At 49.9% G+C, this 56,909-nt stretch carries 57 protein-coding genes and 1 pseudogene (1 of these 58 running past the window's edge); 27 read left to right on the forward strand and 31 right to left on the reverse strand.

Annotated elements, in window-relative coordinates:
* From ACN4EK_RS08940 to ACN4EK_RS08950, 3 genes are all read left to right on the forward strand, one after another.
* On the forward strand, positions 1-1,022 hold a 1,022-nt coding region (locus ACN4EK_RS08940), incomplete at its 5' end, for a WD40 repeat domain-containing protein (protein ID WP_431657486.1).
* Positions 1,023-1,104: 82 nt separating this feature from the next.
* Entirely contained in the window at positions 1,105-1,386 is a 282-nt protein-coding gene (locus ACN4EK_RS08945) for a hypothetical protein (protein WP_431657488.1), read from the forward strand.
* A gap of 410 nt (positions 1,387-1,796) precedes the next feature.
* Positions 1,797-2,609: a carbon-nitrogen hydrolase family protein gene (locus ACN4EK_RS08950; RefSeq protein WP_431657489.1), complete on the forward strand. Its 813-nt coding sequence runs from the start codon at positions 1,797-1,799 to the stop codon at positions 2,607-2,609.
* Between the two features lie 86 nt (positions 2,610-2,695).
* Here ACN4EK_RS08950 and rffA read toward each other — a convergent pair whose 3' ends face one another.
* Complete coding sequence (rffA, locus tag ACN4EK_RS08955; protein ID WP_431657490.1) at positions 2,696-3,871, reverse strand: dTDP-4-amino-4,6-dideoxygalactose transaminase; 1,176 nt, start codon at positions 3,869-3,871, stop codon at positions 2,696-2,698.
* A 1,175-nt stretch (positions 3,872-5,046) separates the two neighbouring features.
* On the opposite strand from rffA, the gene ACN4EK_RS08960 reads away from it, so the two are divergent.
* The 6 genes from ACN4EK_RS08960 (at position 5,047) to ACN4EK_RS08985 (ending at position 9,563) form a co-directional block, all read left to right on the forward strand.
* The gene (locus ACN4EK_RS08960; protein WP_431657491.1) at positions 5,047-5,187 is read left to right on the forward strand and encodes a hypothetical protein; all 141 of its coding nucleotides are present in this window, start codon (positions 5,047-5,049) and stop codon (positions 5,185-5,187) included.
* Between the two features lie 24 nt (positions 5,188-5,211).
* Positions 5,212-5,355 carry a hypothetical protein gene (locus tag ACN4EK_RS08965; protein ID WP_431657492.1) on the forward strand — a complete coding sequence of 48 codons (144 nt, stop codon included), beginning with the start codon at positions 5,212-5,214 and terminating at the stop codon, positions 5,353-5,355.
* 26 nt (positions 5,356-5,381) lie between these two features.
* Positions 5,382-7,046 carry a dynamin family protein gene (locus ACN4EK_RS08970; RefSeq protein WP_431657493.1) on the forward strand — a complete coding sequence of 555 codons (1,665 nt, stop codon included), beginning with the start codon at positions 5,382-5,384 and terminating at the stop codon, positions 7,044-7,046.
* A 22-nt stretch (positions 7,047-7,068) separates the two neighbouring features.
* Positions 7,069-7,395: a hypothetical protein gene (locus tag ACN4EK_RS08975; protein WP_431657494.1), complete on the forward strand. Its 327-nt coding sequence runs from the start codon at positions 7,069-7,071 to the stop codon at positions 7,393-7,395.
* Positions 7,396-7,537: 142 nt separating this feature from the next.
* Positions 7,538-8,902 carry an FAD-binding oxidoreductase gene (locus tag ACN4EK_RS08980; protein ID WP_431657495.1) on the forward strand — a complete coding sequence of 455 codons (1,365 nt, stop codon included), beginning with the start codon at positions 7,538-7,540 and terminating at the stop codon, positions 8,900-8,902.
* The gene (locus ACN4EK_RS08985) at positions 8,895-9,563 is read left to right on the forward strand and encodes a GNAT family N-acetyltransferase (protein ID WP_431657496.1); all 669 of its coding nucleotides are present in this window, start codon (positions 8,895-8,897) and stop codon (positions 9,561-9,563) included. The genes ACN4EK_RS08980 and ACN4EK_RS08985 overlap by 8 nt, the downstream gene beginning before the upstream one ends.
* Here ACN4EK_RS08985 and ACN4EK_RS08990 read toward each other — a convergent pair.
* From ACN4EK_RS08990 to ACN4EK_RS09005, 4 genes are all read right to left on the reverse strand, one after another.
* Positions 9,555-10,433: a hypothetical protein gene (locus ACN4EK_RS08990; protein ID WP_431657497.1), complete on the reverse strand. Its 879-nt coding sequence runs from the start codon at positions 10,431-10,433 to the stop codon at positions 9,555-9,557. The two genes, ACN4EK_RS08985 and ACN4EK_RS08990, sit on opposite strands and share 9 nt — an antisense overlap.
* 10 nt (positions 10,434-10,443) lie before the next feature.
* Positions 10,444-10,677, reverse strand: coding sequence for a preprotein translocase subunit SecG (secG, locus tag ACN4EK_RS08995; RefSeq protein ID WP_431657499.1), 234 nt, complete (start codon positions 10,675-10,677; stop codon positions 10,444-10,446).
* A 110-nt stretch (positions 10,678-10,787) separates the two neighbouring features.
* A complete protein-coding gene (gpmI, locus tag ACN4EK_RS09000) occupies positions 10,788-12,386 on the reverse strand; it encodes a 2,3-bisphosphoglycerate-independent phosphoglycerate mutase (RefSeq protein WP_431657500.1) in 1,599 nt (532 codons plus the stop codon).
* Positions 12,387-12,756: 370 nt separating this feature from the next.
* The gene (locus tag ACN4EK_RS09005) at positions 12,757-14,469 is read right to left on the reverse strand and encodes an ABC-F family ATP-binding cassette domain-containing protein (RefSeq protein WP_431657501.1); all 1,713 of its coding nucleotides are present in this window, start codon (positions 14,467-14,469) and stop codon (positions 12,757-12,759) included.
* Between the two features lie 36 nt (positions 14,470-14,505).
* Between ACN4EK_RS09005 and ACN4EK_RS09010 the strand changes: the two genes are divergently transcribed.
* Positions 14,506-14,667 (forward strand): hypothetical protein, encoded by a 162-nt coding sequence (locus tag ACN4EK_RS09010; RefSeq protein ID WP_431657502.1) that lies wholly within the window; start codon positions 14,506-14,508, stop codon positions 14,665-14,667.
* On the opposite strand, the gene ACN4EK_RS09015 is transcribed toward ACN4EK_RS09010, so the two are convergent.
* Complete coding sequence (locus ACN4EK_RS09015) at positions 14,668-14,874, reverse strand: hypothetical protein (protein ID WP_431657503.1); 207 nt, start codon at positions 14,872-14,874, stop codon at positions 14,668-14,670.
* Between ACN4EK_RS09015 and ACN4EK_RS09020 the strand changes: the two genes are divergently transcribed.
* Positions 14,873-16,528 carry a pre-peptidase C-terminal domain-containing protein gene (locus tag ACN4EK_RS09020; RefSeq protein WP_431657504.1) on the forward strand — a complete coding sequence of 552 codons (1,656 nt, stop codon included), beginning with the start codon at positions 14,873-14,875 and terminating at the stop codon, positions 16,526-16,528. The genes ACN4EK_RS09015 and ACN4EK_RS09020 overlap by 2 nt on opposite strands.
* 80 nt (positions 16,529-16,608) lie before the next feature.
* Here the strand turns inward: ACN4EK_RS09020 and ACN4EK_RS09025 are convergent, their stop codons facing one another.
* From ACN4EK_RS09025 to ACN4EK_RS09065, 9 genes are all read right to left on the reverse strand, one after another.
* Positions 16,609-16,884: a MoaD/ThiS family protein gene (locus ACN4EK_RS09025; protein ID WP_431657505.1), complete on the reverse strand. Its 276-nt coding sequence runs from the start codon at positions 16,882-16,884 to the stop codon at positions 16,609-16,611.
* A 121-nt stretch (positions 16,885-17,005) separates the two neighbouring features.
* The gene (gene thrC, locus ACN4EK_RS09030; protein WP_431657506.1) at positions 17,006-18,313 is read right to left on the reverse strand and encodes a threonine synthase; all 1,308 of its coding nucleotides are present in this window, start codon (positions 18,311-18,313) and stop codon (positions 17,006-17,008) included.
* 131 nt (positions 18,314-18,444) lie between these two features.
* Entirely contained in the window at positions 18,445-18,855 is a 411-nt protein-coding gene (locus tag ACN4EK_RS09035; RefSeq protein WP_431657507.1) for a hypothetical protein, read from the reverse strand.
* A gap of 5 nt (positions 18,856-18,860) precedes the next feature.
* Complete coding sequence (locus tag ACN4EK_RS09040; protein WP_431657508.1) at positions 18,861-19,997, reverse strand: 5-(carboxyamino)imidazole ribonucleotide synthase; 1,137 nt, start codon at positions 19,995-19,997, stop codon at positions 18,861-18,863.
* A gap of 12 nt (positions 19,998-20,009) precedes the next feature.
* Positions 20,010-20,582: a pentapeptide repeat-containing protein gene (locus ACN4EK_RS09045; RefSeq protein ID WP_431657509.1), complete on the reverse strand. Its 573-nt coding sequence runs from the start codon at positions 20,580-20,582 to the stop codon at positions 20,010-20,012.
* A 50-nt stretch (positions 20,583-20,632) separates the two neighbouring features.
* Entirely contained in the window at positions 20,633-22,615 is a 1,983-nt protein-coding gene (cobJ, locus tag ACN4EK_RS09050) for a precorrin-3B C(17)-methyltransferase (protein WP_431657510.1), read from the reverse strand.
* A 205-nt stretch (positions 22,616-22,820) separates the two neighbouring features.
* Complete coding sequence (locus ACN4EK_RS09055; RefSeq protein ID WP_431657511.1) at positions 22,821-22,976, reverse strand: hypothetical protein; 156 nt, start codon at positions 22,974-22,976, stop codon at positions 22,821-22,823.
* 304 nt (positions 22,977-23,280) lie between these two features.
* Complete coding sequence (locus ACN4EK_RS09060) at positions 23,281-23,958, reverse strand: nuclease-related domain-containing protein (protein ID WP_431657512.1); 678 nt, start codon at positions 23,956-23,958, stop codon at positions 23,281-23,283.
* Between the two features lie 17 nt (positions 23,959-23,975).
* Positions 23,976-24,383 carry a universal stress protein gene (locus tag ACN4EK_RS09065; protein ID WP_431657513.1) on the reverse strand — a complete coding sequence of 136 codons (408 nt, stop codon included), beginning with the start codon at positions 24,381-24,383 and terminating at the stop codon, positions 23,976-23,978.
* Positions 24,384-24,631: 248 nt separating this feature from the next.
* Here ACN4EK_RS09065 and ACN4EK_RS09070 point away from each other — a divergent pair, with 248 nt between their 5' ends.
* Together ACN4EK_RS09070 and ACN4EK_RS09075 are read left to right on the forward strand one after the other, a co-directional pair.
* Positions 24,632-25,852 (forward strand): phosphoglycerate kinase, encoded by a 1,221-nt coding sequence (locus ACN4EK_RS09070; RefSeq protein WP_431657515.1) that lies wholly within the window; start codon positions 24,632-24,634, stop codon positions 25,850-25,852.
* A gap of 194 nt (positions 25,853-26,046) precedes the next feature.
* On the forward strand, positions 26,047-26,838 hold the full coding sequence (locus ACN4EK_RS09075; RefSeq protein ID WP_431657516.1) for a DUF4058 family protein: 792 nt from the start codon (positions 26,047-26,049) through the stop codon (positions 26,836-26,838).
* Between the two features lie 6 nt (positions 26,839-26,844).
* Here ACN4EK_RS09075 and ACN4EK_RS09080 read toward each other — a convergent pair whose 3' ends face one another.
* Genes ACN4EK_RS09080 through sufR form a run of 3 tightly spaced genes read right to left on the reverse strand, consistent with a single transcriptional unit; the run spans position 26,845 to position 28,442 of the window.
* Entirely contained in the window at positions 26,845-27,222 is a 378-nt protein-coding gene (locus ACN4EK_RS09080) for a hypothetical protein (protein WP_431657517.1), read from the reverse strand.
* A gap of 3 nt (positions 27,223-27,225) precedes the next feature.
* Complete coding sequence (locus tag ACN4EK_RS09085; RefSeq protein WP_431657518.1) at positions 27,226-27,759, reverse strand: hypothetical protein; 534 nt, start codon at positions 27,757-27,759, stop codon at positions 27,226-27,228.
* A 17-nt stretch (positions 27,760-27,776) separates the two neighbouring features.
* A complete protein-coding gene (gene sufR / locus ACN4EK_RS09090; RefSeq protein WP_431657519.1) occupies positions 27,777-28,442 on the reverse strand; it encodes an iron-sulfur cluster biosynthesis transcriptional regulator SufR in 666 nt (221 codons plus the stop codon).
* Between the two features lie 155 nt (positions 28,443-28,597).
* Between sufR and ACN4EK_RS09095 the strand changes: the two genes are divergently transcribed.
* The 8 genes from ACN4EK_RS09095 to ACN4EK_RS09130 all read left to right on the forward strand — a co-directional run bounded on the left by ACN4EK_RS09095 (position 28,598) and on the right by ACN4EK_RS09130 (position 35,549).
* Positions 28,598-28,960 carry a ferredoxin thioredoxin reductase catalytic beta subunit gene (locus ACN4EK_RS09095; protein ID WP_431657520.1) on the forward strand — a complete coding sequence of 121 codons (363 nt, stop codon included), beginning with the start codon at positions 28,598-28,600 and terminating at the stop codon, positions 28,958-28,960.
* A gap of 82 nt (positions 28,961-29,042) precedes the next feature.
* Complete coding sequence (sufB, locus tag ACN4EK_RS09100) at positions 29,043-30,479, forward strand: Fe-S cluster assembly protein SufB (protein ID WP_431657521.1); 1,437 nt, start codon at positions 29,043-29,045, stop codon at positions 30,477-30,479.
* Positions 30,479-30,913, forward strand: coding sequence for a clan AA aspartic protease (locus tag ACN4EK_RS09105; RefSeq protein WP_431657522.1), 435 nt, complete (start codon positions 30,479-30,481; stop codon positions 30,911-30,913). Before sufB ends, ACN4EK_RS09105 begins: the two co-directional genes overlap by 1 nt.
* A 28-nt stretch (positions 30,914-30,941) precedes the next feature.
* Complete coding sequence (gene sufC, locus ACN4EK_RS09110; protein ID WP_431657523.1) at positions 30,942-31,733, forward strand: Fe-S cluster assembly ATPase SufC; 792 nt, start codon at positions 30,942-30,944, stop codon at positions 31,731-31,733.
* Complete coding sequence (sufD, locus tag ACN4EK_RS09115; RefSeq protein ID WP_431657524.1) at positions 31,730-33,064, forward strand: Fe-S cluster assembly protein SufD; 1,335 nt, start codon at positions 31,730-31,732, stop codon at positions 33,062-33,064. The genes sufC and sufD overlap by 4 nt, the downstream gene beginning before the upstream one ends.
* Before the next feature lie 32 nt (positions 33,065-33,096).
* Positions 33,097-34,356, forward strand: coding sequence for a SufS family cysteine desulfurase (locus ACN4EK_RS09120; RefSeq protein ID WP_431657525.1), 1,260 nt, complete (start codon positions 33,097-33,099; stop codon positions 34,354-34,356).
* 135 nt (positions 34,357-34,491) lie between these two features.
* A complete protein-coding gene (locus ACN4EK_RS09125) occupies positions 34,492-35,010 on the forward strand; it encodes a TspO/MBR family protein (RefSeq protein ID WP_431657526.1) in 519 nt (172 codons plus the stop codon).
* A 98-nt stretch (positions 35,011-35,108) separates the two neighbouring features.
* Positions 35,109-35,549, forward strand: a complete 441-nt coding sequence (locus ACN4EK_RS09130) for a peptidylprolyl isomerase (protein ID WP_431657527.1) — start codon at positions 35,109-35,111, stop codon at positions 35,547-35,549.
* 12 nt (positions 35,550-35,561) lie between these two features.
* Here ACN4EK_RS09130 and ACN4EK_RS09135 read toward each other — a convergent pair whose 3' ends face one another.
* The gene (locus tag ACN4EK_RS09135) at positions 35,562-36,848 is read right to left on the reverse strand and encodes a hypothetical protein (RefSeq protein WP_431657528.1); all 1,287 of its coding nucleotides are present in this window, start codon (positions 36,846-36,848) and stop codon (positions 35,562-35,564) included.
* A 111-nt stretch (positions 36,849-36,959) separates the two neighbouring features.
* Here ACN4EK_RS09135 and ACN4EK_RS09140 point away from each other — a divergent pair, with 111 nt between their 5' ends.
* Positions 36,960-37,784, forward strand: a complete 825-nt coding sequence (locus ACN4EK_RS09140) for a sulfurtransferase (protein WP_431657529.1) — start codon at positions 36,960-36,962, stop codon at positions 37,782-37,784.
* Positions 37,785-37,821: 37 nt separating this feature from the next.
* On the opposite strand, the gene ACN4EK_RS09145 is transcribed toward ACN4EK_RS09140, so the two are convergent.
* Complete coding sequence (locus tag ACN4EK_RS09145; RefSeq protein WP_431657530.1) at positions 37,822-39,399, reverse strand: hypothetical protein; 1,578 nt, start codon at positions 39,397-39,399, stop codon at positions 37,822-37,824.
* A gap of 358 nt (positions 39,400-39,757) precedes the next feature.
* On the opposite strand from ACN4EK_RS09145, the gene ACN4EK_RS09150 reads away from it, so the two are divergent.
* A complete protein-coding gene (locus ACN4EK_RS09150) occupies positions 39,758-41,323 on the forward strand; it encodes a FecR domain-containing protein (protein ID WP_431657531.1) in 1,566 nt (521 codons plus the stop codon).
* A 121-nt stretch (positions 41,324-41,444) separates the two neighbouring features.
* Here ACN4EK_RS09150 and ACN4EK_RS09155 read toward each other — a convergent pair whose 3' ends face one another.
* The 3 genes from ACN4EK_RS09155 to ACN4EK_RS09165 form a co-directional block, all read right to left on the reverse strand.
* Positions 41,445-41,951 carry a DUF1643 domain-containing protein gene (locus ACN4EK_RS09155; RefSeq protein WP_431657532.1) on the reverse strand — a complete coding sequence of 169 codons (507 nt, stop codon included), beginning with the start codon at positions 41,949-41,951 and terminating at the stop codon, positions 41,445-41,447.
* Positions 41,941-43,221 carry a bifunctional folylpolyglutamate synthase/dihydrofolate synthase gene (locus tag ACN4EK_RS09160; RefSeq protein ID WP_431657533.1) on the reverse strand — a complete coding sequence of 427 codons (1,281 nt, stop codon included), beginning with the start codon at positions 43,219-43,221 and terminating at the stop codon, positions 41,941-41,943. The genes ACN4EK_RS09155 and ACN4EK_RS09160 overlap by 11 nt, the downstream gene beginning before the upstream one ends.
* 217 nt (positions 43,222-43,438) lie before the next feature.
* A complete protein-coding gene (locus tag ACN4EK_RS09165; protein WP_431657534.1) occupies positions 43,439-44,731 on the reverse strand; it encodes a serpin family protein in 1,293 nt (430 codons plus the stop codon).
* 24 nt (positions 44,732-44,755) lie between these two features.
* On the opposite strand from ACN4EK_RS09165, the gene ACN4EK_RS09170 reads away from it, so the two are divergent.
* Positions 44,756-46,360, forward strand: coding sequence for an ArnT family glycosyltransferase (locus ACN4EK_RS09170; RefSeq protein WP_431657535.1), 1,605 nt, complete (start codon positions 44,756-44,758; stop codon positions 46,358-46,360).
* 1 nt (position 46,361) lies between these two features.
* On the opposite strand, the gene ACN4EK_RS09175 is transcribed toward ACN4EK_RS09170, so the two are convergent.
* Both ACN4EK_RS09175 and uvrB read right to left on the reverse strand, forming a co-directional pair.
* Positions 46,362-47,453 (reverse strand): WG repeat-containing protein, encoded by a 1,092-nt coding sequence (locus tag ACN4EK_RS09175; protein ID WP_431657536.1) that lies wholly within the window; start codon positions 47,451-47,453, stop codon positions 46,362-46,364.
* A gap of 200 nt (positions 47,454-47,653) precedes the next feature.
* Positions 47,654-49,657, reverse strand: coding sequence for an excinuclease ABC subunit UvrB (uvrB, locus tag ACN4EK_RS09180; RefSeq protein ID WP_431657537.1), 2,004 nt, complete (start codon positions 49,655-49,657; stop codon positions 47,654-47,656).
* Between the two features lie 187 nt (positions 49,658-49,844).
* Between uvrB and ACN4EK_RS09185 the strand changes: the two genes are divergently transcribed.
* Together ACN4EK_RS09185 and ACN4EK_RS09190 are read left to right on the forward strand one after the other, a co-directional pair.
* On the forward strand, positions 49,845-50,246 hold the full coding sequence (locus tag ACN4EK_RS09185) for a hypothetical protein (RefSeq protein WP_431657538.1): 402 nt from the start codon (positions 49,845-49,847) through the stop codon (positions 50,244-50,246).
* Entirely contained in the window at positions 50,243-50,677 is a 435-nt protein-coding gene (locus ACN4EK_RS09190; protein WP_431657539.1) for an HNH endonuclease, read from the forward strand. Before ACN4EK_RS09185 ends, ACN4EK_RS09190 begins: the two co-directional genes overlap by 4 nt.
* A gap of 22 nt (positions 50,678-50,699) precedes the next feature.
* On the opposite strand, the pseudogene ACN4EK_RS09195 reads toward ACN4EK_RS09190, so the two are convergent.
* Positions 50,700-51,533, reverse strand: a pseudogene (locus ACN4EK_RS09195) (SDR family NAD(P)-dependent oxidoreductase).
* 125 nt (positions 51,534-51,658) lie between these two features.
* On the reverse strand, positions 51,659-52,573 hold the full coding sequence (locus tag ACN4EK_RS09200; RefSeq protein WP_431657540.1) for a restriction endonuclease: 915 nt from the start codon (positions 52,571-52,573) through the stop codon (positions 51,659-51,661).
* A 181-nt stretch (positions 52,574-52,754) separates the two neighbouring features.
* Between ACN4EK_RS09200 and ACN4EK_RS09205 the strand changes: the two genes are divergently transcribed.
* On the forward strand, positions 52,755-52,973 hold the full coding sequence (locus ACN4EK_RS09205; RefSeq protein WP_431657541.1) for a hypothetical protein: 219 nt from the start codon (positions 52,755-52,757) through the stop codon (positions 52,971-52,973).
* Positions 52,974-52,979: 6 nt separating this feature from the next.
* On the opposite strand, the gene ACN4EK_RS09210 is transcribed toward ACN4EK_RS09205, so the two are convergent.
* The 4 genes from ACN4EK_RS09210 to proC form a co-directional block, all read right to left on the reverse strand.
* Positions 52,980-55,577, reverse strand: a complete 2,598-nt coding sequence (locus tag ACN4EK_RS09210) for a GH116 family glycosyl hydrolase (protein ID WP_431657542.1) — start codon at positions 55,575-55,577, stop codon at positions 52,980-52,982.
* Between the two features lie 135 nt (positions 55,578-55,712).
* Positions 55,713-56,009, reverse strand: coding sequence for a hypothetical protein (locus tag ACN4EK_RS09215; RefSeq protein ID WP_431657543.1), 297 nt, complete (start codon positions 56,007-56,009; stop codon positions 55,713-55,715).
* 219 nt (positions 56,010-56,228) lie between these two features.
* A complete protein-coding gene (locus tag ACN4EK_RS09220) occupies positions 56,229-56,678 on the reverse strand; it encodes a protein tyrosine phosphatase family protein (protein WP_431657544.1) in 450 nt (149 codons plus the stop codon).
* A protein-coding gene (gene proC, locus ACN4EK_RS09225) for a pyrroline-5-carboxylate reductase (RefSeq protein ID WP_431657545.1) crosses the window boundary here: on the reverse strand, positions 56,678-56,909 show its final stretch. 572 nt of this gene lie beyond the right edge of the window; the window shows 232 of its 804 coding nt (coding positions 573-804); its start codon lies off the right edge, out of view — the gene reads right to left on this strand; its stop codon occupies positions 56,678-56,680. Before proC ends, ACN4EK_RS09220 begins: the two co-directional genes overlap by 1 nt.

Consider the following 56,909-nt stretch of genomic DNA (forward strand, 5'->3'; position numbering starts at 1 on the left):
AGATGTGTATAAGAGACAGCTCCAATCCCCCGGCTCCCACCTCTGGTCAACCGGCATGGGGAACGCCTAATTCTGCCGGAATCAACCCTTCCAGCCCACCGTCCAAACCCCCAATGCCAGCGATTCACGATCGCCGTTGTCTCCATACCTTGAGTGGGCATACCCGTTGGGTAATGGCAGTGGCGATTAGCCCGGATGGGCAGATCGTAGCCAGTGGCGGACTGGATGATGTGATCAAACTCTGGAACCTGACCACCGGAGAACTGATTGCCACCCTAACTGGACACACGAAAGCCGTAAATTGTCTAGCCTTTAGTCCCGATAGCCAGTTACTGATTAGCGGCAGTGATGATGACACGGTTAGAGTTTGGCAGGTTGCCAGTGGTAAATTGCTCCGTACCTTGACAGGACACACACGGGATGTCAACTCAGTCGCCGTTCATACCGATGGTCAGTGGTTGGTCAGTGGCAGCGAAGATCGCACGATCCGGTTATGGAAGTTAAGCAGTGGCGAAACCCTACGCATCTTTCCCAATCTGGCAGGGATGATTCGATCGGTGGCAATCAGTCCCGATGGTCAAACCGTAGCCAGTGGGGGGTTAGATAATCAGGTCAAGCTATGGAATTTGAAAACTGGAGAACAAATCCATACCTTTGCGGGTAAACATTTCAATTCTGTTAACGCGATCGTCATTAGTCCAGATAGCAAAACCCTGGTGAGTGGCAGTAAAGATAAAACGATTAAGGTATGGAATTTAACCCGAGGGGAAGCCATTCGCACTCTGTCCGGTCACTCGGATTCCGTCAATGCGATCACGCTCAGTGCCAATGGTAGGGTATTGGTGAGTGGCAGTAGCGACAAAACGATTCGGGTTTGGCAACCCCAAACCGGGGAACTACGCACAACGTTACATGAGAGCCATCCCATTAATGCAGTCAGCATCAGCCCCGATGGCGGTATCATTGCCAGTGGCAGTTCTGACAATACCGTCAAACTATGGCAGGTGAGTGAAGCCAGGTAGACTTTTGTATCTCTGCCGCATGTGGCGTGAAGATCGAGACAATTGTGGGTAGGCTAGAGAATAGCCCCTCACACATAAGCTCATGAATGCGGCTCAGTATCCGTTTGGTAAAATTCATTATTTTTTTAGAAAAGCTGATCACGCTCGCTGGCAACGGTTACAAAGTAAACAACATATCCTGCGATCGCAGCTTGGCTTTACCAGTCCCCCATCCTCCCGTCCTAAACCCTGTCAGGGCTGTACCCATTATCATGGAATTGCCTATGGTTACCGCCAAGACACCCGAACGATTCTAGTGTGTGGGCTGCATCCCTATGGGTGGCAAGATGGCGAGCAATGCCCGGATTGGTGTAGTAGTCAATAAAATCTGATTAAAGAATAGTTAGGGAATGCAGGCAACCCCTATTGATCGCATTCATTTGTTATCTGTTGGTATCTGTTGGTATCTGTGCCTCCCATCAACAATCTGAATGACGCAAACCGTCAGCCTAGGCAATCTGTCTCCGCGCGATCGCACCGAGCATCATGATTGATCGAGGATGATTGTTAGAAACACCTGCTCACTTCCAGGCAGGATAGCTACGGAACGTCCGTTAAGAGGTTATGCTGGTACGGTTTCGAGTTATATAGTTCGACTTGCTTGAGCGATCGCTGCACAAGCAGAGGGCACAGGGCAGCAACATCCCTTGAGTTACACGATGATGCGCATGGGTAACCTGCTAGTATCCATGATTGATTTAGTAGTTTTTGTTTGTACGAGCTTGGGTTGAGCGTATGAAATCCTATTTGGCGGCTGCTATTCAAATGACCAGCTTACCTGACCTGCAAAAGAATTTGGTGCAGGCAGAAGAACTCATTGATCTGGCAGTGCGCCAGGGAGCTGAACTCGTTTGCTTACCAGAAAATTTTTCATTTCTGGGTGAAGAAGCCGATAAATTGGCACAGGCAGATGCGATCGGGCAAGCCAGCGAAAAATTTCTCAAAGTGATGGCGCAGCGCTTCCAAATCACGATCCTAGGGGGTGGCTTTCCTCAACCAGTAGACAATGGCAGAGTGCATAATACGGCACTCCTGATTGGACCGAATGGCGATGAGTTGGCACGGTACGAGAAAGTACACTTGTTTGATGTGAATTTGCCCGATGGCAACACCTATCAAGAATCCAGTACGGTATTAGCCGGAATGCGATTACCTCCGGTCTATCCCTCTAAGGATTTGGGCAATCTTGGCTTATCCGTTTGCTATGATGTGCGCTTCCCAGAACTCTATCGCCATCTGTCTCAAATGGGAGCCGAGGTACTGTTTGTTCCCGCCGCCTTCACCGCCTACACCGGCAAAGACCACTGGCAAGTGCTTTTGCAAGCGCGGGCGATCGAAAACACCTGCTATGTGATTGCCCCTGCCCAAACGGGACAGCACTATGCCCTGCGCCAAACCCACGGTCATGCCATGATTATCGATCCCTGGGGGATTGTCTTAGCCGACGCTGGCGATAAGCCTGGAGTTGCCCTCGCCGCGATCGAGCCTTCCCGCTTAGAACAGGTGCGCCGACAAATGCCGTGTTTGCAGCATCGGGTATTTGTCTAAGTCCACCCATCTAATCACATGAGAAACAGCGTCCTGGTGGCTAGATTACCAAACCGGGACGCTGTCAGAGTGTAAGGGTGAGGCGATTAGACCCTAACCATCATCGGTTCAGAGCTTGACAGCGGCAGTTCACTACTTAACCCATCAAAGACACAGGCAATCACCTGATCAACTTCTGCCATTGTCAGACTGGAAGACAGCGGCAGGCGAAGAATGCGATCGCTGAGGGCTTCTGTTACACGCATATCTCCAGCTACCCGACCATACTTTTGTCCGGCTGGGGCGCTGTGCAGAGGGACATAGTGGAAAGTGGCCTGAATTCCCTGCGCCTTTAGGTGCGCTAACATGCGAGTCCGGGTTTCCAGATCATTCAATAGCAGATGATAGATATGACCATTATGCTGACAGTGCAGCGGCACCCGAGGGCGACGGGCAATCCGACCCAGTTCTAGTTCCGCAAACGCTTTATGGTAGTGATGCCAGAGTTTGAGCCGCTGCGCGATAATTTGTTCAGCCTGCTGAAACTGTGCCCAAAGAAAGGCGGCAACTAATTCACTGGGGAGATAGGACGATCCAATGTCAACCCAGGTATACTTATCCACCTCACCTCGGAAAAACTGGCTCCGGTTTGTGCCCTTTTCCCAAATAATTTCGGCACGTTTGACCAGGGTTGGGTCATTAATCACTAAGGCCCCGCCTTCGCCTGACACAATATTTTTGGTGGCATGGAAGCTAAATGCTGCCATGTGTCCATAACTACCCAGAGGCTGCCCTTCATAGTAAGCCATCGAGGCTTGAGCCGCGTCCTCAATCACGATCAGATTGTATTGATCTGCGATCGCACGAATTGTTGGCATTTCACAGCCCACCCCAGCATAGTGAACTGGCATAATTGCCTTAGTTTTGGGTGTAATCGCCGCTTCAATTTTGGATTCGTCAATATTGAGGGTATCGGGGCGAATATCGACAAATACTGGCACTCCTCCCCGCAAAACTACCGCATTAGCTGTCGATACAAAGGTATAGGAGGGAAGAATCACTTCATCTCCTGGCTGAATATCCGCTAGAATCACTGCCATTTCTAACGCGGCAGTGCAGGAGTGGGTGAGTAGTGCTTTTTGAGAACCAATGGTTGATTCCAGCCAGGTTTGGCACTGTTTGGTAAAGCTACCATCCCCAGTAATATGCCCACTAGCGATCGCCTGCTGAATGTACTCTAGTTCCTGTCCAGTAGTATGCAGTCTGGCAAAAGGAATGTGCATGGATACTCCCAATAAGTATGTCAGTTATTACGCCAAATTCAGTTGATGCTCCACTTCACAAACAAGCTGGACAGCAGATAGTTTAATGCTGTGCTCTAGCGGATAGGACACCATTACTCTTAAATTCTGCTTATACCGTATTGAGAAATAGGTTGAAAACTAGAGAAAGGATTAGTTCAATAGGAGTACAACCTATTTCCAGGGAATTTTAGTCAGGTAGATAGTAACAAGATTACAGCCACACTGTTTGCATAGACCGGCAGAGAGAACGGTATTTTTTACTATTACCTCTAAGCTGACCGATTCAGGTATTACAGCCCTCTCGAATTGCTCAAGATTAGTGGCTGTTGAGAGATCCCTACAATCACTGAATTTAAATTCCTTTAGATAAAGTTTTAATGTTGCATAGGTAAACTCTATCTGCGGGTTTTTACAGAAGCAAGTACAGCAACACTTTCTTTATGAGAGCTTAAAACTGTAGCTATAAATACTTCATCATCACTGTGCATCTTCCCTAACGTCCTTCTGGCGATAGATTGAGCACCAATTCATGCAGGATACAATCTTGGGCTGAGGGAAACGGTTGTCCAAGTGCGTTTATCAGTTGGACAAATTCAGTCACCTGAATTCATCACCGCTTTTGCTCACCCCACATCAGCCTCCGTGATTTTATTGATACGGTATTGACTGATCTAGTGACACCGCCTGCTAAGTACCAGGCATCCTTGGGTAAAATTACAGAAAATCCATTTGTGTTGTATGAGGTGCGGTATGCGGAGACGATTGAGGCGGAGGTCAACGTAACTCATCCTCGAAACAGGTGATTGTCGTGCTGCCCTCCCATCTCCATTACCTATGCTCAAAATTTCACCTTGGAATTTGATTACTCAACCTTCACGTTGGCTTAACTCAGAGCGCTACTTGAAGGCGTATAATTTTTGTAGTTTTAGATACAAATTTGTAGTGTGAATTCGCGTGAGTTCACAGAGCTAATCTCTACCCCAAGAGAGTTTTTAATGGGGGTAGCAGGTGAAGTGTCTGGCAAGATGCAGGAAATGCAGCCTTACCTTGCTATTTCCGCATCTTGAGCCTGGAAAACCCTGGCGTTTTCAGTCTAAATCTGCTTCAACGGTAGATAGAACAGTAAATTATTTGGGATTCATTGAGGACGGAGCATGAAAGCAGAACCAAGCAAAGAGCGCAGTAAAGTTGACGCAGTCAACCATTCGTACCAGGAATTTAATTTTGATCAATGGGTCAAGCAAGTTAGACCGCAGTTACTTGCCTCTGTCCATAAAAAGGGCATGAAATATTAAATTTTGTTGTGACCATACCCAGCATTGTCCGCGATCGCTGAAACTACAGGCGATCGCGAGTTGGTGAATGCGATCGCTCAGGCAGGTAAATTCGCCCCGGCGATAGTTGCTGATATCGCTGACCTGTGTTTGTTATCACAGGCACTTTGGAAGGGATTGCTATCTTAGTAGCAGGCAACTCAAGGACAGCAAAGATGGCGCAGCAGGACGCATACCAGATCCTTTTAGAACGGCTCCGATCGGCAATAGGAGTGTTGGAGCGATCGCCCCAGGATCCACTGCACCAGGATGTGCATTCCATTTGCCAGCAGTCTGGACACGCCAATTTTCGGATTGCGGTGTTTGGGCCCTTCAACTATGGCAAATCGACTTTATTGAATGCCCTGCTGGGGGAACGGGCATTACCGATCGATTTAATTCCCACGACGGGAGCTGCAATTACCGTCCAGTATGGCGACACCCTGCGGAGTCAGATTCGCTTCCAGGATGGCAAAACCATTGAGGAAATGGGAACAGAGATTCTTAAGCAGTTTGCAATTTTGGATGACGAGCGCCGAATGCGGGATGATGTCGCCTCGGTAACTGTCCTGTGTCCCCATCCCTTCCTCAAGTCCGGCGTGGAATTGATTGATCTGCCGGGAACCAACGATCGGGAAGCCCAGGATGCCTTAGTCAAAGAGCAATTGCTCACGGCGGATTTAATTATTCAGGTCTTGGATGGGCGGAAGCTGATGACCTTAGGGGAACGGGAGCACTTACGCGACTGGTTACTCGATCGCGGCATTGAAACCGTTGTGTTTGTCGTCAACTTCCTCAACCTATTAGAACCAGAAGACCAAAAGCAGGTTTATAACCGATTGCGGTTTGTCGCCGAAAGTTTTCGTTCCCAGTTGCCTGCGGGAGTTAGTAACCTGTATCGCGTCGATGCCTTACCTGCCTTACGAGCCAGGTTAAAAGGCAACATGGCAGATGCCCAAGCGGCGGGTCTGCCGATGTTAGAGTCGGCACTACAGACGATCGTGGAACAGCAAAAAGAGCAAATTGCCACCCGCATTCCCCGCGTCAAGGCGATCGCCCGTCAGGTGCAACAAGCCCTTCAGAGCAAGATAGATAGCTTGCAAACGGAACTCACTACCGTAACCACAAAGCGTGATCAACGGGTTCAGATTAAACAACAGGCAGCCCAACTGATCAACCAGGGATTTACCACCAGCGTCACCAAATTCACCGACTGGCTCTCGCTAATTAATCTATTGGATCAGTATCAAAATGACGCTGCCGAAGCGCTGTTTCAGGGGACTTTCAAAGCCTGGGAAACGGGGATATTTAAGGCAACTGCGATCGATCATCAGCAAGCGGTTGCCAAATGGGTGCATCAAGCCTGCGACTTTTTTGAGCGCGATCGTCCCCATCAACTGCTGGTCAGTTTTCCACCACCTCCTGATGTAGAATTGCCTGAGCAGCCTAGTAGCAGTCCCGGTAGTAAGTCTGCAAACCTAAACCCTGAAACCCTGTTAGCCGGTGGATTAGGGTTCGTGTTAGGAGGACCTGTAGTAGGGGCACTTTTAGGCGGAGCCTCTTACCTGCTAAATAAAACTCTGGACTCGGATAGTTCCACACCATCCACAACGGTTTCCGAAGCTCAAGTGCGTTATGCCTGCCTGGAAGCAGCGCGGGACTATTTAGTCAATTTCAGTGCCCTCAATCTTGCGGCTGTGCAACGCTATGAACTGGTAGCAGAACGAGTTATCCGGTACGAAACGGCGACTGAAGGGCAAGCCATAACCCAACAACACTACCAACTGCAATTGCTCCAAACGACGTTAGAGAATTTAGCGGAAGCGCTACGATCTCTCTAATTGGTTGTTCTCGGCTTGATCTATGCCCCAATTTGATTTCCGCGATCGCAAAATCCTCCTGCCTCTCACTCTGGGGCTATCCCTGCTCACAGCAACTCCACCGGCATTAGCCTTACCCCCTGCCGACGATCAGCCTGAAGAAGTCCTACGGGCACAGATGATTATTGGGGCCCGATCGCCGATCGACGGGAGCCCGCTAACCGCCGTCGAATATGCGGAACTGCAAGCCCACCTGGAACCTGTACCACCGCCCAAACCCATTGTCTCCCCCAAAGTTCGCCGCATCATTGGTCTGCTGAAAGTACGACGCTTTATTAAACGCTTCCTACCGTTTATTCCAATTAGATAATCAGTTTAAGGAGATTTCCCGAATAGAAATGACCGGACAATTAGCAATTTTTGATAGAGGCGAACAGCCACTTGCCCGTACAAAGGTAAAAATTTTCCTAGAAATCTCCTAAGCTTTAACACAGCCATTATTACCACGTAGCATGACCTTCACGGCTAGTTCTTCCTTCGACCTGCCCGCTCTGATCGCCGAGTTGCAGGGGCTAGATCTGATCACCGATCTAGCTCAGATCGCTAAACTATCAAGCGATTGTTATTACTTTAGTCCCGTCCTACAACCCATTCTCAGTGATAAATGTGGTGATTTAGTGGTTCGAGCTGCCAACGAAGCCGAGGTGCTGCGGGTGGCTGAGGCATGTGTTCGGCATCGTGTCCCCATTACTGTGCGGGGGGCAGGCACTGGCAACTATGGACAATGTATGCCGTTGGCAGGCGGAGTCATCCTCGACTTAACCCGGATGCAGGCTGTGAAGTGGATGAAGCCGGGAATTGCCTGTGTGGAACCGGGAGTGAAACTGGCAGCGATCGATAAACAATCCCGCGAGATCGGGTGGGAAATTCGCATGGCTCCCTCTACCTACCGTACTGCGACGATCGGAGGCTTTATTGCTGGAGGGAGTGGCGGCATTGGCTCAATCACCTATGGACAACTGCGCGATCGCGGGAATCTATTAGCCCTGCGGGTGGTAACGATGGAAGATCAACCCCGTGTGATCGAACTGCGGGGGGACGATGTGCAAAAGGTGAATCATGCCTATGGGACGAATGGCATCATCACCGAACTTGAAATTCCCTTAGCCCCTGCCTATGCCTGGGCAGAAGCGATCGTTAGCTTTTCCGACTTTATGGCGGCGGCTCGGTTTGGTCAGGCAATTGCCCATAGTGATGGGTTGATCAAAAAATTGGTGACGGTATGCGCCGATCCGATTCCCACCTATTTCACTGCCCTGCGATCGACGATTCCGGCATCTCATCATGCGGTATTAGTCATGGTAGCTGAATGCTGTTTGGAACCCTTTCACGAACTGGTCAAAGAATTTAGTGGTCATTTCTGTTACGAGAAGACGGCTCAGGAAGCGGCAAAAGGGGTGACGTTGATGGAATATTCCTGGAATCATACGACCCTCCACGCCCGTTGTGTGGATGCCTCCTTAACCTATCTGCAAACCCTATTTCCGGCGGATCCAGACCTGAAGCTGGTTGAGCAAATGTATCACCGCTATGGTGACGAAGTCATGATGCACCTGGAGTTTGCCCGAGCCATGGGTACGATGCACCCGATCGGCTTGCAACTGGTACGCTATACCACCGAGAAGCGGTTAAACCAGATTATTGCCGATCACGAAGCTGAGGGGGCCATTATCTTCAATCCTCACACGTATATTCTGGAGGATGGTGGCATGAAAACGGTGGATGTGGAACAGTTGGCATTTAAGGAACAGGTTGATCCCTACGGATTACTCAATCCCGGCAAGATGCGGGCATGGCTAGAGCAAAGACATGGCTGAACTGATCTTTTCTCTACCCTGGCACTGTTTAATCCGTTCGGCTCAAGTGACTGACCAGTGGATACTGCAAAAATTTGTGCTAGGGCTAATCTGGACAGAAGCCTTCGCCTTTGATTTACGGATGCTGGCTTATCGAGTCCTGCGGTTAGCTGCCCTGGGGGTCGCGATCGCTCTAGAACAGTGGCTCTTACAGCAGCCGATCGCCCAGCCCTGGAAACTGCTGGTAGTGATGCTATTGTTCTATTCCTGTGGTGCGGCGTTTCTCTCGATCTGTACGCTATTCCTATATCTGCTCCTCATTCCCACCGAGCCCTTATTTAACTGGTCGCTCTATCATGTGATCGAGTGTAATGGGGTGCCCGTTGGCTGTGCGGCGCTGGGGCATTACGCTGAGTTTTGCGTGTTATATCACCTATTCATTCATCCCGACTGGCGGCGACGATCGTTGGGAGCCTGTTTAGTCCAAAGCCTGACTCAAACTACCCACCAACCGATTTATCTGGTCTGTAAACCGAAGTTGCAATGGTTCTATAGCCGTTTAGGCTTCCAGCCGGTTGCTTGGCAGGATCTTGCTCCCCCGGTGCTGGTTCACTTTAGTGATTTTGACCTCGATCGCCGCCTGTATGGAGTCACCTGGAAGGTGATGTGCCACTCACGATGACATCTGCCAGCCCAAACGAGTTGGCTGTTCATACACCCGTTTTAAGGTATTCACATCCCGTACAGAAATAGTCGGTGGTTGCGCTACCTGAGTAGTATACAGGGCATCCGTCGGGAGTAAGCTATGCCCCCAAATCCCTAGCGCATGACCTAACTCATGGCGGGCGGTTGCCAGGGTATAGGCTAGGGGTTGATCGGGTCGTAAATAGATCGTAAAGCGATGGGCTAAGGCGATCGCAGTTGCCGCCTTTGTTTCAGCCGGAGTCCGTTTAACGTAAATTTCGTAGCGAGTTTCCGCATTCCGGGCACGAATCTGGAACCGAGGGGATGGGGTTGGTTGTGAGCTATTTGACGGTTCTGAACTGAGTCGTAAGGGAGGAGTCGATCGCCAAATTATGATATCAGCTTCCTCCGCCTGGTTAACCACCGTGAGCGGTAAGTAAGCGTTCCACTCCTGGATCGCCTGGAGCACCGCCTTTACCCAACCCTGCGATCGCTGGGCAGTAAAAGCATTGGGTGGATTAGTCTCCACGGGTTCCACAAATACCTTCACTGGAAAGTCTGACCAGACTAAGTAGCCCACATTCACAGGCTGGATCTGGTCAAAATAATCTCCACTTGCCTGTTTGTCCTGCCATTGTGCCAAAGTTGGCGGCAGAGGATGGACTTGGAAAGGCACATCCCGCTTCCCTGCCTGAGCCAACTCTGTGTTTGAACCAGGATCATGCTTTAGCTGCAATCCATCCGTCGGCATCGACCAGGAGAATGCAGTAGATCCCCAACTCACGATCGCCAGTCCCACCATAAAGGCAAGACAGGATTTCAGCCACGATCGCACCTTTGCCTGGGTCACATCCGGGAACCAGTTCACATGGGGTCAGTTAGCGAGGCAACCAATTAGAACTGAGGATGACCGTCATGCCCATAAAAATGGCAGTTAACGCCCAGGTCACACGATTCAGAGTCGTTTCAGCACTCTTGGTACTGGTAAACAATTGCGCCTGTCCCCCTAATCCGCCTAAACCATCGCCTTTAGGACTATGAAGTAAGACCAAAACGATCAATCCCAGGGCAGAAAGCGACCAGATAATTTGCAGGACAGCAGTCAGCGACATGTGAAAACCTTTTGATGAACAAGATTCGGTGTTAGCTCAAAACGAGACGATGGAGCGGCTAAACATCCACCGTCCTCTAGTCTATCGCAAACTGATTTTGCCTTAATGCCCTAACGTGCGACTTTCACCGGAGTCCGGTTTGCCCGCACATCAAAATCAGCCGCCTGGATCATCGAACGTCCAGTCATTTCCGGGGGCTGGGGAACTTTGAGAATATCCAGAATCGTGGGCGCAATATCTGACAACCGTCCATCCGATCGCAGAGTGACATCGGTACCATGACCGGGAATCTTCACCCCTTCCCCTTCAATCAAAATCAATGGCACTGGATTGGTGGTATGGGCAGTCCAGGGATTCCCTTGCTCATCCCACATCAACTCTGCATTACCGTGATCGGCGGTGATCAACGCGGTTCCTCCGGCGCGGCTAATGCTTTCCAGTAACCGACCGAGGCAAGCATCTACGGTTTCCAATGCCTGAATTGCAGCATCCATATTGCCCGTATGCCCCACCATATCCGGATTCGCATAGTTGATCACAATCAGCGAATAGATCCGACGCTCGATCGCGGCAATCACCGTATCCGTCACGGCAACGGCGGACATAGCGGGAGCGCGATCGTAGGTTGCTACCTGAGGACTGGGGATCAGTTCCCGATCTTCACCGGGAAAGGGTTCCTCAATCCCCCCATTAAAAAAGTAGGTGACATGGGCGTATTTTTCCGTTTCGGCAGTGCGGAATTGGCGCAAGCCGTGGTTCGCAATCACTTCGCCCAGAATGTTACTGAGGTTCTGGGGCTCAAATGCCACTTCAACGGTTAGCGAGGGGTCGTATTGGGTAAATGTGGCAAACGCCAGGGATGGGATCATCTCCCGATCGAAACCCTGGAACTTGGGATCGACAAAGGCTTGGGTCAGTTGCCGCGCCCGATCGGGACGGAAGTTGAAGAAAATCACGCCGTCTCCCGGTTCAACTGCACCAGGAGCAATCCGAGTCGGTACCACAAACTCATCGGTGACTCCGGCATCATAGGAGGCTTGTAATACTTCTAAGACCGATCGCCCGTCCCCAGAGCCATCCTGGGTCATGATGTTGTATGCCCGCCGTACCCGATCCCAACGACGATCGCGATCCATGCTGTAATAGCGTCCGCTTAAAGTGACGATCCGCCCAATGCCAAGCTGCTCGGAGTAATCCACAATCTGTTGAATTGAGTGCTTCCCAGAGGTGGGTGGTGTATCCCGTCCATCCGTCACTACATGAATGCAAACATCCGTCAGCATTTGCTCCTTTGCCATGTCCAGTAGACCCAGCAGGTGGGTGACATGGGAATGTACGCCTCCCTCGGAACACAGTCCGACCAGATGGAGCTTGCCGTTATTCCGCTTGACGGTTTGACAAATTTTCACCAGGGCAGAGTTGCTCAGCAGTGTGCCATCTTCAACCGCATCGGAAATCCTGACTAATTCTTGCGGAACTACCCGTCCGGCTCCAATGTTGAGATGCCCTACCTCAGAATTCCCCATTTGACCCTCTGGCAACCCGACATCCTTGCCAGAAGTGCGAATTAAGGTGTGAGGATATGCCTGCCACAAACTGCTCATGACAGGAGTCTTAGCGGCTGCCACGGCGTTCCCGTCTGTGTCCTCGCGATACCCCCAGCCATCCAGGATAATTAATACAACTGGAGAGATAGGCGCTTGCGCCATAAAACCATGCCTTCCGTGAATGAATTCTTCCGCAAATCATAACATTGCCACCCACTCTCTCGAAGCTAGTGCAAATACGAGAGTGTCAGGAAACTGTAATGATATTTTACCGAAATGGCAAACCCAGCCCCAGCAATTACCGAGTGCATAGGCAAATTGGCAAGGGGATCAGACACTAGGATTAATGATCGTTGTAACAGATTTTGCCAACGCTACCTTGAAACTAAATGGTTTCTTCGGAATCTACGATCGTGAGTGATCCCCATCATCTGCTGCGGTCAATCGTCAGGGAGTGGCTTCAGGCTGGAACTTCTGATTCAGCCTATATATAACGTCGCTCAGTCTATCCCACACCGATCGCCAGACTCCCTTACTTTTGAGCTTTCTTCGCTTTTTCCTTCTCCTTCTGTTTGGCTCGTTTCGCCGCTGTTTTCGCCACTTTTTCGGCTTCGATCGCCGCTAGTCGAGTTTTTTCTTTTTCCTCAGCAATTTTGTCGAGATAGTAATGATAGTCGCCCCGATAGAGCAGTAATTCACCCTCCCGAATTTCTACAATCTTATTGGCAACCTGGGAGATAAAGTACCGATCGTGGGAGACGACGATCGCGGTGCCATCGTAATTCTGTAAGGCATCCTCCAGCATTTCCTTCGCCGGAATATCTAAGTGATTCGTCGGTTCATCTAGGATCAATAGATTGGCTGGACGCAGTAGCATTTTAGCCAGAGCTAATCGGGCTTTTTCGCCGCCACTTAAGGCTCCGACCTGCTTAAACACCATCTCGCCACTGAACAGAAACCGTCCGAGCAAGGTGCGAACCTCTTCATTCGTCCAACTGGGCACTTCATCGTGGATGGTATCCATCACGGTCTTCTCTAGATCCAGAGCTTCTGCCTGATTCTGTTCAAAATAACCGGGGATCACGTTATGGTCGCCGAGTTTTACGGTTCCTTCGGTTGCCGCTTCCATGCCCATGATCAGGTGTAACAGCGTCGATTTTCCCGCCCCATTGGGACCCAGAATTGCGATGCGATCGCCCCGTTCGATCAACAATTCTGCCCCCAGAAACAAAATTCTGTCATCGTAGGCATGGGTTAAATCCTTAATCAGTACGACTTCTCGACCGCTGCGGGGAGATGGCGGAAAGTGAAACTTTAAGGTTCTTAGTCCGGCATCGGGAGCTTCAATCAGTTCAATTTTCTCTAATTGCTTTTCACGGCTCTTGGCTTGGGTGCTGCGGGTGGCACTCGCCCGGAAGCGATCGACGAATGCCTGTTGTTTTTCTAATTCCTTCTGTTGGCTTTCATAGGCACTTTGTTGGGCTTGCCGGTTTTCTTCCTTCTGCTGCAAGTAGGCGGAGTAGTTCCCTAAATAAGTCGTAGAAACACCACGCTCCGTTTCGACAATTTGAGTACAGAGGCGATCGAGAAACTCCCGGTCATGGGAGACGATTACCATTGGGGTTTCGATCCCCTTCAGGTAAGTTTCTAGCCATTCGATCGTTTCTAAGTCCAAATGGTTTGTTGGTTCATCCAATAACAATAAATCGGGAGTTTGCAGCAAAATCTTGCCTAAACTCATCCGCATCTGCCAACCGCCACTAAAGGCACTGACCAGACGATCGCCATCCTCCAACGCAAAGCCCAGTTCGGGCAGAATTTTCTCAACCCGAGTATCTAAGACATAGCCATCCATCGCTTCAAATTGGCGCTGCAATCGATCCATTTCGTGAATGAGCTTGTCCAGTTGTTCGGGATCTGCCGTTTCCATCTCGCGATGCACCTGTGCTAACCGTTCATGCACATCGTTGGCTTCCCGAAAGGCTCGCCAAAACTCCTCCCGCACAGTCCGACTGGGATCAACCTCAAACTCCTGGGTCAGGTAAGCAATCCGTAAACTGGCAGGACGAATCACTTCCCCGGCGGTCGGTTCAATTTCACCGGCGACAATCTTCAGTTGCGTGGTTTTTCCTGCCCCGTTGACTCCAACCAACCCAATGCGATCGCCCGGTTTCACTTCCCAATTCACATCCTTCAGGACTTCTCCGGTGGGATAAATTTTGCTGACATGCTCCAGGCGCAACATAAGGACTTCTCCAGGCAGAGTAAGGAAGGGTATGGCTTGACTTTAACAAACTATGACGTTCCAGATAATCTCAACTTCACCCGTTATGCCGCGATCGCGGCAACCCGATGGGAAAGCACAGCCTGTTGTCAGAGCGATCGCATCGATGAACGTATCAAAGCAGCAGCTATTTCCTGTAAATCCACGGAGGTAATTTGATCAGATGGCATCAGTAGCCATTAAACCTGCCAATAGTAAACCTGATTTACTCGCAATTTCCCTAAGAAAATTAGTTTGACTTTGAGCTAGAAATGCCGAGCTTTGAGCAAAGCTTTTTCCTGTTATTCCAGCTTTTATTTGTGGGAACTCTGTAATTAAGTTCCGGCAACTTATGAATAAATCAGGGGATTTGAAGTGAGGTTTCATGCCTAGTTCGCTGACACCATCTAACCGTTCAGAACAGCACTCAAGCATCTATCAATATGGCGGAGATCTACTAAATCCAAACCATTCAACGAATAGTGACTCTAGCCAATCTGGCAGATTTCGCTTCCGTAGCCATGAGCCAGCGGATACTGTTAGAAAAATTAAAGTTAAAAGTCGAAATCAATCCGTATTCGATCGCGTTGGCACAGAGGATACCGATGATTTATTTTGCTTCAAACTAAGGAAGGATAGTGTTCTCAACCTATCATTAAATGGGCTACAAGCCGATGCCGATTTGGCATTACTCAATCAGAATGGACGGGTGATTCACACCTCCAGTAACAACGGTACAACGTCTGAAACCTTACGCATTGTTCTAGAAGCCGGTACTTATTATGTGCGGATTCATGCCAATAGTGGCAATACTCCCTATCGCTTCAGTTGGCAAGCAGATAGCCGACCCAAAACCTTACGGAACTATGCGGATACGCTCCAGGGCTATAGCGATGACAATGTCGTATTGGACTGGAACCAGGTCACGCTGCAAGCGATTAAAGCCGCCGGTACTCCTCCCCCTTATGCGGCCCGGAATATGGCGATCGTTCATGCCGCCATTTATGACGCAGTGAATTCGATCGTGCATTTAGGGCAACAGTATTGCACAACCGTTAACGCACCCCGGGGAACCTCTGCGATCGCAGCCGTAGCAGGAGCCGCCTACCAAACGCTGATTAGCTTATATCCCAATCAGAAAGCCACGTTTGATGCCGCATTAGCGAATACTTTGGCTCGCGTTGCCGATGGCGCTTCGGAACAAAATGGCTTGGCGATCGGCACGGCGGTTGCCAATCTCATCCTGTCCGCTCGGAGTAATGATGGAGCGAATGCTACCGTTGCCTACACGCCTCTCGCTGGAGATGAATACTGGCATCCTACAGCCCCCAACTTTGCTCCAGCGCTACTGCCGCAATGGCCATTCGTCAGACCTTTTGCGATGACCAGCGATGACCAATTCCGTCCGGCTGGACCACCTGCTTTTACCAGTGCCCAGTTTCAATCTGAGATAGATGAGGTACGGCGGCTAGGGGGCAATGTTAATTCCCAGAGAACGGCTGACCAAACCGAAATTGCCCTATTTTGGGCAGATGGCAGTGGCACCTATACCCCTCCTGGTCACTGGAATGATATTGCAGAGGATATTGCTCGGCGAGAAAACACCAGTTTGTTTGAGGATGCCCGTCTGTTTGCCATGCTGAATATTAGCCTGGCAGATGCTGGCATTGTCGCCTGGGATGCCAAGTATGCCTATAACCAATGCCGTCCGATTCAAGCCATCCGGGCATCCTCCGCTCCCACCTGGACACCGTTAATTAATACACCACCCTTCCCGGATTACATTTCCGGACACAGCACCTTTAGTGGAGCGGCTAGTTCCATGTTGTCCTATTTATTTGGCAATAATTACAGTTTCTCCACAACTACCGATGGTTTACCGGGCGTTATCCGCTCCTATCGGAGTTTTGAGCAAGCCGCCAATGAAGCGGGACGCAGCCGCATCTATGGTGGCATTCACGTAGAATCTTCTAACCAGGATGGGCTAATGGCTGGACGGCAGCTTGCCAGTTATGTAATGCAAAATTTCCTGGTTGTATAGCGGTTCTCAGGCTGAAACACCCCCCAGAGCGATCGCCGGGATCACCTGGGGGATGTTTGTGAATCAGCAATCAACTGGGGTTAGCCACCCGCGATCGCTGGAATGATGCTGACTTCATCGCCTTCTTTCAACGGGGTTTTGATGCCCTCTAAGAAGCGGATGTCTTCGCTGTTGACATAGAAATTGACGAAGCGGCGCAGTTCGCCCTTATCATCACATAACCGAGCTTTGATCCCCGGACAGCTTTGTTCCAATGCATCCAGTAGTTCGGCGATCGAACTACCATTACATTCAACCGTGGCTTGATTGTTGGTCAGTTTTTGCAAAGGGGTTGGAATCAGAACTTTAACGGACATAGGGCGTAGTTAGTAGATAGTGAAGTAAGGAATCAATCGTGACGGTTAGCCGATGATGATCAGAATTCGGTTTCACGACTTGCGTTGCCCAAATCCGTGATCACCCAGCTAGAAAACCGACTTAAACCAATACCTGTTGCCATTCCAGGCGATCGAGGGTACGGGAGCGTTCCAAAGCTCGCTCAAAGCTATCCAATTTTGGCTCAATCGTCAGGGGTTCGCCAACATATCCCTGCACCGCTTCTTGAGTTTTTAATCCATTCCCCGTGATGTAAACAACCGTGGTTTCATCGGGGTTAATTTTGCCTGCTTCCACCAGTTTCTTCAGCACCGCTACAGTTGTACCACCTGCGGTTTCCGTAAAGATCCCTTCGGTTTCAGCCAGCAACTTAATCCCTTCGACAATCTCAGCATCCGTGACCGACTCAATGTTACCGTTGGTTTTCCGAGCAATATCGACGGCATACACACCATCCGCCGGATTCCCGATCGCGATCGACTTGGCGATGGTATTCGGCTTGACGGGGGAGATAAAGTCCCGACCTTCGCGGTAAGCCTGGGCGATCGGAGAGCAACCCTCTGCCTGAGCCCCACTGAAGCGCACATGCTTGTCTTCGACTAAGCCCACATCGACAAATTCGCGGAAACCTTTGTAGATCTTGGTAAACAGCGAACCCGAAGCTAGAGGAGCAACAATGTGATCCGGTAGTTGCCAACCCAGTTGTTCTGCGACTTCATAACCCAGCGTCTTCGAGCCTTCCGAGTAGTAGGGACGCAGGTTGATATTAACGAAGCCCCAACCGTGGGTATTTGCCACTTCGGAACAGAGGCGATTCACCTGGTCGTAATTGCCTTGCACTGCCATCACGGTAGGACTGTAGATCAACGTCCCCATGACTTTACCCGCTTCCAGATCAGCCGGAATGAAGACACAGCAATCTAGACCTGCATGAGCCGCGATCGCCGCTGTGGAGTTTGCCAGATTGCCAGTGCTGGCGCAGGACACCGTAGAGAAGCCCAATTCCCGAGCGCGAGTCAAGGCAACCGATACCACCCGATCCTTGAAGCTGAGGGTGGGCATGTTGACCGCATCATTTTTGATATACAGCTTGTTCAGACCCAGACGACGCGCCAACCGCTTGGCTTGGACTAATGGAGTTAGACCTGTTCCCACATCGATCGGGGTATCAGTTGCTACAGGTAGGAATGGACGATAACGCCAGATCGAGTGTGGACCCGCTTGAATACTTTCGCGAGTCACCTGCCGCCGCAGGGCATCGTAATCATAAGCAACTTCTAACGGCCCAAAGCAAAGTTCACAGACGTGAATTGCCTTGAGTTCGTACTCTTCACCACATTCTTTACACTTCAGCGCCCGGAAGGTCGCCGTGGTGGACTGCTGCGTTGGGAGTTGGGTTGCCTGAGTCATGGGTCTACGTCTCTCTGAAGAAGCTGGATTAGAGTGTTTTTCTACCAATGCGCCCGATAGTAACACGAGGCACAAAAGCCCGTCAAACATACCCGATAAATTTAGTCGGGATTAGTAAAAGTTCGATGAAATCAGCCTCCTAGGGCTCCAGCTAGCCAACCTAACCCTAAAGCGCTCAAAGAAGTTATGGTTAATTGGAAAAAAGTTTTGGCTGAACTATGCCTTTGCCGGAGTTGTTTGGCGGTAGCACTGAATAGAACAAAGTTCAGTCCTATCGTCATGCCAACCATGTAAATGACGATCGCAGGTTCGCCCAACCCAGCAATGCGGTAGCACACCACCAGCGTGAACCCTATACCTAGCCACAGCCCTTTACGCCCCAGATAGCTGACCGCCGCAGAAAACACGATCGCGACGACAAAGGCAATCCACTGGATCCCCTGCAAGCTCGGTAGCGTTAAAAATACTCCAGTCAAGAACGCCCAGAGAAAGCTGATGATCAGAAGTAACCAAGACCGTTTGGGCTGACTTAGAGGGGGCATTTGGGTTAGGAGGTGTACCAAATTGATTCGATCGCCGCCGCAACCTGATCCAATTGCGACCGATCGTTCTCAGGTAATAAAACCGTGACATGCCCTAATTTACGTCCCGGTCGGGATTCTGTTTTGCCATACCAGTGAACATGTGCTCCCGGTAGTGCCGCTAACTGCTGGCGTTGGCTCAGGTAATCGCTCTGGGAGTGTTCATAGCCCAAGAGATTGACCATGACAGCGGCAGGCGATCGCATGGCTGGATCGCCTAACGGTAAACCACTCACTGCCCGGAGATGTTGTTCAAACTGAGATGTAGTACAGGCATCCAGAGTAAAGTGACCGGAGTTGTGGGTACGGGGGGCAATTTCGTTCACCAGTACCTGATCGTCCTTAGTAAGGAATAATTCAATCCCAAAGATGCCCACCGCATCCAGACCCGTAAGCAGTGTCCGGACGATCGCCTCGACTTGTGTGAGCACAGATGGGGAGACTGACGCTGGCGCAAATACCCGCCGACAGACTTGCTGTTCTTGCTGCGTTTCGACGATCGGGTATAGAGCAATTTCACCAGTGACCGATCTCGCTGCGATCGCCGCTAACTCTCGATCGAAGGGCACGAATTCCTCTACTAACAGAGGCACATGAGGCAACCGCTCGATCGTTGCCTGTAACTCTGCCTGATTTCTGAGAATAAATGTCCCCTGTCCGTCATAGCCATGCCGCCGCGTTTTCAGGACGATCGGAAATGACCAGAACACTTCCTTATCTCCCTCATCTGACGGATTAAATGCCCAGAACTTAGGAGTTGGCAACCCCAAATTCTGCAAATAAGACCGTTGATCAAACTTGTCTAGCAATGGCTGTAGAACAGACAACTTGGGACGGAAGCAAACACCGCGATCGGCTAATGCTGATAAAGCCACCAGATCAACGAATTCATTTTCAAAGGTAATCACTTCGGTTTGTGCCGCGAGTTGGGCAGTCGCAGCGGCATCAGCGACCGGAGCCAGCACCGTATTTGCCGCGATCGTCACAGCCGGATCAGAAGTGGCTGGAGTTTGCACCACTAATTCCACCCCTAACTTCGTGGCGGCTCCTGCCATCATCCAGGCTAATTGTCCGCCGCCAATCACCCCAACTCGTTGCACCATAACCTGTATTCCTTACCGACAGCCCAAAGAGTCTCGTGTATCTACGCCAGTCACAGAATTCGTCCCACTGGCGATCGCACAGAGTTGCTTCAGTTGATATTTGTCCAAAATGGCATCCGTAAAATCGGCTCCAGTGATATTGACATCCCGGAATTCCGTCCGCAACATCATGGCATTGGTCAGAATCGCATCACTTAAATCGACCCGCATCAGCCGAATCGTGTCCATCATGGCTTGATTCAAATTGGCTTGATGAAACGTCGCATCCGCGATCGCTGAAGCACTAAAGACTGCCCCTTCCAGATTCGCCTTTGTAAAATTTGCCCCATTCAAATTGGCGTTGGCAAACTCTGCTGTTCGCAATTCCTGTCCCGAAAAATCCTCTCCGGTCAATTCTGCACTGTCATAGGCTGCTGGGGGAGCATATTGCTGGGAAAAGGTTCTTCCGACTGCCGCTGAACTTGCCGCCGCTTGTGCAGGCAGGACATAAGTGAAATTCACCAAGAACATGACAGCCATTGTTAGTAACGTAGCCATCAATCCGAGAAGACGCGATCGCACAAACTGGAAAACTACAGCCATCATGAGTGTTTAGTTTTGAGACACCTAACCTTTCTCAGTGTAGAAGCAAGTGTTTACTCTGGGTCAAATCCCAAATAACCGCGAGGAGTAATCAGCCAATCGGCATGGCGGCGAGTGCTTTGATTGCCGATTAATACAGTCGTCAGCATATCGATCGGTTGATTGAGCAATTCTCCTAACGTCGTCAGGGTAATCTGCTCAGTGGCACGATAGGCGGAACGAACCAGAGCTACCGGAGTTTGCGGATCACGATGCTGAAGAAAGATGCGTTGGGCGATCGCAATTTGTTCCGTCCGAGTTTGAGATTTCGGGTTATACAATGCCACAACAAAATCTGCCTGAGCCGCTGCCTGTAACCGTTTTTCGATCACATTCCACGGAGTCAGCAAATCACTCAAACTAATGGCACAAAAATCATGCATCAACGGCGCACCGACGCGAGAGGCTGCCGCTTGGAGGGCGGTAATTCCAGGAAATACTTGCACCTCTGGCGTTTGCCCGTCCCAGTCCTGCGCCCGTAGTTGTTCCAGCACTAATCCTGCCATGCCGTAAATCCCACAATCCCCCGACGAGACAACCGCCACGGTTAAACCCCACTGCGCCAAGGCGATCGCCCGTTCGGCTCGCTGCCGCTCTTGAGTAATCGGTAGTGCTTCAACAATTTGCCCCGGACGGAATAGCGATCGAATCAGATCAATATACAGAGAGTAACCAATCACCACATCGGCTTGCGTGATCGCGGTTTGAGCGGCTGGCGTAATTTGGGCTAATTCTCCCGGTCCCGTTCCCACTAGCCAGAGTTTACCGATTCGTCCGGTGTATTCCTGATCTGCCTGGGCGATCGCGATCGTCACGGCTCCGGGCTGTCCTTCTAGACGGAAGATCTGTTTGGTGACGCGGAGTGGTGAGGAGGATGGGGAGGGTGAGGGAGGTGAGGGGGATGAGGACAGTGAGGAGGATGAGGAGCCAAGAGGAGTTACCCTATCTCCCCTATCTCCCCAACTAGCCACGATCGCGGCAGCCTCCGCCACACTGGGAGTCCCGACTTCGGCTTCAACAATAGAGGAGGGATGGGGAACGGGAATCGTCGCTAAGGTATCGGCGGTAAAGCAGCGCAGCGGTAACTGTCGCTCCTGGCAGAATTCCAGCAAACCGACTTCATCGGCTTTCAGGTCGATCGTGGCAATACCTGCGATCGCGGCTTCTGCTAGATGGTGGGCTTGAAACACCTGCTGAATGGCTTGGGCAATTACGGTTTTGGGTGTCCCTCGTTCACAGCCGATCCCGACCCACAGGACTCTGGGATGCCACTGGACTTTAGGAAAATTGGAGTCAGTCGCAAATTGCCGTTGTAGGGGTGAGATCCAAATTCGGGCGGCGGGAGTGGGTCGGGTTTCCTGGTCAGTCGCCGTATGTTCTGGGAAGCCAAACTGAAACGGATGCTCGGCAGGTAAATGGGATTGCCAGAGGGTTGATCCGGTTTCCTGGATCACTTCTACAGGTAATTGACGGGCGATCGCGGCACTCACCCCCGTCCAGTCACCCCTACCTTTGACCCAACCAAACGGCTCTCCCAGAATATCAATGCCAGGTAAGTTCAAATGATTTGCCGCCCCTGTTAGTACCGGAGTGGCTCCCAGTTGCCGCGCGATTCCCTGCGTCAAGCGATCGCCCCCGGCTTGATGACCACCGGATACACTGATCACAAACTGACCCGCTTGATCAATCACAATCACGGCGGGATCGGTGGCTTTGTCTTGCAACAAGGGTGCGATTAAGCGAACGACTGCCCCGGTTGATAAACAGAAAACGAATGCCTGATGCGATGACCACAGGTTAGCCAGCAGGGTTTTGAGTGGCTCGGTATAAACCTGAATAGTTTGATTGGGCAGAATTTCGGATGGGTGGGTAGTAACAATGGCTTCCGGCAACCATAGTGTCCCGATCGCTCCCAACCGTTGTAAGGTTTGGAATCCGGTCGGTGTTGTGGTTATCAGGGCGATCGGCTGAAAGGCTGGAAAAACAGACTGGCTCAAAATACTTGCATGATTCCTAACGGCTTTGTCAGTATCGCTCTAGAGTCCAACCCGATTCAACTCATCTGGTCAGGGAGGTGCGATCGCAAAGCCTCTACCCTGCCACTATTTCGTAGCGCCTGGAAGGGTAATTCAATAACTGAGGGTTAAGCAGTGGGCAGAAAATTTACCCTTGTTCTGTAGACTTTCTGCCCCAGTCACCCGATTAATCGCAACAGGGTGCTTTTTCTTCACAACAGGGTGCGTTTGATCCACAACATGCCTGCTGTGCCCAGGCGGCACCCGCCGTTAGACCAAGTACGGCTAGACCCAACACGACTAAACCAGCAAATTTCTTTGTCCGAACAGAAAGATTTTGCATATTGTCTCCTTGACTGTTTAACCGAAGAAAACAGTGCTAATAGAACTGAACTCAATGTACCCATTTAAGTTCAGTGAAATAATCAACTTTACTAATAAATACTCTAAGGTTTACATCAACTTTACAATTGCAATCGATCTGGTTCTATCGTCTGAGTTATGCTTAATCAACAGCTAAATGCCAGCAGATTAAGCAGCATAACTGAAAATTGTCAAAATTTCTGAACCCGTAACCAGACCGTTTGCTCAACTTCAATTCATTCGACAATATAAACATAATCAAGCTCGCGATCGAGACTCTTGTCTTACTCCAGTGTGCGTAAACAGTCCAATAGGTTGTGGCGATGTAGGACATGGACTCCGGCGATCGGGTTGTCCATAATTTTCACAGTGGCATCGGAGAACACAATCACTGGCGTGACAAATTTCAGTCCGCGTCGTTCTTTCATTACTACGGCTTGGCGCTTTGCCTGACTGAGAAAATCCTTTTCAAACGAGATGGTACTCTGTCCCAACTTGCGATAAAGCTGATTCTGGTGGGCAAACACATAGCCTCGATGGGATTTGACATCGATCGTGTAAGCCTTGCCCTTAGGAGAAATCAGAAACACATCGACATCACCAACCTGGCGATCCTGCACACCATACTCAATCTGCCATCCCTGGGACTTGAGGGACTCTAGCAGGTGGGCAATTTCTTCTTCGGCTCTGGCTCCTTGGTCAGCATGGTTTGCCCGTTTCCACAGGTAAACCCCTCGGAAGGTGGTAAATCCCGCGATCGCGAGAGTGATGGGATATAGCCAGAAAACTAAAGGGGCGATCGTGGCAGCATTAGCTAACCGAACGATCGCAAATAGCTGTTGGGCGAGCCAATACAGACCGATCGGAAGCACCAGCAATACACCCGTTGCCAAAAAGAACTGCATCGCTTTGATCCGGCGACGAAATGCCAAAACGCGCACATTTTTTCCGGCACGGGGCATATCACATCACCAGATGGCTACGGCACAATCAACACGGGGCAGGGTGAGAGATTAATCACGCGATTTGTGACACTTTCGGCGGCTCCTTCCTCGGTTAACCCCATGCCGCGACAGCCCATCACAATTAAATCCACATCCAGTTCATCGGCGACATCGCAAATGGTAAAGGCAGGTTTCCCTTGCCGTTCTACCGCTTCCGATTCAATGCCCTGCTGGGAAAATAGAGTTTTGGCACTTTCTAATAATTCCGCGATCGCCTGAGGAGAAGCCATCACATCGCCAGACGCTGCCACTTCTTCTGCATCTTCCACCACTGACAGAATAATCAGGCGACTGTTATGGAATTTGACCAACTCAGCCACGGTTTCGGCAGCTTGCCGCGATTCTCGGCTTTGGTCGATCGGGAACAGGATCGTTTTAAACATGACAGGTATCTCCCAGTGATCAGTAAAACTTTAGGTCGGTGCATTCGCTCTGATTAGTCATTGTAGGAGTCGCGATCGATTTCTCATAATCAGGGGTTATCGCTGAACCAGAGCAGCGGGGTTTGACCCCGGATCAATAACTCCAGCTTGGAGATTTTTTAAGAAATATTTCAATTACTCATTTCCTGATGGCTCAAAATCATGGAAAATACAAATAGGTAAAAAGACTTATTCAGGAGGTTGGTTCGGTGCCCAAGAAGACTGTAGCAAACTTATCGTCTGCTGACTTATCTGGAAAGCGGGTTCTCGTCCGGGCAGATTTTAACGTTCCTTTAGATGGACAGCTTAATATTACTGACGATACGCGGATTCGTGCCGCTCTGCCCACCATTCAAGAATTGACCTCTAAGGGTGCCAAGGTGATTCTCAGCAGCCACTTCGGTCGTCCCAAGGGTGATGATTTTGCCTCACGGGTGGCAGACAAGTTTCGGTTGACTCCGGTTGCCAATCGGTTGTCGGAACTGCTCGGTAAGCCCGTCACGAAGACCGATGATTGTATTGGCGATGATGTGGCGGCGAAAGTAGCGGCAATGCAGAACGGGGATGTGCTCCTGCTGGAGAATGTCCGCTTCCATCCCGGTGAAGAAAAGAATGATCCCGAATTTGCCAAGCAACTTGCCTCGGTTGCCGATCTTTATGTCAACGATGCCTTTGGAACGGCTCACCGCGCCCACGCTTCTACCGAAGGGGTGACTCACTACCTCAAGCCTTCGGTGGCTGGCTTCCTGATCGAGAAAGAACTGAAGTATTTGCAAGCGGCGATCGAAACTCCTCAGCGTCCGTTAGCGGCAATCATCGGTGGTTCTAAAGTTTCCAGCAAAATCACCGTGATCGAAACCCTGCTAGAAAAAGTAGATAAGCTGCTGATCGGCGGTGGCATGATCTTCACCTTCTATAAAGCGCGTGGTCTGAGTGTCGGTAAGTCGCTGGTGGAAGACGAATTTCTGGAACTGGCGAAAACTCTGGAAGCGAAAGCCAAAGAGAAGGGTGTAGAACTGTTGCTGCCGACTGATGTCGTGGTAGCAGACAACTTCGCTGCTGATGCCAACTCTCAAACCGTGAGCGTGGAAGCGATTCCCGACGGCTGGATGGGACTGGATATTGGACCCGACTCGGTGAAGGTTTTCCAAGAAGCGCTATCGAGCTGCAAGAGCGTGATCTGGAATGGTCCCATGGGTGTGTTTGAGTTTGATAAGTTTGCGGCAGGTACGGAAGGAATTGCTCGGACACTGGCAGACCTGACCAAAACTGGAACCACCACGATTATTGGCGGTGGCGACTCCGTAGCGGCAGTTGAAAAGGTGGGTGTCGCCGAGCAAATGAGCCACATTTCTACCGGTGGCGGTGCCAGCTTAGAACTTCTGGAAGGCAAGGAACTACCTGGAATTGCGGCTCTGGATGAGGCGTAAATTCGCAGCCCATTTTGTTGTGGCAAGGTGGGATTGCTAACCGGATACAAATCTCTCTGAAGCGTTACTCCGCTCCCTCATTGTTCTACGGTGTCCACTCAGGTCATAGTAGAAAAATGAGGGGTTTTTCTTGAGTGCGATCGCCCCTCAGCGACCATTGGATACGATTGACTATAAGCTCTTGATTTCTACTTATGTCGTCTCCTTTTCCAGGGATGAATCCCTATCTTGAACAGCCACAATTATGGGCGGAAGTTCATGCTCGACTAATTGTGGCGATCGCAGATGCTTTAACACCTTATTTGCGTCCAAAATATCGAGTGGCTGTCGAACAACGGGTTTACCAAAGTGCCAGTGATGAAGCGTTGTTAGTCGGCATTCCAGATGTGTCGGTCAAACGCACTTCTGCGACAGAAACACCAGCAAAGGCGGCAATGATCACTGTGGCTGTGCCCTCGATCGCCCCCACTAAAGTGACTGTACCGATGTTGGAAGAAGTTCGAGAACGCTATTTAGCGGTGCGAGAAGTGGGAACCCAGGCGGTCATTACTGTCATTGAATTACTTTCCCCTAAAAATAAGCGATCGGGAGAAGGGCGCAGAGCTTATGAAAATAAGCGCCAGGAGATTTTAAGTAGTCTGACTCATCTAGTGGAAATTGATTTGCTGCGAGAGGGACAACCAATGCCAGTTGTGGGGGCACAGGTGCGATCGGATTACCGAATTCTAGTTAGCCGCAGTGACGATCGCCCAACCGCAGATCTGTATGCCTTTAACTTACCCGATCCGATTCCGACCTTTTCGTTACCCCTCCGTCCAGAGGATACTGAACCGACTGTTGACGTACAAACCCTCTTACAAGAAGTTTATGAACGGGCAGGATTTGACTTAGCGATCGATTATACTTCTGACCCGATTCCGACCCTGAATGAATCGAGTCAAATTTGGCTGGAAACTTTACTGAAACACCAACAACTTCGCTCGTAATAATCTTTAGTTTCGATCGAGCTTAAGTTTTGCTTGGTGTTCAAACCAGGTAACAACTTGGGGAATCGTTAAGTCTTCAATCTTAGTTTTTGTTTCTGTCGCGGTTTGTTCTAATGGTTTCCGAGAGGAGATCACTAAACGGGAGAAAAATTGTTTGAATTGCCGATCGATCCCCTGTTGTAAACTCGGATCTTGATAAATCCAATCTTCAATTTGTTCGGGAGTCAAATCCGCGATCGCGCAATTCGATTGAGCGGCAATTTGTTTCAGCGATCGTAAAGCGTAAATGGCGACTCTAGCCGTGAATTTATCATGTGAAGTCAGCAGAGCTTTATCGACTTCGGCACATTCTTCGGGAGTCAGAAATTCGGTTGGTGGTTGCATCAACTACTCCTTAAATTCATCTGATAAATTCTGTTTAGCCGAGCGGCGATCGTGGATTAATCCAATCACATCAAATAAGGTTCTTCCAACACCCAGCAGGATAATGAAGCCAGCACCCGCTACCGGAATGCCACTAAAAAATACGGTTTGGCTATGCTCAGTAGAGTACATGATCCCAGAAGCTCTGGCGGAACCAAGATTTCTAGAATCATAGGTGATATAAACCGAGTCCCCAATTTTTAACGGGGTGAGAAAACAATCCATTAACTGCACCGGCTTTCCAGTTTGAGGCTGAAATTGGAACACTGGACACTGCTTCGTGACGGATTTATTTTGCTGCCAAACCGTCGATCGTCGTCCTGGTTGCCAGACTTTTTCTTTGCGTAAGGCAACAACCTTGCCAACTGTTTCAACTTGATGGTTGGCGGTTTCCACCGCACTGATAAAGTTGCCTAACACCGTGGAAAGTAGGAAACCACCCACAGCCGTAGCTGTAACCCCAAGGAAGATTCCGGCAATTCGCTGGCTCAAGGACATCTACTCACCTTGCTGAGTCAGGAGGCATTCGGCTGAATCAAATAGCCACAGCGATGTTCGCCATTGACAAGCCAATGGGTGCGTTGCACCGAGCAATCCAGAGCGACGGCAAACATTTCTAATTCATGCCCACAAACACTGGGAAAAGATTCGGCAATATGCGAAATGGCGCAATTATATTCCGTCAGAATAAATCGATCGTCGGCATCTGTGGCGATCGTCGCATTAGCATCATCCACGGCATACCACTCGGTCATATAGCCTTCAATCCGGCGTAACTCCACCAACCGGGCAACGCGCTCCTTCAACGTGCCCTGCCCAATGCGATCGCGGTATTCCATCGCCTTACGTTCCCATTGCTTCCGCAAAATTGAGCCGACCTGATCCTTCCCAACCGTCTCCGCTAGGGTGTCTAATAGAGAAACGGCAAAATCATCATAACGATCAGGAAACTGCGATCGACCGGCAGCACTGAGGGCATAGAGGTAGTTGGGACGACCCATACCCGCGTGAATCACCTCATGGTCAATCAACCCCTCGGTTTCCAGATCCTTGAGGTGGCGGCGAATGGCTTGGGGACTGATTTGCAACGTTTCAGCCAACTCCTGTGCAGTTGCCCGTCCCTGCTTCAAGAGGTGATGTAGAATGTCTTGTTTGGTCGAGGGCTGGTGAGTCGTCGTCATTCTGTTTCCAGAGATAAAGCTGACAGACAAAAATCCGCCATCAAAATTTTAATTAAACAACAGCATTGTTGCTAAAGTACCTTACAATGAAGTTAAACAACAATCGTGTTGTTTTAATTATATAGAATCCGATCCTCATATTGTCGTCCTGCCGCATGAATTCAGAGACTCAGACTAAACAAGCGTCCGAAAAAAGCCTCGAAGCCATGAGGAACTTCTCAGAAACCTATGCCAAGCGCACAGGTACGTTTTTCTGCGTTGATCCTGGGGTTACGGCTGTGGTCATCGAGGGACTGGCTAAGCATAAGGATGAACTAGGGGCACCCCTGTGTCCCTGTCGGCACTACGAAGACAAGCAAGCGGAGGCGGCAGCCGCCTACTGGAATTGTCCCTGTGTCCCCATGCGGGAGCGCAAAGAATGCCACTGTATGCTCTTCCTCACCCCCGATAACGACTTTGCGGGTGACAGTCAAGACATTGATATCGAGCAAATCCGGGCAGTCACCAATCAGTACTAGGTTTTCGATCGGCGGGTTTGGTGTGTGAACGTACCAAACTCGCTATCTAAAATCCCCATTCGATCTTGAGAGAACACTACCGATGAGCGCAACTGTTCAGAACCTCGTCAATCAGCCCTATAAATACGGATTTGTTACCAATATTGAATCCGATACGATTCCTCGGGGGCTAAATGAAGACATGATTCGGCTAATTTCGGCGAAGAAAGAAGAGCCGGAATTTATGCTGGAGTTTCGCCTGCGAGCCTATCGCCAATGGCTGAAGATGACGGAACCGACCTGGCAACATGCGACCTATCCTGCGATCGATTATCAGGACATCATCTACTACTCGGCTCCCAAGGTGAAGGAGAAGAAACAGAGTTTGGATGAGGTCGATCCAGAGTTGCTGGATACGTTTGAAAAGCTAGGAATTCCCCTGTCTGAACAGAAGCGTCTCACGAACGTGGCAGTGGATGCCATCTTTGATAGTGTTTCCGTTGCCACTACCTTTAAAGCAAAGCTGGCGGAACAAGGAGTGATTTTCTGTTCCATCTCAGAGGCGTTGAGAGAACATCCCGAGTTGGTGCAGAAATATTTGGGTAGTGTCGTGCCGATCGCGGATAACTACTTCGCCGCGCTCAACTCGGCAGTGTTTAGCGATGGCTCCTTTGTCTACATTCCCAAAGGCACGAAATGCCCAATGGAACTGTCTACCTACTTCCGGATCAATAATGGCGATTCGGGACAGTTCGAGCGGACGCTGATTGTGGCAGACGAAGGTAGCTCGGTCAGCTATCTGGAAGGCTGTACCGCACCGATGTATGACAGTAACCAGCTCCATGCGGCAGTGGTGGAACTGGTGGCGTTGGATAATGCTGAAATCAAATATTCCACCGTCCAGAACTGGTATGCCGGAGATGCAAATGGCAAAGGCGGGATTTATAACTTCGTCACCAAACGCGGTCTGTGTCAGGGCGTGAATTCCAAGATTTCCTGGACGCAGGTGGAAACCGGGTCAGCGATTACCTGGAAGTATCCCAGTTGCGTCTTAGTCGGTGATAACTCAGTCGGTGAATTCTACTCGGTGGCGCTAACCAATCACCACCAACAAGCCGATACCGGTACGAAGATGATCCACATCGGCAAAAACACCCGCAGCACGATTATTTCCAAAGGAATTTCGGCAGGACAATCGAAAAACAGCTATCGCGGCTTAGTCAAAATTGGACCGAAAGCCACGGGGGCGCGTAACTATTCCCAATGCGACTCGATGCTGATTGGCGACAATGCCCAAGCCAATACCTTCCCCTACATCCAGGTGCAGAATAATAGCGGCAAAGTAGAACACGAAGCTTCTACGTCCAAGATTGGCGAAGACCAATTGTTCTACTTCCAGCAACGTGGCATTTCCGCCGAAGACGCGATTTCCATGATGATTAGCGGCTTCTGTAAGGACGTGTTTAACCAACTGCCAATGGAATTTGCGGTCGAAGCCGATCGCCTGTTGAGCCTGAAGCTAGAAGGTAGTGTAGGGTAATGAGTTCTGCCAGCATGGGATTAGTCTATGCAGAGATTGAGCTAGTGCGTGGGGATGACCTGGCATTGGTTCGAGCGGGTTATTTGTCTAATGAACAAATTCATCGCTGTACTGTCAGCGCTTTAGTAGACAGTGGAGCAACGATGCTGGCAATTCCAGAATTCATCAAAACCCAGTTGCACTTGTCGCCAGTGAGCGAGATTGAAGCGGAGTTAGCCAATGGTGCCAGCCTGAAACTAGAGGTGGTGGGACCAGTGGAAGTGCGATTTGCAAATCGTCGGACAACGGTTGAAGCTCTGGTAGTTCCAGATAGTACCAAAGTCTTGCTAGGAGCCATTCCCATGGAAGGAATGGATGTCCTAATTGACCCTAAACGAGAACGGTTGATTGTCAACCCGGACAGTCCAGAGGTTGCCAAAGTATTGCTGATGTGAATTGAAATAAGCAGGGAGGAGGGATCGCGTGATTCGGGAGAATAGTGAAGTGATTTTGGCGGTACGGGATTTGACCGCCGACGTGGATGGTACGCCAATTTTGAAGGGGTTAAACCTGGAAATTAAAGCCGGGGAAATCCACGCGATCATGGGACCAAATGGTTCTGGAAAAAGTACCTTTTCCAAGATTCTAGCCGGACATCCTGATTACACGGTCACCGGTGGAACGGTCGAATTTTTAGGACAAAACTTGCTGGATTTGGAACCGGACGATCGCGCCAAGTCAGGGGTTTTCCTCGCCTTTCAATATCCCCTGGAAATTCCGGGTGTGAGTAACCTGGATTTTCTGCGAGTCGCCTACAATGCCCGTCGCCAACACCAAGGGTTGGAAGAACTGGATGCCTTTGACTTTGATGAGTTAGTGCAGACTAAGTTAGGGTTGCTGAAAATGGATCAGGCATTCCTCAGTCGCAGTGTGAATGAAGGCTTCTCTGGCGGTGAGAAAAAACGCAATGAGATTCTACAAATGGCATTGCTAGAGCCTAAGCTGGGGATCTTAGATGAAATCGATTCTGGTTTAGATATTGATGCGCTGAAGATTGTCGCTAACGGGGTAACCCAACTCACTACCCCTGATAATGCCGTATTGATGATTACGCACTATCAACGCCTACTCAACTACATCACGCCAGACTATGTGCATGTAATGGAAGCGGGTCGCATTCTCACCACGGGCGGCAAGGAATTGGCACTGGAATTGGAAGAACGCGGCTACGACTGGGTGCGCGACGATGAGGCGATCGAGGTAGGGGCAAGATGACGATTCAAGTGTCTACTGTCCCCGAAGTGGGGAATTTGGGGATTACGACTAAAGTCGATCGCACCGCTTATCTGACTCAATTGCTCAACCTGCGATCGCCCTTGAGTGCATCGAATGCTTGGCTGCAAGCGACTCGTGATCAAGCAGCAGCAAGAGTGCAGGAATTAGCCATTCCCTCGACGAGAGAGGAAGAATGGCGCTTCACCGACTTGTCGCCTCTGTTACTAGTGAATTTTCAGGCAGCAACGGCGATCGCTCCCGCTAACCTGGAAGCCTGGTTTTTGCCAGAAGCGGCAAATAGTCGGTTAGTCTTTGTCAATGGTCAGTATGCACCGGAACTTTCGGCAACGGCGGATCTTCCAGCCGGGGTAACGATCGGGAATTTAGCGACGGTTGGCTCCCTCCAGTCTAAACTGGCGAATTACCTGGCAAAACAACCCGGTGCTGAAGAAGTCTTTACGGTGCTAAATACTGCCAGCATGACGGATGCAGCTGTCATCCTTGTACCGCGTCATCAGCAGGTAGAAGTCCCAATTCACCTGTTATTTGTCACGACTGGAACAGAGGCGACGATCGCTCATCCCCGTTGTTTGGTAGTTGCGGAAGCAGGGAGTCAGCTAACCCTGATTGAAGATTATGTGGCGATCGATCAAGGGGTGTATTTCACTAATCCCGTGACGGAAATCTGGATTGAGGAAAACGCTCAGGTTAGCCATACTAGAATTCAGCGGGACAGTGAAGCGGCATTTCATATTGGTAAAACGGCGGTTTCCCAGGCGCGAGATTCTCGGTATAGTGGCATCGCTGTCAGCTTAGGCGGTCGGTTGTCCCGGCACAATCTAGAGGTTTACCAGACCGGAGAACAAACCGACACCAACTTGCATGGTCTGACCATGATTGCGGGTGAACAGGTCGGAGATACCCACAGCACGATCGCCTACACGAAACCCCACGGTACCAGTAATCAAGTCCACAAATGTATTGCCAATGACCGCGCTCATGCGGTGTTTAACGGCAAAATCTTTGTACCCAAAGCGGCTCAATTAACCAATGCGGCGCAGCTCAGTCGGAATCTCTTACTATCCCCTAAAGCCAGAGTCGATACGAAGCCGCAGTTAGAGATTACCGCCGATAACGTTAAATGTGCCCACGGCGCTACGGTCAGCCAGTTAGATAACGATGAAGTCTTCTATCTGCAAAGTCGGGGGATTAATGCGGATAGTGCCCGTAAACTGCTGATCTACGCCTTTGCCTATGATGTGATTAGCCAGATTCCCATCACCTCCTTGCGCGATCGGCTGGTGTCTCTGGTTCGCCTCCAACAAGCTTGATCTCCGATGCCCATCCTTCTACGGTTGTTACCATGTTGATTCAGGAAAAACCCCTCGCCCTCACCGTCCGCGCCGATTTCCCAATTTTGCAGCAGCAAGTACATGGGAAGCCGCTGGTCTACCTGGATAATGCCGCCACCTCGCAAAAACCGATCGCGGTATTAAATGCCCTGCGGGACTACTACGAGCAGGACAATTCCAATGTGCATCGGGGAGTGCATACCCTGAGTGCGCGGGCGACGGATGCCTACGAAGCGGCGCGGGATAAAATTGCGACGTTTGTGAATGCGGTATCTCGGCAGGAAATTGTCTACACCCGCAACGCCAGTGAAGCGATCAACCTGGTTGCCTATTCCTGGGGCATGAATCACTTGCAACGGGGCGATGAGATTATCCTGACGGTGATGGAACACCACAGTAATCTAATCCCCTGGCAAATGGTGGCCCAACGGACGGGAGCCATCCTCAAATTTGTCGAGTTGACCGAAACCGAAGAATTCGACTTTGAGCAATATCGATCGCTGCTGTCGGACAAGACCAAATTAGTCTCTGTTGTGCATGTCTCGAATACATTGGGCTGCATTAATCCGGTGAAAGAGATTACAGCCGCCGCGCATCACTATGGTGCTAAAGTCCTGATCGATGCCTGCCAAAGTACACCCCACATGCCGATCGATGTACAGGACATTGATTGTGATTGGCTGGTAGCGTCTGGTCACAAAATGTGTGGACCAACGGGAATCGGTTTCCTGTATGGCAAGTTAGCCTTGCTGCGATCGATGCCGCCGTTCCTGGGGGGTGGCGAGATGATTGCCGATGTGTTTCTCGATCACTCGACTTACGCCGATCTGCCGCATAAATTTGAAGCGGGAACCCCTGCCATTGCCGAAGCGATCGGCTTAGGAGCCGCAGTCGATTATCTGAGCCAGATTGGTATGGATAAAATTCATGCCTATGAGGAAGAACTGACCGCTTACCTGTTCCAACAACTAAATCAGATTCCTCAACTGCGTCTATATGGGCCGCAACCCCAGGCGGATGGCAGTGGTCGGGCGGCTTTAGCCTCGTTCACGGCAGGCGAAGTGCATCCCCACGATCTTTCGACGATTTTGGATCAGGCGGGTGTTGCCATTCGAGCTGGACATCACTGTACCCAACCGTTACACCGTTACCTGAAAGCCCAATCTACGGCACGGGCAAGTCTGTATTTTTACAACACCCGCGAGGAAATCGATGTCTTTATCGCAGCATTGAAAGAGGCGATCGACTTTTTTGCCGATATTTTTGGATAATTCCATGATCAGGAGGGGGTAAAGTGCCAGCTTCCCTTCGGTTCTGCATCGCTAGCGTGACGATCGCTCCTGGGATTGATGACAGTGTAGTGTTAGGGGCAGGAGAATAACGCTAACGAAGGAGGGACGCAGCGCATGAAATCTTGGATGGTCATTGGTGGAGTCACGTTGTTAGTTGCCATATTGAGCAACGTCTTACGTCCCAAGGATGTGAAGTGGTTTCGGCGGTTGCAACGTCCTCGTTGGTTAACCTTTGAATTTCTGATTCCCGTGATCTGGATCACCGTGTTTATCTGTGGAGCCTGGTCGGCGGTGATTGTCTGGGAGAGCGATCCGGGTAGTCAAAAAACCTGGTGGTTAATGGGTTTCTACTTACTGGTAGAGCTTGTGATTGTGGCGTATTCGCCCCTGACCCTATGGACGCATAACCTGAAGGTGGGCACGATCGTCGGTGGGCTGGGGTCGGTTCTAGGATTAATTCTGACGTTGTTGGTGTTGCCGATTTCTGGCTGGGCAGCTGCATTACTATTGCCTTACCTGATCTGGAGTCCGATCGGAACCTATACCACCTGGGTGATGGACAAGCTGAATCCCCCTCGCGGTGAGGGACATGAGAATGAACCTGATCCGGTAACATCCGATCCCTGGCAGTAACAGGGGTGTGAAAGCCTAGAGATTTTTAGGGGAAAATTACCAGGGCGATCGCAGGATTGTAGAATCTGGAAGATCTGAGAACTGCATAAGGAGAGACTATGACTCGCGCCATCATGGAAACGAGCAAGGGCACGATTCATCTAGAACTATTTGATCAAGATGCGCCCAATACGGTGAAGAATTTTGTCGATCTATCCAAGAAAGGCTACTACGATGGCTTGGCATTTCACCGGGTAATTCCTGACTTCATGATTCAAGGAGGTTGCCCAAATACCCGGGAAGGTGCATCGGGTCGTCCAGGCACGGGGGGGCCGGGCTACACGATTAAGTGCGAAATTAATCCCAATAAGCATCAGGCAGGAACGTTGTCGATGGCACACGCGGGGCCCAACACCGGCGGTAGCCAGTTCTTTATCTGCCATTCACCACAACCGCATTTAGATGGGGTGCATACGGTATTTGGCAAGACTGAGGATATGGATGTTGTGAATGCCGTTCGTCAAGGCGACAAGATTCTCTCGGTGAAGATTGAGGAATAGGTAAAACTTTCCTTAAACACCTGGAACTACCACAGGGCTCTCAGGCTGAACATTGCCTCCCGTTGGGGGATCGATCGCCGCAGGAGGTGGGCTACTCGGTTCACCTCCTGTAGGAGGTGCCATCGGAGGCGGTTCGATCACAGGGGGGACTGGAGCAGGTGGCTGACTGACGGCAGGCGGAATATTGGCTGAAGGCGCTGGGGCGGGTGATTCTGCTACAGGTGTAGCGGGTGGAGTAGCGGCAGGAGGATTATAGGCGGGAGGCTCGTAGGAGGAGGGGCGTTGGCGGCGGGAGGGAACCCAGGCATAAGGGGGAGTGCTCCGAGGCGGCACATAATCATTGGTGGCGGGTAAGCGACGACGACGGGCTGCCGCAATATTGCGATCGCGGATAGCAGCAATTTCATCCTCATGATCAGAATAATCGGTTGCTGCGATCGCGGGCTGAGGATGGACGGACTCGGCGGGAGGCGTGACGGGTGCAGCCACGATCGCTGGAACTGGGGCAGGGGATTTGGCGGCGGGAACGACGGCGGTTGGTTTGGGCTTCAGTCCAGCAATGGTGTCCTGTTGAGGCAGTGGCACTTGAAAGCCCTGGAATAATTCGCCCGTAATAATGCTTTGGACTTCCGGCGGTAACATGCGGCGGATCGGCCCAATTTCATCGCCCGTTAAATCGATCGTGATTTTTTGGGAAGCTTTCAGGGCGATCGGCTGGATGCCAGGGTTACTGGGAATCTCAATCTGGACTTGACCAGAGAGCACTTTGATCTCTGCCAGAGAGCCCAGCCGTTCTAGTGTGTAAATGCCATTATTAGTATCAATTACGATCGTGCCAATGCAACCCTGCATCCCCGCTACTACAGTGCGACCGCTTTGCAGTTGCACACACTCGTTGTCTAGCACAAAGGAAGATTGCTGCCCTAAGCGAAATCCGGCATTGGGTGACGTGGGAGAAGTCGCTTGAGGGGATTTCTCAGTAGTTGGGGACGGGGATTGTGGCGATCGTTCCCGCAGGGCATTGGTCAGTTGGAAGCTGACTTTAGCTTTGGCAGGGGTAGTGACATGCTGCCCAGACACAATCTCATTTCCCGATTTTGCTGCCACTCCCTCGACAATTACTGCTGTATTATCAGGTTGTCCGGCAATTTCGACGATTTTGGCTCGCAGGGTGGGTTGGGATAGGGATGGCAAATAGACCAGCCCGATCGCCGACACTAAGCCTGTAACCATTGCCAATCCTCGTAATGACCAGCCAAGATAGCGCTTGACACTCGGTTGACCTAAATGTTGCCGCATCGAACTTCCCCTGGTTCCGCTAGAGTGTAGACGATTTACCTTCTTCCCTCGGTTCCCAGCGTCATCCGGAAAAATCGATCGACTCACAACTATTTTTTTGACTGCACCGCTATGACTGCACCACTTGTTGCTGCTGCCTGGTTACATGACCACTTAAATGATCCACAGGTTGTGATTGTGGATTGTCGATTTGCCCTGGTGCAGCCTGATTTAGGACAGCAGCAATACCAGGAAGCCCATATTCCCGGAGCCTATTACCTGGACTTAAACCGGGATTTATCCAGTCCGGTGACGCTGCATGGGGGACGACATCCCTTACCGGATGTGACTACCCTGGTCCCTAAACTATCGGCAATGGGGATTGTTTCCGATGCTCCGGAGCCAACCTTAGTGGTGGCGTATGACGATTCCCGCTTTGCCTTTGCCTCCCGGTTATGGTGGTTGTTACGTTATCTGGGGCACGATCGGGTGGCGGTGTTAGACGGTGGCTTGGCGGCATGGCAAGCGGCGGGTTATCCCGTGACAAATGCCATGCCGGCGAATCAGCCTGGAAACTTTGTGCCTCGGCTCCAACCAGAGTTAGTGGTGGATATTGAGCAGGTAAAAGCCCGGAAGAATTTGCCGAACGTGCTTTTAGTCGATGCGCGGGAGGGCGATCGCTATCGGGGGGAGCGCGAACCGATCGATCCTGTTGCCGGTCATATTCCGGGAGCAGTGAATTATCCCTGGCAGGAGGTCACAGATGCTCAAGGCTTTGCCCGGGCGATCGCAGAGCAACAACAACGCTGGCAAGGGATGGCATCGGCAAAGGAGGTGATTGTCTACTGTGGTTCTGGCGTGACTGCCTGTGTCAATCTGCTGTCCTTAGAACTGGCAGGGATCAAAACGGGCAAACTTTATGCTGGCAGTTGGAGTGATTGGTGTTCTTACCTGTAGCAGGCTGGCGTAGACAGACAGGGTTGCTAAAACAGGGCTAAAACAGTGGTACATTGACTGTTAAACTAATACCAGTAATAAAGCTGTTAAAATCAACCAGGGGATCGGTAGAGTTGCCAAAGGTATATCCGGCAAAAGCGGATAACTGAGTATTGCGGAACACGGTATAAGAGAGTCGAGCCAATAATTGATGGTAGACATCATCCCGATTTTGCCGGGTGAAGTTAGAAATAGAGAGTTGGTAGTCAAGTCCAGCTTGCAGCTTAGTGGGAATCAGATCGTAATTGAGTGATAACACTAACGCATTAACAATACGTGATTGATCGTCCGGATCGGTGAAGCTGTAGCGAAATTGATAGAAAGAATTGAGCGCTAACCGTTTGGCTAATTGGTCGCGACGGCTCAACTCCAAGCGAATGGAATGTTCGTTAAAGAACCGTGTTCCTTTGGGTAAACCCAGGATCTTATCTCTGGCAATAAACAGTTGTTGATTACTCCACCCAATTTCCCCAAACATACTGGGTGACAGGCGTTGATAAATTCCTGCCCGCAATCTCAGTTCGTTGTAGTCGATTTCGGACAGGCTGGAGTACCGGACAAAATTCCCTTCAACAGAACTAATAAAAAACGTATTTCGTCCTAATGGTGGAATCAGCAGGAACGTTACACCCGGTCGAATTAAGGCATCCTGTACCTGTACCAATTGCGAATAAACATTGCTGCTATTAAAAAAATCAAATCGCGGAATTAGATAGGCGACGGGGGCTCTAGGTGCGGCTGCGGGTGCGGGTGGGAAACCTATTCCGGGGCATCCCAGATCAATGTCGAAGTTCTCGCAGGGTGGGGGCTGTGCCTGGTCATCCTCTGGATTGGGATTGATCGGGGGTGGCGGTGCAATATCTGGATTGAGGAAGCGGGGTAGCTCAGGTTGTTGCTCCTGAACTCGATAAATGTCTCGACCGGGATTGAGAGGATTTTGCCTGCCCGGATTGACTGAATCAGAGCCACCGGATTGCTGCGCTACACCTTGCTCCCCAGTGAAATGATGAGCAAATCCAAGCTGAACCGGATTGCTATCTAAGGAGTTGTGAGCATCTGACTCTAATTGTTTGAGTTTGATCTCATCCAAATCCCCGATCGCTTGAAAGCTGACTACGGTTGGCAGGGAGACGATCGCTGCCTGTGCTACTTGCCAGTCCTGTGCGACCCACTGTTGGGTTGGGGTCGATTCAGCTTGGCTTGCCAATTGTTGCAAGGTTGAATGAGACGCAAACGCGATCGTGGGAATGGATTCCGGGGCAGATAGGGCAGCGGCTCCCTGGCCTGGAGTGGCTGGTAAATCAGCGACAAACCCTGGAGTTATCACCTTTTCGGGATGGGCTGAACTGTTCGGGGCGGGATTGGGTGGCGGCACACATGGGTGACTTGGCTGCGATCGTTCCGGCGCTGCGGATGGTTGCACTGCACAGAGGTCTGGAGACAGTGGTTCGATCGCGGGAACTGACCAGACTGGATTTACGACTAATAAACTACTGCCGATCCCGATCGGGAGCCAGAATCTCCAGCGAAGGTGAAATGAAAACAGTTTAGAGAGGGGGCGATGACGAATATCCAAATCAGGAACCGTAAATTTACTGATACGTGATGAATTGCTCTATGGTGAAGTTTGCTACCTTACACCATAGTCGCACCGGGCTGAGTAATTGTTTCCGGGAACCTTATGTTATTAGTTGAATATCTTAGTAGGGGATGTCATCCCCCTAAATCGGGATTCTTTACAGGAAATATTCCAACTTTGGAATGACATTTTCCCTTAAGGTGGAGTAGGCTGGAATATCCATCTTTGGAGATGGAGAAAATATCAGGGGTAGTAGATACACTTAGAGAATCCACCGTCTGCTGTTTGGATTCTGGAATCGATTAATCGAAAGCTGAAGCCGTAGCCGGAATGACGTTAAACGCCTGGAGCTTTTATGTCTAGTAGATTCCTCATCGCCATTGCCCTAACCTTGTGGAGTGCTGGAACCTTGCTTCTGCCAGGAAAGGTCAGCGCTACTACCCCCCTGAATAGCGCCACAGTAGAAGCTGTTCGTCAAATAGTTGAAGTCAACCTGAAAGATCAGGGGTTTCGTCGAGCTAAACCCAAGCAAGATACGCTGGTTCCCAAAGATGCGCTGAAAACGGGTCAGGCATCGATGGCAGAGTTACGATTTAACGATCGCTCCCTGGCTCGAATTGGGGAAAGAGCTTTATTTGAATTTCAGCCCGGAACCCGTGAGATCCAGTTAAATCGGGGTACGGTACTGCTGTTGATTCAGCCCAAACAAGGAACGACGAGAGTTCGGACTCCTAATGCCGCTGCTGGGATTCGAGGGTCAGCCTTGTTTGTGCGCTACATTCCGGCAAATCCTGAGACGGGTTTGGGACCCATGACGATCGTTGGGGCATTAACCAATAGCGATATTACAGTATCAAATCTGGATGATTCCCAAAAACATGTCCTGAAAGCTGGACAGTTAGCTGTTGTTCATAAAAATACGATTGGTCTATATACCTTTGATCTCAACAGTTTTTATGCAACCAGTCCCCTAGCGAAAGGGTTGGATCTGGATCAGCCTGCCGGGTCTAAATCTAATTTGGATCCGACGATCGCTGATGTCCGCGAAGAAACCCTTGATGCCCTTAAAACTTTACCTGTAGGTCATACACCCAACAACTCGCAACAACTTGCGGCTAATCCAGCCTGGATGTTGATGTCACCTCCGACGGCACAGGCTCCTCAATCCACAGAGACCGCTGGTAATAGTTCCAATCCCTTGCCCACTCCCTTCGGTCGTGCATTCTCAGGGATCGCCTCAATGAATACTGCGGCGGAAATGCTTGGAAGGTTGGGGGAACAAGTGGGGAGACCTGGGGCAGAAGCTACTGGCTCATTGCCACCCGGTGGGAGTACTGTGGTTCTGACACCTCCAAGCCCGGGCAGTGTCGTGAACACTCCAACACCCATTCTCCCAACACCAACTGGTTCAGCAGCGGCACCTACTCCTCAGGACATTCCTCGTCCTACCCCTAACCAACCACCAATTCCTTCACCCATTGCTCCTCAACCGCCAGTTCAGACCCCACCTATCAATAATCCTGCACCAACTCCCATAACCCCACCTCCAGCCGCCGCTCCTACGGTGCCAACTTCTCCAGTCACACCTCCAGTCGGTGCGAATCCCCCTGTAGCCCCACCAGCCGCAGGGCAACCCCCGATCGTAACTCCCCCGCCAGTTGTAACTCCGCCAGCCGCACCGCCCGTCGTGGTGAATCCGCCCGTCACTACGCCTGTTGAGCCTCCTACGGTGCCAGCGCCAGTCCCTCGTCCAACTCCGGTGACACCAGCGACTCCAGCCATTCCTAATCCAGGAGCGGGTCCAGCGACTCCAGCCGTTCCAGCGAGTCCAGCCGTTAACGCTAATGTGACTGTTAGTTTACCAACCGTGGATTTGTCTCCGGTGCAGCCGACAACTCCAGTGACTCCAACCACGCCATAGGAGATAGGGTTGCTGCAAAGCATTGATGCGTTAGAGGTGGGTTTTGTTTAGCCCCCTTGGATGATGTCAAATGCGCGGCTAACCTGCCTGGGCAAGCTGCCAATTCATTAAATTCACGATCCTAAATCCTGTAAACCTCTGGAACTACGGTTGATTTCAGGTAGAGAGGATGTTTGGGCTGTCGTTTTTGGGTGACACCCAGGCAGTAGAGCGGCTGCTGATCGCCCAATAAGGCTAAAACATCGCGATCGCGCTGGAGTAAATCGCCCCAATTGCCCCAGGCTAACAGGATGCGATCGACGCGTTCGGGGAGGGTTGCCAGGTAGCGATCGTTGTTTGTGCCTACCGGATCGGTTACCTGCCGAAGATTGCCCGGACTGGCGGTGCGATAGGCAAACAGGTTGACCACTTCCAAGCCTCCGTAACCCCAGGTTTGGGCAAAGCCCAGGCACCGCCGAATGGTCGGATCATTGACTACGGCATCAGCGCGACTGGGATTGAGCATGATGAAGCCAATCCGAGGTTTTTGCTCATCCCACGATCGCCAGAGAGAGTAGCGATAATCACCTTCGATCACTGCTCCAGTTTTGATTGTGACCAGCCGAGAATGAAGGAAATCAAGCGGCATGTTTAAAGAAGTGACCAATTAAATACAATGAGCCACACAGGACGGTCAAATAGTCTGGTTCGGGCGAATTGGCTCGCTGTTTTAGCGCTGCATCTAATCCACTAAAGACATCTGCATAGACCTGACAATGGGCTAACTCCGGACAAATTTCGGTGGCTAACCCTGCCAATGTGGTTGGATCGGCTGAACTATGATCTGGCACAGGAACGAGATAGAGCGCGTCTCCAGGACGGAGTAATGCCTTGAAAATATCGGCATGATCTTTGGTGGAGAGTATGCCCATGATCCATTGGAGTTTGAGTGGGGATGAGAGGGATGAGGACAGTAATTGATCGACATATTGCCGCAACACTTCAGCACTGGCGGGATTATGGGCACCATCGATCAGAATCCGGTGTCCTTGCCAGGTGAACCATTGCAAGCGACCTGCCCATCGGGTATTTGCCATACCTTTGACGATCGCATCGGTGGAAATTTGCCATCCTTGGGCTTGCAAGATCTGCACTGCTGCGATCGCCATTGCCGAGTTGCTTAACTGGATCGCGCCATGGAGCGGTAAGGGATATTGAATGCCCCGGTAGTCTGCCCAGCGAGTGTTCTGGTGTTCTATCTCGATCGCGGGGTCTACCCAAACTGCTGGACAGCCTAATTCGGTAATTCGTTGAGTAACGACGGCTTGGGCTTCGGGAGGCAATTGTCCAATCACTGCCGGACACGCGGGTTTGAGAATGCCCGCTTTTTCTCCGGCAATTTGTCCTAAGGTGGAACCCAATCGTTGCCAATGTTCTCGACTGATTGAGGTAATAATGCTGACTAAGGGACGATCGCAGACGTTGGTGGCATCTAAGCGTCCGCCTAAGCCAACCTCCATGACGGCAATATCGACCTGCTGTTGGGCGAAATAAACCCAGGCGGCGGCGGTGATCACTTCAAACTGGGTGGGCGTTGGAGCGGTGGGTTGAATCGCGGCAATCACTTGCTGCAAACACTGTTCTAATTCCTGGGATGAGATGGGTTGGTCGTTGAAACAAATCCGTTCGTTCCAATCGACTAAATGGGGTGAGGTGTAGCGTCCGACCCGATAGCCTGCTGCCGTCAACACAGCCGACAGATAAGCACAGACGGAGCCTTTACCATTACTGCCTGCGACATGAATAATTGGCACTTGCTGATGGGGATTGCCCAGGTTGGCCAGTAATCGATAGCTACTGTCTAAACCGAGCTTGACCCCAAAGAGTTCAAATTGTTGCAGGAGTGTGGCGATCGTCACAGTCAGAATCCCCGGTGGGCTGGAAATTACCCCGTGATCTTATGCTGCTGGCTGGATCACCGTAAAGTGTTGGTGAGGGCTAAGAATCGCAAATTTATTAAGGTGTAATTTTGCGTAGGGGCGTGGCATTCGGTAGAAAATCCTTGCCATTACCCCAGAAATCTCTGCCGAATGCCGCGCCCGTACAGAGAAATGCGGAGTTATTTGATTCCCATTCCTAAGGATTCACGATCGCGCCCATGAACAGAATCGTTCCGGTTTGGTTGTCGCGAATCGCGCAGAAGAAGGGGCGATCGGCTTTAAAGGTAAAGGGGGTGTCATCGAGTTGAATGGAGGTGGTGCGAATACCGATCGAGGTGACGGCGGCGGCTTCCGTTCCTTCTTCATTCACTTCCACGAAGGTCTTATGTTTCACCTGATCAATTTGCATCGGGGTGTCACTTAGGTTGGAGAAATTGGCGCGTCTGCCGAATGCCTCTGCCATGCCCAAGTTGGATAAAGCTTGGTTGAGTTCAATGTCGTATTCCATTTTGAAACGAGGAATCTGCACCGTACCAGGACGGCTGCGAAATCGCTGGCTCCAGGTTTGCCAGTTTTCAGCAGTCAGAGTTTTATAGAACTGCGACAGGTTAGAGGTTTGCTTGGGGAGGAAAATTACCATACTCACCCGCCGATCGCCATAGGGTAAATTCACAGCTTGAAACTGATCGGTTTCGTAATAGCGATAGTCTCCCCGTTGGCTCATCATTGCCACAGTTTTTTGTTGACCATTACTTAACCGAAACGGTTGATTTGTCGTGAGTTGTTTATCGAATTGAGTTGTCCAATTACCTTTGAAATAAATTGCATTAATTAAAAACATTACATCATCGGGGTTGATGCGATCGATGATTTTGTCGATCTTATTACGGGTATGCTGTTTTACCCAGTTGTTAATTGTAGACACTGCCTTGGGGCTACGAAAGTCTAAATCCGTGACTTCTGCTTGATAAAACTGACGGTTCCGTTGGATAAAATCTGGTTTAAATGAGACTCCTTCCCTTGCCCATAACGAGTTAGCGATCGCTAATTGCACTTTCGGATCAGCACTTTCCAATAATGCTTTCAAACTGGCATTGGCTTGGTTTAAATCATTCAAACTCATGCCTTGAATTTGTAAGGCTTTCGCCATTGCTTGCTGAGTGCTACCGTTGGCTCCGTTGTACGCCATGCTCAGGGCGATCGCAATGCTAGAGGGTGAGACAAACACATTTTTATTGCTTTCCTGCTTAAGCACTTCGGCAAACAATTTCATGCCAAACCGAGTATTTGCCTCGATTAGTTGGGGATTTACTGTCTTAGGTGTTTGTGCCACACGACGCTCCTGCCCTGAAATGGGTTTAGACTGACTGGGACGGGGACTCGCGATCGCAGGTGAACCATCGCTTGTTCGTAAGCATCCTAATAACCCCAACAATACTAAACTGCTAGCCGTGATGGCTCCAATGATCCGGAACTGCCGCACACCCATGACTGTACTCCTGATTGAACTGGAATGGGATTTCTGTCTCTACACACCCAAGATGTCATACTCAGGATGACGGCAAGGCGATCGTTACAGTTTCTGCAACTTATGAAATTATTTAGTTCCCCTATCCTGAAGTTATTACTGCCTAGCTTGATTGTTTTTTTGTTATTACGGTGGGGATTTTGGTTGGCGGTTTTTCCCAATCCCGATGAAGCCTACTATTGGTTATGGGGGCAACATCCCGCCCTATCCTATTATGATCACCCACCCTTCCAAGCCTGGGTACAAGGGTTATTTACGGCGATCTTTGGGCGATCGACCTTTACTTTAAGACTGCCCAATCTGATTACGAACTGTATTTTTTTCTATGTTTACTATCAAATTGCTCGTTATTTGTATGGGAAACAGGAACAAAATGCCTTTTGGATCATGGTCGCCTGTATTGTGGCATCCCCTTTATATTTTTTATTTTTAGCCTTAGCTTGGCATGATCATTTATTGATTACATTTTCGCTCCTATCTGCCTACTGGCTGATTCAGTTTCTCGATCGCTATTTAATCAATCCGGCTGCTTCTAGCTGGCGATTATATGCGGCGGCGATCGCCTTAGGATTAGCGGGATTATCTAAATATAATGCCGCCTTTATGGCACTAGGATTTCTAGCCACGATCGTTGTTGATCCACGCTTACGCCCTTTGCTGCGCGATCGACGTTTGTATATTGCTACTGCGATCGGGCTAAGTTGCTTATTACCAATTTTGTTATGGAACCTATCGAATGATTGGCAATCAGTGCATTACTATTTCAACCGTAGTGTAAATCCGGTCAGTGGACTCAGCCTAAAATTCTCTCCCTTCTTTAACTTTGTGCTGTTCTCATTCCTGCTTGTGTCTCCGTTTAATTGGATGGTGTTTTGGCGATCGCTGAAACAATCTCCCGCCCTGCTATCCCATTCCATTTACGCCAAAGTTGCTGTTTGGACGTTCATCATTCCCACTGTAATTCTCACGATCATTTCCCTCCTTTCCGCCGCATTATATTACTGGAATATTACCGCTTACCTATTACTCTTTCCCCTCATTCCCGCTCTTTTCCTCCCCCCATCACCCTCATCCTCCTTATTTTCCTCATCTCCCCCTCTCCCCCCCTCTCAAACCAAATTCCTAATTGCCGGACAACTTTATGGACTGTTATTTGCTGGACTATTAGTAATTCACTACGGTCTACTGCCAATTTCAGCCTTAATTAGCCCCACAGAAGACCCGGACTCCCGCATGTTGTATGGCTGGAATACAGTGGCAACAGAAGTGAGGAAACAAACTCCTGAATTAGGTGAGCAACCCCTATTGCTGACCACTGATTATCGATCGGCTTCTGCCCTTGCCTATGAATTAAATGAGCCGAATGTGCTTGCCATTTCCGATCGCATTGATCAGTTCGACTTCTGGTTTCAACCCGACCAACATACTGGCAAGAATGCCTTAATTTTGTCCGATGATTGGCATCCAATGCAGCCAGAGTTATTAGCCCAATTTGAGCGAACTACTGCCCCCCAAACGATCGCAGTGAGACGGTTTGGGATTTGGATTAAACGCTATTACTTAAGGCAAGCCTTTGGATTTAAAGGCTAAGCTACACATTATTGCGACTGATATAGCCCCACTTATCTCCGATTTTTACTCGGGCTAATCCTTCCGCAAAGGAACCAGCATTATCAAACTTAGGCGCGATCGCTAAGTTACCGGATTGATCAATATAACCCCATTTATCGTTGATTTGGACGGCGGCTAGACCTTGAGAAAATTCGCCAGCATAGTTAAATTGGGGTTTGATCACCAGATCACCCGATGGATTGACGTAACCCCATTTACCATTTTGTTGAACCGCCGCTAATCCTTCCGAAAAATCATTGGCAAAACTAAATTGTAGGGGAATTGCGATCGCGCCCTGCCGATTGACATAGCCCCATTGTTGCCCAGTCCGGACACGAGCGAAGGATTCGGCAAACGGAAATGCTCCATCAAATTGAGGTTTAATCATCAGTTGGTTAGAACGGTTTAAATATCCCCATTTTTGACCCATCCGAACGGGAGCTAATCCCTGGGAAAACCTGGCAGCATCATCATACTTGGGAGCGATCGCCATTTGACCTTGAGGTGTGATATAGCCATATTTGCGATCGACTTTCACTGCTGCTAATCCCTGGGAAAATGGCATCGCCAAGGCAAATTTTGGTTGAATCACTAATTGTCCCGATTTATTGATGTAGCCATAGATTGTATTCACTTTTACTGCTGCTAATCCTTCTGAAAAGCGAGCAATACTGTCAAAATGAATCTGTTCTAATAACTGCCCCGTTGGAGTAATACAGGAATAAATACTGCCTAACTGCACGATCGCTAATCCTTCCGAAAAGGCTGCCATTGCAGTAAATTCGTGTTCTGGGGTGATTACCACCTTACCGGTTGAATTAATGTAGCGATAGGTATTATTAATGCTGACTAAAGCTAATCCTTCCGAGAAGTCGGAGGCACTATCAAACTGGGGACTGATGCCTTGAGCTTGTTTCTGTGCGGGTGGTTGTTGGGCTATTTCAGAATTGCGATCGTCTGGCTCAGATTGTACCGATGAAAACTGAATGGTATTTGGATCAATGTTTCCAGCAAGACTGCAAGCGGCGAGTCCCAATAAACAGCCGCCGATCAGCAAATAATTAGTTTTCACAATTCTGTTATGCCATAAATGCCTCTTTTCCTAATCTGGCTGATCCCCTCTATAGAAATTGGACAATTCCGTAAAACTTCATAGAGCTTGACAAGCCTTAATGATTAACCAATGCACTATCTAACCTATGGTAGAGGGCTAGAGTGGAACTTGTGGAAGTTTGGACACTAACTCAACGAATGGGTCACCGTAGCCTCAAATTACTGGTGATGACCGAGTAAGCGATCGCGCAAATGTTTGATGCGATCGCGGTACTTAGCGGCTTCCTCAAACTCTAATTTCTTGGCGGCTTCCTTCATTTGGGCTTCCAGTTGAGTAATCAATTCTGGAATCTCGGTTAATGACAAATCATCGGCTTGTTCATAGACTTGATCCAGTTCTTGAGCATTCAAGCGCCGTGACACTTCGAGAAATGCCAGAATCGCGTTATTGGATTTTTTGATGATGGGTTTGGGCGTAATCCCATGTTTCTCGTTGTACGCCATTTGGATTTCCCGCCGTCGCTCCGTAGCATCGATCGCCTTTGCCATACTATCGGTCATGTTATCGGCATAGAGAATTGCCTGCCCCTGAACGTGACGGGCGGCTCGACCAATGGTTTGAATCAGCGATCGGGCGGCTCGTAAAAACCCTTCTTTATCGGCATCCAGAATTGCTACCAGTGAGACTTCCGGTAAGTCCAAACCTTCCCGCAATAAGTTAACGCCAATCAACACATCAAATGTGCCTTCGCGCAGATCTTGAAGAATTTCAATCCGTTCGATCGAGTTAATTTCTGAGTGGAGATAGCGGACTCGGACGGCTCGTTCTTGAAAGTATTCGGTTAGGTCTTCTGCCATCCGTTTGGTCAGGGTCGTGACTAAGGTGCGTTCCTGCCGTCTAGCGCGTTCCTGAATTTCGTGTAATAGATCATCGACTTGCCCAGTCGTCGGACGCACAAAAATTTCGGGATCAAGCACTCCCGTCGGTCGAATCACTTGTTCAACAATGTGGTCTTGAGAGATTTCTACCTCCCAATCCCCAGGAGTTGCCGAGACAAAAATACATTGGCTGACCTTTTGCCAAAATTCCTCGGACTTTAACGGGCGATTATCGGCAGCACTGGGTAAGCGAAAGCCATGCTCAATCAAGACCTTTTTGCGAGCCTGGTCGCCGTTATACATACCGCGTAATTGCGGCACAGTCACATGGGATTCATCAATTACCAATAACCAATCTTTAGGGAAATAATCGATCAAACATTCGGGTGGATCTCCGGCTCCCCGTCCGGCTAAATGGCGGGAGTAGTTTTCCACACCATTGCAAAAGCCCACTTCTCGCAATACTTCCAGATCGTAGCGAGTCCGCTGTTCGAGCCGTTGGGCTTCTAGCAACTTGCCCTGACCTTCCAGTTCAGCCAATCGTTGTTTCAGTTCCTCCGCGATCGCATCACACGCCGCATCCAGGCGATCCTCTGGGGTGACAAAGTGACGGGCGGGATAGATATTGACGGCTTCTAAACTCTGTAGAGTCGCTCCAGTCACCGGATCGACATAGCGAATCGCATCAATTTCATCGCCAAAAAATTCCACCCGGATAATCCGATCTTCATAAGCGGGGCCAATTTCCAGCACATCCCCTTTGACTCGGAACCGTCCCCGTCCCAAGTCCAGATCATTGCGGGTATATTGCACCGACACCAGATCACGAATAATTTGGCGGGGATCAAGCTCAACCCCAACCCGTAAGGGAATTGAGGCTTTCAAATACTCCGAGGGAATTCCTAAGCCGTAAATACAACTAATCGAAGCCACAACAATTACATCCCGCCGCTCAAACAACGATCGCGTGGCAGAGTGCCGCAGCATGTCGATTTCATCGTTGATTGAGGCAGTTTTCTCAATATAAGTGTCGGTAACGGGAATGTAGGCTTCTGGCTGATAATAATCGTAATAACTGATGAAATACTCAACGGCATTATTGGGAAAAAATTCCCGTAGCTCATTACAAAGCTGTGCCGCCAGCGTTTTGTTGTGGGCTAACACCAGAGCGGGTTTACCAATCTGTTCAATTACCCGCGCGACAGTATGGGTTTTTCCGGTTCCTGTAGCTCCTAATAGGGTCTGGAAGCGAGTGCCAGCATTGACGGACTGAATCAGTTGTTTGATCGCCTGGGGCTGATCGCCGGTTGGTTCAAACGGAGCTTGAATCTGAAACTGTGCCATATCCCTGCCTCAACGATCGTGCCCTGAGAGAAAAAGTCACACTGACCTTCTCTATAATGACGAATTTAGAAGCAGACGTGGAGTTCCCCTATAACGCTTAGGTGTGCCCATGTAATACATACAGCTTGCCCCAAGATCAAATCTTTTATGGGAATACGACTTATGCTGAGGATAGATCTTAGTAGCAATGAGTATGACCATTGAAGTCACCCTCAAATTATCAGAACATCTGATCGAGCAGGCACGACACCTGGGAGTGGCAACCCAACGTGATCTGGGAACCGTACTAACCGATGTTCTAGAAATGCTTTGGTTAACGGTTGATAGAGTACCTGTACTTGACGCATTGCCACCCACAACTGAGCTACCGGACAGTGACGTGTTGATGCTGGCAGATGCCAAGATGGATGATGTACAGAATCAACGCTTAGGCGATCTGCAAGCCAAGGGAAAAGCAAGCGGCTTGACCAGCGCTGAACGGTATGAGCTTTTGGCATTACTTCAGATTTATCAGGTGGGACAACTGCGTAAATCCGAAGCACTAGCTGAGGCTGTCCGGCGAGGCTTACGTGAATCGCTGATGCCATGACCATTTCCAATGAAATCCGAGAGTACGTCCGGCAACGGGCAGGCGATCGCTGCGAGTATTGTTTGAGCCAACAAGAATACGTGATGGGGCGATTGCAGATTGACCACATCCAACCCGTTTCTAAGGGCGGGATTGATGCCGAAGATAATCTCTGCCTTGCCTGTGAGTTGTGCAACCAATATAAGTGGACTCAAACAGAATCGCGTGATCCCGAAACGGGTGAAGCACATGCCCTATTTAATCCACGTCAACAGCGGTGGACAGAGCATTTTTCTTGGAGTACAGAGGGCACAGAAATTCTTGGTCAAACTCCCTGTGGTCGGGCAACAGTTGAAGCACTCAGATTAAATAATTCATTAGCGATCCTGGTTCGGCGTAATTGGGTTCGAGCTGGTTGGCATCCCCCAATAATAGAGGGGACAACATCGTGAAGGCTGATTCGGCTCAGGAATATTAGGAGATTTGGGCTTCAGTATCCTGGTTTTGAAAAACTTTGCGAATTATCCATTGCATCGCGTTTGGTAGTAGGCGATGGGAGGCGATCGACAAGTTAGCCGATCCAACAATCACTTGTTTGCGTTGATGTTCCACAACTTGCCAAATAGCTTTAGCAACATCTTCGGGTTTTTCTACCAACGGTACTTGGAGCACTTGTTCAACTTGTTGCCGACGGGCTTGGGTATCGGATGGATCTTTGCCGCGAAAAATAGCGCGTTCTAAAAAGTTGGTTTTAATGATGTTGGGGTAAACTCCGCCGACATGAATCCCTTTCACCGATAACTCGGAATGTAAAGCTTCCGTTAGTCCAGTCACCGCAAATTTGCTTGTGCTATAAGGCGCTAAATACGGTAATGGCACTTTACCCCCGATCTAACTAACATTAACGATCGTGCCCTTTCCTCGACTTAAAAAATGAGGTAATACCGCATGAATAGTATGAATATAACCCCAAATATTTGTATCGATCGCTTGATGCCAATCGTCTAATGAAAACTCTTCAACGGCTCCAGAAATATAAATACCCGCGTTATTCACTAATATATCAATCTGCCCCATTTGCGCGATCGCCGTGGTGATTAATGACTCCACTTGTTCGGCATCTCGAACATCGGTGGGAATAGCTAATACTTGGCGTTGCTGCTGCGATCGAATTTCGTCGGCAATTGCTTCTAAGCGATCGATCTGTCGGGCTGCCAAAATCAGATCGTAGCCCTGTTGGGCAAATAACAATGCGGTGGCTTTACCAATTCCTTGGGATGCGCCAGTAATCAAAACCGTGGGAGCCATAACAGAATTACGTGAAAGGGTTTGCCTTCCAGTGTGCTAACTTGCCTCCCTTCTGCCGTCTAACCTACGTTGGATTTTGGTTGATCTTGTCTTGTAATTATTTTCCAAACAAATTTAGCTGCGTTTTATTCATCCCCAAAATAATCAAAATCAATCTTCTTGATTTGATATTCTGAAACGATCGAAACTCCCAAATTAAAGTCAATCATATATTGTGCAAGTTGTTCTCCATCAATCAATACAATCTTTGTATCGTTTTTAGGAGTATAACTTTTGGCTTGTTCAGAAAATTTTGATGTGGTAATAAATATACCTTTACTTGCCCCTTTTCCCGCTAAAGCACCGACAAATTGCTGGATTTCTGGACGACCAACTGTATTATTCCATCGCTTTGCCTGGACATAAATAACGTCTAACCCTAATTTATCTTCTTTAATAATGCCATCAATTCCTTCATCGCCTGTTTTACCGATCGCTTCTCCAGCATCTTTAATTGAGCCGCCATAGCCCATCTTCACTAAAAGCTCTACGACTAATTGCTCGAAGAAACTGGGTGAACAACTTTTGACTTTAAGTAGTAGATCCTGTGCCAAAGCTTGTTTAATTTTCTGATAAGCATATTCTAAAATCTCCTCTGGTGTATCTTGGCTAACTGGTTTATCTTCTTCGAGAATCGGAGCTTTTTCACTATCACCCGTGTCACCAATAAATTCTAAATATTCAGGGAATTGTTTAAGAAATCTCATATTGATGATGGAAGGAGCCTTGCTTAGAACCTCAATTCCTCGTGGTGTAATTCGGAAGATAGATCGTCGTGGTGATTCTAGTAAACCTGCTCGATTGAGATGTGACTTAGCCCAGCCGACTCGGTTACTAAATATTGGTTGTTTGCCACTGGGGAGAAGTTCTTTTTTCTCATCCTCTGTTAGCCCAAAGTAGCTGGCTAAATAGTCGATCGATTCCCTGGAGGAATGCTCCTGCCCATCACTAGCAAACTGTATCAAGGGCAACATGATGCTTTGAAAATCTGGAATCGTCATACTTTTGTATATAAGAGTCCCTGGTGATTTACATTAATGTTTTTTTGATTAGGTACAAATAATATCTGGTGAGAGAGTTTTTGGGGCTGATTAAATAGGTCAGTAAGTGATTTGCATAATTTCACGGAGAGTGGCTTATAAATTCTTATCAGCCCTCAGATTCACTCATCAGGATGTCTCTATGTCTACCAGGTTCGCTACTGTGTTCTCTCTCGGCATCATAATTTTCGGCTGTTTAGCCGTCGATCGTCCCGTCGCTGCCCAACCTCCCCCTTTAGCCTCCCCTAACCTGTCCGCACCCATTTCCCCAGTCGAACTGCCCCAGCAGAATGATAGTCCCCCGGAAACGTCTGACCGAGAACGATTGCCCCGGCGACGGGCGGATGGTGGTAGCCGCTAGTGACCGTTAGCTGAGGGTCTGGTAAATTGCCCAAATCGCTGTCGCTCGCAAATAATGACAGGCGCGAAACGTCCCGGCAGGGGTAATTGCTTCCGGGGTGCGGAACTGCAACCCCCGATCGTAGATTTGGCGCACAACAGCTTCAGTAATTTGCATCGCCTCATCCCGCTTGCCCATTTGCACCAAAAACGCGGCTAACCCGAAATTAATCCCCGTCCAAACTTCCAACGGATGAGTGGCATTGGGATTTTCCGGACTGCCGTCGGGACGGACACCATTCGCTGCGCCGATCGGCAGGTGGAGCGATCGCGAGGATGGGGCAGATGGGGAGGATGGGGCAGATGAGGTGGTGGCTTCGGCGGCTCGGGCTTCCTGAACCGAGGTAAAGGTTTGGGTAGTGAGGGTGCCGGATGCCAGATATTGGTTGAATTTAACGAAACAACTGTCGTAGATTGTATCCAAGGCGGTGTGGGCACAGTCTAGCGGTACGACATCCGGTAGCCCAAGCAATCGGGCATAAAACTGACCACACAGTTGATCCGCCATCACCACATCAGAACCACTGCCACTATCCAAACGATAGTATTGTCCGTTCCACAGCGCGTCCTGGTAAATCGATCGCGATTGTCCTAACCACTCCTGGAACTGGATGACTTCCGGTTGGGCTAAAATCTGCCCGATCGCGATCGCGGCTTCCAGGGCCGCAATCCACAATCCACCGCAATACGCACTGATGCCCTGTAACCGCCAATCATCAAAGGTTTGATCCGGTGCGCCCGAGTTTTCTGGAATGCCATCCCCATCTAAATCAAAGGTTTTCAGATAGGTGAGGGTTTGGACGATCGCCGCCCAACAATCCTGCAAAAATTCCGTATCCTGACTGCCCGTAAACTGATAGTCGCGATAGACTTGCAGGACGAAATCACAGGGCAAATCTTTCCACAAATTACAGTCCTGATAACTGGTGTAATTTGTCTTCTCCCAGACATGCTCATTGGGTGCGCCTAAGTCATGGGGAGTCGCGCCAGCCGCCTTGCGTACCGCTAACGGACTCTCGGCTCCGATCGTGTAGTAATACCCAATGATCCGAGTGCGATCGTCACTGGCGGGAATCGCTCTGGCAAACGATCGTATCACCGCCTTTTCCAATTCCGGGAACAACAGTAATACCGCAAAGGATGCATATAACCTGACATCTAAACTTTCATACCAGCGATAGTCAATACATTCCAATACAGCAAACTGTCCCACGGGATCACGTTCATCGGCAGCACTCCATAAGGTACCGCCATCCGTCAGGTTATACAGTTCATTCAACAACGCCATTTTGAACCAGTCCGGCAGATCGGCGCGATCGAGAATCGGTTGCTGCCAGGATTGGATCTTGTCTCGCCAGGTATCGTAATGTTTCAACGCGGTGCGGGCGATCGTCCAGGCATTCTGCCCACTGCGACCAAAGAAGTCGGTATAGCGCTTAAAGTAGGTGATATCTTGAGCAAACTCCATCACTGGAAAATCCCAGGTGAGGACAAAGGGAATCCGGCGGGTTTGTCCCGGTCTGAGGGTGATCCGAACAGCGATCGCCCCGGCAATTTGTTCACCATCACCTGCCGGAGTTTCATCATCCATATCGGGTAACGAGCCATCCTGCGCAAACGATTGCCAGAGATCACTCCCGTCTCCAAGTGGATTCCAGCGCGTATGGTAAAACACCTCATCTAGATTGGGATTCAACAACGTAGCGATCGACCACTGCCCATCCCCTTCTAACGGCAAAGCGGTAATCGCCTCAATCTCTTCCAGTTCGGAACGGTTGCCCATGACAATTCCCAGCCGCCGTTCATCCCCAATTAAGCGATTACTATTGCCCTGACTCTGCCCCCACTTGGATTGATAGTCATACACCGGACTGCCATCGTCCCGTACCTGTACCTCGGGCGACTTCACAGCATTGGTAAACCAACCCGCCGTATTCTGCCAGGTCAACATAATGCTGAGGGTAATCGGGCGATCGGTAGGATTGTGGGCAGTCCACTCAAACACCGCCACCGGATAACTCGTTTCCTGATAATTCTGAGCCACGATCGGCGAAAACTGTTCACAGCTTAACTGCGCCTGGAACACGTTTTCATACACGAACCAACTACGCGGATACAGCGCATAATATCTGCCAGTTTCCCCTGCCCCATCTCCCCTATCTTCCCTATCTTCCCTATCTTCCCTATCTTCCTTACCTCCCTGACCTTCCTCACTTCCCCGACTCGCCGGATACCACTGCCACTGGCTCAACCTCCCATCCTGGGGTGCTTCTGTACACAGAGCGTAGGCTTGGCTGCGATCGCCTGCTTGTTCAAACACACTAAATTGACAGGCAGGAATGGTCTGAAACAGATGTTCGCCGCCGTCAATATGCCATAAATTAAAGTCGCCCCGAGGAGAACGCCCAATGCAGCCTGCCCCAAAGCCACCCAGGGGCATCCCATGCCAGGGCCCATCGTCTAGATTACTGGCATAGCGGACGGTATAGGGATTGTCCCAGCCTAATCCGATCGGGCGGCTCCAGGCACAGGTCGGGATGTGGAGTGAAGGTGGTTGTTTCTGCATTCCCTGATTTTAGGGGCGATCGCAACCGAAATCCTAACTAGTGGTCAGTCAGCCCTAGTTTGACGGGTAGGCAAAATTGAGGTGATTGGAGTTAAAGTTTGGTCTTCGACCCATCAAAATTGTCCTGACGGAACCCTAGTGGCTATACCGTCCCCAGCGGAGAAAGGTTGTCACCAGATAGATCACAATCATAGAACCGATGATAGAAGGGATAATGGGTACGCCGGAAATGTTGAAATGCAGCCAGGGCAAATCGAAGTTGAATGTGCGTTGCAGTAATTGATACGCCCATTCTCCTACCCAAACCCCCACTAACCCGGTGACAATTAAGCCGAAAAACCGACCTGGAATCCGACGTGGAATCAAAATATTGCCTAACGTGGCACAAACGATCGCCACAAATAACTGAATGGCAATGTGAGCGAGATCCATGATCTATTCGTCCCCCAAAGCTGCATGAATTGATGAGTAAACCTGTACAGATCGCCAGTAGCTGCACCCAATCTTAGGTTTAATCAGATAAAATTCCGTCCAACCAACTAGAGTGTCTGCATCTGGTTGATCTTAGGCAGACATTCTCGTTCACAGGTGAATATCTATACTTTAACAACGAAATTGCCGACTGTCCGGAGAATAGTCAGGGAAGGGTAATTATTGATACTGCTCCAGTACCCGATCGATGAGTTGTTGCCAGGTGTCATTGGGGAGCCAAATTTGTTGTAGATCAGTCTGTGCCTGCTCCGGCTTGATTCCTTCACACACGATTCGGTAAAGATACATCAATGCGGACACGCGCATGTTGGCAATGCAATGGACAAAAATTTTTTGCCCTTGATTGGCTTGCATGACCGCAAAAAACGTTTGCACATCGGTCAATAGCGGCTGATCCCACACCACCGGGATGGCAACGTACTTTAACCCCAACTGCGTCACCAGACCGGCTTCATTCGGTAAGGCTTGCTTTGCTGTTGGCATGGCTAAGTTAATGATTACCTGATAGCCAGCCGCTTGAATGTCTGCTAACTGCTCGGCGGTGGGTTGCCCAGCCGTCCCGATCGTCTCTGAGAGTTGCAGAAAGTTGTAAATTTCCTCGACTGCCATTAGCGTCCGAGTTCCTGCGATCGTAAGTAGGCGGCTCGCACCGCTTCAATCAACGCCGATCGCAATCCTGCTTTCTCCAGTTGGGCAATGCCAGCGATCGTCGTGCCCCCCGGACTGGTGACTTGATCCTTTAACTGTCCCGGATGTAGTCCTGTCTCCTGAATTAATTGGGCAGTCCCCTTCACGGTTTGGATCGCTAACTGCATCGCGATCGCTCGGGGTAAACCAGCC

Origin of the sequence: Pantanalinema rosaneae CENA516 (genome assembly GCF_050753385.1) — a bacterium.
Lineage (GTDB): Bacteria > Cyanobacteriota > Cyanobacteriia > Leptolyngbyales > Leptolyngbyaceae > Pantanalinema > Pantanalinema rosaneae.

What these genes read in the sequence shown, in the direction of transcription:
- ACN4EK_RS09215 (WP_431657543.1), bottom strand. Translation starts at nt 56,009, where the DNA reads ATGGATCTCGCTCACATTGCCATTCAGTTATTTGTGGCGATCGTTTGT.
- ACN4EK_RS09165 (WP_431657534.1), bottom strand. Translation starts at nt 44,731, where the DNA reads ATGGGTGTGCGGCAGTTCCGGATCATTGGAGCCATCACGGCTAGCAGT.
- ACN4EK_RS09065 (WP_431657513.1), bottom strand. Translation starts at nt 24,383, where the DNA reads ATGTTTAAAACGATCCTGTTCCCGATCGACCAAAGCCGAGAATCGCGG.
- ACN4EK_RS09150 (WP_431657531.1), top strand. Translation starts at nt 39,758, where the DNA reads ATGTCTAGTAGATTCCTCATCGCCATTGCCCTAACCTTGTGGAGTGCT.
- ACN4EK_RS09120 (WP_431657525.1), top strand. Translation starts at nt 33,097, where the DNA reads ATGTTGATTCAGGAAAAACCCCTCGCCCTCACCGTCCGCGCCGATTTC.
- ACN4EK_RS09040 (WP_431657508.1), bottom strand. Translation starts at nt 19,997, where the DNA reads ATGGTGCAACGAGTTGGGGTGATTGGCGGCGGACAATTAGCCTGGATG.
- sufD (WP_431657524.1), top strand. Translation starts at nt 31,730, where the DNA reads ATGACGATTCAAGTGTCTACTGTCCCCGAAGTGGGGAATTTGGGGATT.
- ACN4EK_RS09075 (WP_431657516.1), top strand. Translation starts at nt 26,047, where the DNA reads ATGTCGTCTCCTTTTCCAGGGATGAATCCCTATCTTGAACAGCCACAA.
- uvrB (WP_431657537.1), bottom strand. Translation starts at nt 49,657, where the DNA reads ATGGCACAGTTTCAGATTCAAGCTCCGTTTGAACCAACCGGCGATCAG.
- ACN4EK_RS09060 (WP_431657512.1), bottom strand. Translation starts at nt 23,958, where the DNA reads ATGCCCCGTGCCGGAAAAAATGTGCGCGTTTTGGCATTTCGTCGCCGG.
- ACN4EK_RS09020 (WP_431657504.1), top strand. Translation starts at nt 14,873, where the DNA reads ATGCCTAGTTCGCTGACACCATCTAACCGTTCAGAACAGCACTCAAGC.
- ACN4EK_RS09200 (WP_431657540.1), bottom strand. Translation starts at nt 52,573, where the DNA reads ATGACGATTCCAGATTTTCAAAGCATCATGTTGCCCTTGATACAGTTT.
- sufB (WP_431657521.1), top strand. Translation starts at nt 29,043, where the DNA reads ATGAGCGCAACTGTTCAGAACCTCGTCAATCAGCCCTATAAATACGGA.
- ACN4EK_RS09095 (WP_431657520.1), top strand. Translation starts at nt 28,598, where the DNA reads ATGAATTCAGAGACTCAGACTAAACAAGCGTCCGAAAAAAGCCTCGAA.
- ACN4EK_RS08945 (WP_431657488.1), top strand. Translation starts at nt 1,105, where the DNA reads ATGAATGCGGCTCAGTATCCGTTTGGTAAAATTCATTATTTTTTTAGA.
- ACN4EK_RS09155 (WP_431657532.1), bottom strand. Translation starts at nt 41,951, where the DNA reads ATGCCGCTTGATTTCCTTCATTCTCGGCTGGTCACAATCAAAACTGGA.
- ACN4EK_RS09015 (WP_431657503.1), bottom strand. Translation starts at nt 14,874, where the DNA reads ATGAAACCTCACTTCAAATCCCCTGATTTATTCATAAGTTGCCGGAAC.
- ACN4EK_RS09035 (WP_431657507.1), bottom strand. Translation starts at nt 18,855, where the DNA reads ATGCCCCCTCTAAGTCAGCCCAAACGGTCTTGGTTACTTCTGATCATC.
- ACN4EK_RS08975 (WP_431657494.1), top strand. Translation starts at nt 7,069, where the DNA reads ATGCCCCAATTTGATTTCCGCGATCGCAAAATCCTCCTGCCTCTCACT.
- ACN4EK_RS09130 (WP_431657527.1), top strand. Translation starts at nt 35,109, where the DNA reads ATGACTCGCGCCATCATGGAAACGAGCAAGGGCACGATTCATCTAGAA.
- thrC (WP_431657506.1), bottom strand. Translation starts at nt 18,313, where the DNA reads ATGACTCAGGCAACCCAACTCCCAACGCAGCAGTCCACCACGGCGACC.
- ACN4EK_RS09185 (WP_431657538.1), top strand. Translation starts at nt 49,845, where the DNA reads ATGAGTATGACCATTGAAGTCACCCTCAAATTATCAGAACATCTGATC.
- ACN4EK_RS09140 (WP_431657529.1), top strand. Translation starts at nt 36,960, where the DNA reads ATGACTGCACCACTTGTTGCTGCTGCCTGGTTACATGACCACTTAAAT.
- ACN4EK_RS09025 (WP_431657505.1), bottom strand. Translation starts at nt 16,884, where the DNA reads ATGTCCGTTAAAGTTCTGATTCCAACCCCTTTGCAAAAACTGACCAAC.
- rffA (WP_431657490.1), bottom strand. Translation starts at nt 3,871, where the DNA reads ATGCACATTCCTTTTGCCAGACTGCATACTACTGGACAGGAACTAGAG.
- ACN4EK_RS09220 (WP_431657544.1), bottom strand. Translation starts at nt 56,678, where the DNA reads ATGGCAGTCGAGGAAATTTACAACTTTCTGCAACTCTCAGAGACGATC.
- ACN4EK_RS09045 (WP_431657509.1), bottom strand. Translation starts at nt 20,582, where the DNA reads ATGATGGCTGTAGTTTTCCAGTTTGTGCGATCGCGTCTTCTCGGATTG.
- ACN4EK_RS08980 (WP_431657495.1), top strand. Translation starts at nt 7,538, where the DNA reads ATGACCTTCACGGCTAGTTCTTCCTTCGACCTGCCCGCTCTGATCGCC.
- ACN4EK_RS09105 (WP_431657522.1), top strand. Translation starts at nt 30,479, where the DNA reads ATGAGTTCTGCCAGCATGGGATTAGTCTATGCAGAGATTGAGCTAGTG.
- gpmI (WP_431657500.1), bottom strand. Translation starts at nt 12,386, where the DNA reads ATGGCGCAAGCGCCTATCTCTCCAGTTGTATTAATTATCCTGGATGGC.
- ACN4EK_RS08960 (WP_431657491.1), top strand. Translation starts at nt 5,047, where the DNA reads ATGAAAGCAGAACCAAGCAAAGAGCGCAGTAAAGTTGACGCAGTCAAC.
- sufR (WP_431657519.1), bottom strand. Translation starts at nt 28,442, where the DNA reads ATGACGACGACTCACCAGCCCTCGACCAAACAAGACATTCTACATCAC.
- ACN4EK_RS08950 (WP_431657489.1), top strand. Translation starts at nt 1,797, where the DNA reads ATGAAATCCTATTTGGCGGCTGCTATTCAAATGACCAGCTTACCTGAC.
- ACN4EK_RS09205 (WP_431657541.1), top strand. Translation starts at nt 52,755, where the DNA reads ATGTCTACCAGGTTCGCTACTGTGTTCTCTCTCGGCATCATAATTTTC.
- ACN4EK_RS09135 (WP_431657528.1), bottom strand. Translation starts at nt 36,848, where the DNA reads ATGCGGCAACATTTAGGTCAACCGAGTGTCAAGCGCTATCTTGGCTGG.
- ACN4EK_RS09170 (WP_431657535.1), top strand. Translation starts at nt 44,756, where the DNA reads ATGGGATTTCTGTCTCTACACACCCAAGATGTCATACTCAGGATGACG.
- ACN4EK_RS09210 (WP_431657542.1), bottom strand. Translation starts at nt 55,577, where the DNA reads ATGCAGAAACAACCACCTTCACTCCACATCCCGACCTGTGCCTGGAGC.
- ACN4EK_RS09125 (WP_431657526.1), top strand. Translation starts at nt 34,492, where the DNA reads ATGAAATCTTGGATGGTCATTGGTGGAGTCACGTTGTTAGTTGCCATA.
- ACN4EK_RS09085 (WP_431657518.1), bottom strand. Translation starts at nt 27,759, where the DNA reads ATGTCCTTGAGCCAGCGAATTGCCGGAATCTTCCTTGGGGTTACAGCT.
- secG (WP_431657499.1), bottom strand. Translation starts at nt 10,677, where the DNA reads ATGTCGCTGACTGCTGTCCTGCAAATTATCTGGTCGCTTTCTGCCCTG.
- ACN4EK_RS09005 (WP_431657501.1), bottom strand. Translation starts at nt 14,469, where the DNA reads ATGTTGCGCCTGGAGCATGTCAGCAAAATTTATCCCACCGGAGAAGTC.
- ACN4EK_RS09190 (WP_431657539.1), top strand. Translation starts at nt 50,243, where the DNA reads ATGACCATTTCCAATGAAATCCGAGAGTACGTCCGGCAACGGGCAGGC.
- ACN4EK_RS09055 (WP_431657511.1), bottom strand. Translation starts at nt 22,976, where the DNA reads ATGCAAAATCTTTCTGTTCGGACAAAGAAATTTGCTGGTTTAGTCGTG.
- ACN4EK_RS08985 (WP_431657496.1), top strand. Translation starts at nt 8,895, where the DNA reads ATGGCTGAACTGATCTTTTCTCTACCCTGGCACTGTTTAATCCGTTCG.
- ACN4EK_RS09080 (WP_431657517.1), bottom strand. Translation starts at nt 27,222, where the DNA reads ATGCAACCACCAACCGAATTTCTGACTCCCGAAGAATGTGCCGAAGTC.
- ACN4EK_RS08970 (WP_431657493.1), top strand. Translation starts at nt 5,382, where the DNA reads ATGGCGCAGCAGGACGCATACCAGATCCTTTTAGAACGGCTCCGATCG.